Genomic DNA, 57,671 nt, shown 5'->3' with positions numbered 1-57,671 from the left:
AGCAAACAGACTTGGTATTAATGGTATGGGCTTTTCGATTTAGCTTGGACTTGAACTAAGCTTTAAATTGCGGCCTTTATGACCTCTTTGCCCGCCAGGGCGCTTGTCTCTCCTCTTGCGTAAACTCCAAATTTGGCGAGAGACATCTCCACTTGGTGCAAGGTGATTTATTATTCATTTTTACAATTTGCTCCTTTAACTTCTTTCCTGGTTCTTCAATTCCTTGACATACTCCACTAACTTACCCAGTGTCGACTTAAGTAGTGCATTTTCTGCTTCTAGTTGTTGTATGCCAGCTTTGTATAACCACGTTTTTTTGTTAAGACATTTTTTGCCAAATTGTTATTTTCCTCTTGAAAAATCGCCGCGAAGGCAGCTGTATACTTACAATTGATTTAAATAAGATTCAATTTTATTAATTTGGCTTTGGTAAGTAAATTGTTCCGCAAATGAAATCCTTTTTTGCTGTAGATGTAAAGAGTTATAGTCATCTAAGTTATTCATAACCTCATTAAATAATGAGGGGATTTTTTCATTCTCACCGTTACCTGCCATCACCATTAAACTTGAATTTTCATTATCATATGAAGTCATATAAGAGGAAATTATTACTTTTCCCGTTCCTAAGTACTCTAGTACCTTGTGATGATTTTGATCATTTTTTATTTTGTAGCAAATTAATAATGCGTCCATTTTTTTTATCCCTTCTGCTAGTACTTCCGGCTTTACAGCTCCATGCAGTATTACGTTTTTTGTGTTTCTCAATGTTTCAATAATCTCAAGAGTTTCCTTTTGAACGTGATACTCTAAGTGAATATTCGACTTAGTATGATCAATTTCTCCCCAAAATTCAAATATTTTATCCGGATGATCATTTATTATTTTAAAAAAAACATCTATATCTAAATCATTTCTAATCAAACTCCCTGAATACCCTATTCTAATTTGTTTGTTTGGGTTAAGTACTTTTGCTGTATCAATAAAAAATCCAGATACTCCATGGCTGAGTTTATACTTTGGGATAGGGAGCGATAGAAATGTCGATAATATTTCATTTGTTACCGATAATATCACATTAGCACCTTCCGCTGCTTTTAATTCATAAATATGCCCGAACGGGCCATCAACTGGCATGTAAATCTTGATTGGCGCTTTTTTAAAATACTTAATGGGGGTAGGGTTCCCAGAGTCAAATGACCATACAATATCAGGGTGTTTCCCTATATGCCTTATTATTCTTTTAATGTGTAATGAAGTAAGAAAATTATATAACCTGTTAGAACTAAATTTTAAAAAAAAAGGGTAAATTAATCGATGCTTAACCTGTGTTAAATTATTATACCCAGTAGGGATTACCTTAATTTGCCCCCTATTTAGTTCCTTTCTTAAGTCGGGGTGATTAATAAAATAGACATCATTCCCCATCTGGCTAAGAGTAAATGCATAGTGATGTTTTGACATCCACATTTCTCCCCACCCTTCGTAAGAAATAATAAATATAGTTTGGTTTCTGAATTCCATATGAGACTTATATAAGTGTTTGAAGAATTTCTTTAATTCTATAACTTGCATAACCGTCACCATAAAAATCTGGGTGTTCCTTGGGCTTTTCAAGCTTTACCACCTCGCTTAATGTATCAAGCTCGTCAAATACTAACGTATTCCACCTTGCATTTATGGTTTCAACCCATTCCGTTTCGCTTCGAATAGTAATGCACATTTTATTAAGCAAATAGGCTTCCTTTTGTATTCCCCCAGAGTCGGTTATGATTAATATAGAATCATTTTGTAACTGAAGACATTCAAAATAAGACATTGGGTTCAAAAAATCGATATTCTGATAATTGTTTAGATTTATTTCGTTGTCTTTCAGCTTGTTAAGCGTCCTAGGATGTACTAAAAACTTAACCCGAAACTTAAGAGCATTCAGTGCATTAATAATACTAAGCAATTGCTTAGCATTATCGGTGTTATATGGTCTATGGATCGTACAAAAATAGTAAGGTTCAATACTTGTATTGGATAAAACATTATTCTCTTTTGCAATTCGTATCATATCAACCATTACATCACCAACTATATGGCAATTCACAACAATGTTTTCTTGCTTCAAGTTATTTAAGGCTGTTTCTGTTGGGCAAAAAAGAATATTCGAAACATGATCTGTCAATATTCGATTGATTTCCTCAGGCATGGCCTTATTAAAACTTCTTAATCCGGCTTCAACATGCGCAACAGGAATGTCCAGTTTTGAAGCTACTAAAGCCCCAGCCAATGTGCTATTTGTATCGCCATAAACAATTACCATATCTGGAATTTCAACTTTAAGTATCTCTTCAATTTTAATCATCATCCTGCCCGTTTGATCTCCATGATCTCCGCTTCTGATGTTAAGCATATGTGTAGGCTGAGCGATACTCAATTCATTAAAAAAGATATCGCTCATGTTTTTGTCGTAGTGTTGCCCGGTATGTATCGTAATAACATTAAAATCTTCCCTTAGGGCGATTTCTAATGCAGCATGTTTGATGAACTGAGGACGAGCACCAATGATGATGGCTATTTTTTTCATCGCAGAATTTTTCGTATCGTTCTGAATGGTAGAATTATTCTCTCTATTAATTGCTCAAGTTTTTGCTCATTTCCAAACTCCTGATGGTCGCGATTGGGTTGAGCCAGAAGTTGATCAAACTCTTCGATGGAAAAACCTAGTTTTTTTGCCACGTACTCATAATCATTTTTCATCACAGCAAGATCATATGGAGGGTTACTCATCTCCTCCATTGCTTCTTCTTTGGTCATTTGGCCTGAAAAAATAAGTGTAGAAAGATGTGCTTTGCGTTTATCAATTCCATATTTTCTTGGTAGAATATACCCCTGGTAAAATCGGGTGAAAATATTTTCACAATGTTTGCCACCATAATCTATCCATCCAAGTTTATCTGACAGTAGCTTCTTTACTTCCTTTTTATTGTATTCAATATAATTTAATGGAGAATAATCTCTCAATTGTACAAATCTATCATAGTATTTACGTTGCCAATAACCCAGCTTTGGAATGCTCTTGATGGAATGCTCTCCGAATTGCTGATGGATATTTTTCAAATTGATGAGGTCAAATTTGCGATTGTAGTTCCAGGTTCTGGGCAAAATTGCTTCAGTTGCAATGTTATAGCCTTTCAAAATTGACTTGATCCGGTGCTTTGTTGCTACTTTGGCCAGGGCGGCAAAAATCAAATGATCGGCCGGAACATCCAAATCCAGTACTGAAGCTTTAACGTAAGCACGAAGCAAATCCTTGAATTCCGCCCAATCCATTACATAGGTGTATAAATCAAACCCCAGTACCTTTACGGTTCGTTCAATGTTTTGAACGGCCGTTTCCAAATTCCAGCCGTAATCGAAATGTACTAATAACGGATTCAGTCCAAGTTCTTTTGCCAGACAAGCCATATAGGTGCTGTCTGCACCACCACTCAAGCCAAGAATACAGTCATATTGTTGACCTTTAGACGCAGCCTTGATCTGCTTTACCATTTCCTCCAATTTGACTTTTCCTGCATCACCCAGGATTATTCCTTCCGCAGCTTTTTGCTGGTATTCATAATAATAATTACAAATCCCCTGATCATCAAAGCTAATATCTGGATCTGCGATGGTATCCATCACGCTCACTTTACATTGTTGGTACAGGCGCCCGCAGTTGGCCTCAAAGCTATTTTTAAGTTTTTCTTCGTCGTAATGCAGCATAATTGTCAATTCAATAGTCCATTAAAGGAGTTCAAAAAGTTGTTCATTTAGCTCTTGCTGGGTAGGATAACTAATTAAAACCGCGCGATGAGGGCGTTGAAACACAAACATACTGCTTGCGGCGATTGCCGAGGCTCCCTTGTGCACTGCCTGTGGGAAATGAGCAACTTCAGCCGCTCCACCGCAAGCAATTACCGGAATATTTATGGCATTGGCTACCCGTTCTACTAAAGTGAGATCGAACCCCCCAAATGTACCATCCTGATCAATGCTAGTCAAAAAAATCTCACCTGCTCCTAGTGCTTCCGCTTGGGAAGCCAAGGTTTCTGGTGAAAAACTGGTGGATTGCGTACCACAATCTCGGTATACCTTATATTGCCCCAACCAATTTTTTTTTGCATCAATAGAAACAACTATACTTTGATTTCCGAATTGGTTGGCAGTTTCGGTGATTAACTTCGGGTTATCTAAAGCACTAGTATTCATGATTACTTTTTCCGCACCATTAAACAAAATTTGTTTGACCTGTTCTATGGAGGTAATTCCGCCACCATAGGCAAGTGGCATAAATGCCTCGCCAGCAATATCTGCAATTTGGGCAATATTAGGACTGCGTTTTTCCTTGCTGGCGGATATATCTAAAATTACTATTTCGTCTACCTCTTTGTCGTTGAAAATTCGTACCGCATTGATAGGGTCGCCCACATATTTATGCTGCTTGAATTTGATAGACTTGACCAAGCCTCCATTCTGGATCAACAATACCGGAATTACCCTAATGCGACGCATTCAATAATTTTGTACAAAATTAGTTAAAAAGCGCAGTCCGTATTTGTGGCTTTTTTCTGGGTGAAATTGTACCCCAAGGATATTTTCTTTCTCCACCCCAGCCGTAAACGGGTAACCATAGGTGCAGGAAACCAGCTCATCGGCTGGATCTTCGCAAACTAGATGGTAAGTATGCACAAAGTAGAAGCGAGAATCTGTAGGCATCGCCGCAAATAGTTTACTGTCTTTTTGAATGTCCACATCACCCCAACCCATATGGGGCACCTTAAAGGTTTCGGGGATGCGTGCAGGATCAAACTTACGTGTATAGGCATTGATCCAACCCAAACCAGGTTCTTTTCCTTCTTCACTGCCGTGGCTTAACAATTGCGCGCCCAAGCAAATGCCAAGCACTGGAATTTTATCTTCTAGTACCTTTCGATTGAGGGTATCAAAAAAAGCGGCCTCTCGTAGTTGTTTCATGCCGTAATCGAAGTGCCCCACTCCGGGGAGGATAAGTTTGTCGGCCTCGGCAATGACTACTTTGTCTTGGGTAATCAGCACATCAGGGAAACCTGCTTTCTTAAGCATATTACGGATGGAGCTAAGGTTACCAATGCCATAGTCGATAATTGCTATCATTAAACGATCAGTTGATTAAATCGTTAAATGCGTGCAAATTATTATTTTTTATCGATTGTAGATCTCTGACCTACAATTTTTTTTATTGTGTTTGTTGTGGAGTAACCGTGGCTTCTATCGATATAGTATAATTGAATATTTACAGAAGCTCCGGTAATAGGCTTTCCGATATAATCATCTCCTAAAAATCTTATGTCTATTTTTCTAGACATAAGTATTTTAAGAAGTTCGTCTTCTGAGCCATACTCGATAACTTCGTCCACATACTTGCAGCTTTCGAGCATAAGTCTTCTTTCAGAGAGTGAATATATGGGCTTTTTTTTATCTGGGTTTATTTCTTTAGAAATATTCTCACCTTTATTTATCGCTACTAACAAATAATCGCATTTGCTTTTGCAATCAATCAGCATAAGTACATGCCCTGGATGGAATAAATCGAACACACCACAAGCGAACCCTATTTTCATTGTTTACTTTGTTTTTCTACAAATATATCCCTAGAGGAAAAGTTTCTCTCGAGTCTATCAATAGTTTTTAATTCTAAACATTAAATTAGAAGGCACGCATTTATCCCAATTCTTCACAATCCAAGCATTTTCTTAAATAATCTACCAATCCGTATGTTGGCACCCATTTCAGTATTTTTTCTGCTTTATTTATGTTTGAGAATGTAATCTCTGCCTCTCCTTCCCTTTTTGCAATAAATTCTATGTTTGAGCTAATCATTTGAGCAACTGAGACAATGCTAAAGGTACTGCCATGGCCTATATTAAATGAAGTATTTATTCTTTCCGGGTAAATGGCTGCTAAATAATTTGCATTTGCTAAATCTGCAACATGTACAAAATCTCGTCTTTGGGTTCCATCTCCAGTAATTTGTAATGGCTGACCATTCTTTTTCTTATCAAGGAAGATGCCTATTACACTACTATACGCATTGAATTTATTATTCGGATTAAAACTTCTTGGTCCATAAGGATTAAAATAACGTAAGTTAATGTAATCAATAGGGTATCGTGTTGATAAAAGTTCAAGATACTTCTCAACTTCATATTTTTGAAATGCATAGGGGCTGAGGCATTTTATGCTCTCTTCTTCATTTGTCGGTGTTGTTTCCGGTGTGCCATAAATTGCACTTGAACTACTGTATACTAACCTGGGAAAATAATTTTCCTTAATCATCAATTCAAGTACATGAATTGACTCATTCAAGTTAGCAACTATGTGTTCATTTACTTCTTCGAAACTAGGTTGTATCCTCGGTAAAGCAGCAAGATGAAAAATACATTGAAAAGATTTTAGAGACTGCAGTGAAGAACAACTTTCTTTCTTGAAAATAAACCTTTCATTCTCAAGATTATGTTTTATATTATCGATTGTTCCTGTACTCAGGTTATCTATGCCTGTAATTTCCCAATCGGTATTATCGATCAAAAAATCCAATAGGTTAGACCCAATGAAACCCGCAACACCTGTTACAAGGACTCTTTTAATCATTTTTCAGGGAATCTAATATAATGTGAAGAAGAACCTGATGATAGCATTCAACAATACCATAATTGGCTACATCTATATGGAAGTTAATATGTCCTAAGCTGCATAAATAATTATTTGGATTGAATCCTGAAAAAGTAATTATACTACCTTTTTTTTCACGAACATATTGAGTCGCATTTAATATATTTTTTGATTCGCCAGAACTGCTAATCGCAATCAGCAAATCGCCTTCCATAAAATGAATTTTCAACCATTCTTCCATCGCTCTTTCATAGCCATAATCATTTGCAAAGCACGTGATTAAAGCTGCATCTGAAAAGGAGAAAGTGGGGAAACGTGCAATTTTAGCGAAATCTTCCATCATATGAGAACAAATCGAGTTTGAACCTCCATTACCTATAAAAAAAATTCGTTTCACACTATTTTTTATTAATTCAACTGAATCTTTAATTTGTTGCGAAACAATAGCTTCCGAAAAGTATCGATCAAAGTGTTTTTTATACAAATTGAGTTGCATACGCTAAGAGATTTTGTTTTGTTACAGATTTCTTATTGCCTTGCCATGTTGTTGATAAACTTGCGGCAAGAGAAGGAACCTTCAGAATATTTTCATTATCTTGGATAGTAGATGCAAGAGAAATAAACGCAAAGAAAGTATCACCAGCCCCTATTGTATCAACAATTGTACTTTTGAACGAATGATGTCTTTTTATTTGTGAGCCATTGTAGTGCAATGCTCCTTCACTCCCTAAAGTAATAAAAAGATGTTCTGCATTCAATTCATAATTATAAAGTTCATTTACTTCTGATAAATCAGCAAACGATGCTTTTCGATTCATTTGTAGACTTGCTTCGCGTAGGTCAATACAAACTGTTTTTTTTTTGTAATTTTTCCATTTTGATATCCGATTAAATCCGAAATTATTAGAATTTGTTTGACACATAAGATGAAATTCGCCAGTTATCTCAAATGCGTCACAAAATCCGTGTCCAAAATCAGCAATAATTACAACGTCATAATCACTAGAATTGATGAAGTTTGCATGTTCACTCAAAGAAAAATGGTTTATTTCTACATGCTTTCGCCCATCATTCATATCAACATATCTTGTTTTTATGATTTCCCCAGGAGGATTTGAAACTAGATGGACTTGTTTGACAAAATCTTTTAAGTGATTAGCGATTGCCGCAGCACCTCCATGGTGAACTTCCTTTTTTCCGGCTATTTTTAGTGCAGGACAAAGTGACTTCATTGATGGTCCTTCATATGTTACAGGAACAAACTCATCAATGATCGTTTCCCCTATCACTACGACTCTTAAATTAGAAACTTTATCAATAAAAGATTCAACGATGGAAGTAATCATTTTTATTTTTTATTTGTACAAATGAATACAAAATGATATTGATTATCAGGGTAAAATGTAGAAATTATTTGATCGATTTGGCCAAAAGTATAAACAGTATTGAATTTACTTTTACAGAAAGCAAGTAGCTCATTGAAAGTGAGCTCGCGAATGTGCTCTTGTTTTCTGTTTTCTGTAGGAGGGGGATCAATTTTTCTTACTGTAGAAATAAATAGCGTACCATTTTTTGAAATTAAGTCATGCAAATCATTCATCAATTGATTTTGATCTGATTCACCCATATGCTCAATTACTTCAAAGCAAGTAATTACATCATAGGTATGCTTTTTAAGCTCATTAAGGTTCTGACATACATCTAAACCCTGAGGTGAGTAATCATCAGGGTATACATCAAAGGATGTAACGTTATTAAATTTTTCCTTGAGCACTAAAGAGCCATAGCCTGAACCACAGCCAAAGTCCAATACTTTGTCTTCTGGGCTATTCATAACTCGATTTACAAAGTTGTATCTTGCTAAACTAACAAGAGTATCAACTACCCCCAAGGAGTAAGAGATTTCTAATCGTTTCATATCTGCTTTAGATGGTTTTCGATTTCTTCAAAATTAAAGGCATATTTGAATTCATGGCGTGTACCTAGCCCTTGTTTAAATTGCTGAGTAATTTCAATATTGCCAATTGATCTGCTGCCTTTATAAATTATTAATACCGGAGTATTAGTGTATTCACCAAGATATACAGACCCTGAATGTTGGCTTATTATGAGTTTGCTGTTGCAACATTTTTCAAGAATAAGGGAATTATCCGCGATCAATAGAACCTCTACGTTATCAAAGGAAGAAAAATTAACTTCACAAAAAACCGGATGCCCAATCACGTATACTTTATCGAAGAACTTAGAAGCGCATTTGGAAACTTCAAAATAATCCCAAGCCTCACCATTGTTTTTTAATTGAACTAGAGTTTGGCTGGGGAAATTAGCATTCCATTTTCTAGGGAAAATCACAACAGAGTTTTCTTCATTTGTTTTGTACGTTTTTGAAAGGTCATAAACTTTTATAAATCTATTTCTTAGCACCCACCATCTAAAAAAATAAAAATAATATTCATGATTTTCATTGTTCCAATATGGAGATAGAGCCTGCTTTGATTTTGTGATAAATTCACGTGTTAAAGCTTTTACATCATTGGGTACATCTGCACTATTACAACTTGGGGCTCTTTCCGCGTAGAAATCTCTTATTGAGATATATTTATCAACAGTTGGATCGCCATTCTCGTCAATAAAAAATGGTGTGTGAATTTCTAACCCACAAAAATGTATTTTTACTCCTTTCGAATGTAAATAAGAAATAAATGGAAGATTATGACCTAATAAATGGCCGAACTCTCCTGTAAATGGTCCATATGCACATTTTTTTAAAATCATAGTTGTTAAAAACAGCCACCATGCATTCAATTCCCATTTAACACGAGTATGTGCGGTTTCAATAAAGTATAAAACACTTTTGGCGATCTTTTTTAATATATCTATCCCTCCCATAGTACATTATTTAAAAGGAAGTTTCCGAAAGGCCTGTCTAACCAATGTATGAGGCTATTATTTTTTACCTCAAATATTGGATATTCCAGCAAAACATCAAAAGATAGACCTCCTGAATATGGTGATAGGCCAATATCTGCGTAGTATTTTCCAGGTGCAAAATAATTTTCTTTTATATAAAGATTTATAGTGTTTTCTCCTTCATTAAGTTGTTTTTTGAACATTTTGTCATAAGAAGAAAAAGAAGTAACGACAGCTCTTTCTTGATTCTTAATTATTAGGTTAACTAATACATCTTCAATTGGCGCCACTGCTTCAATTATAAATTGGATTTTAATATCTTCATTTATATTGAACACAGCAGTTTCTTGTTGGCATTTTAAATGCTTAAAAGTCGCTATGGGGTTCCTGTTGTCTCTTCTATAAAATTCAAGAGTATTAGTTTTTTCTACGCTTTTAGGATGCTGGTTTAAATAGATATCCAAAATAGCTCTTGTATTTCCTAAACCGATAATTTTTCCTTCCCTCAAGAAAATAGCTTGATTGGTAAGTTGAGAGATGGCAGAAATATTATGGCTCACAAACAACACTGTTCTCCCCTCATTTTTACTCACCTCCTCCATTTTCCCCAAACACTTCTTCTGAAATTCAGTATCTCCTACAGCCAATACCTCATCAACTACCAAAATTTCCGGCTCCAGGTGTGCTGCTACTGCAAATGCTAAACGTACATACATTCCTGAAGAGTAGCGCTTTACGGGCGTATCCAAAAATTGTTCTACCCCTGCAAAATCTACTATTTCATCAAATTTCTTTTTGATTTCATTTCTAGTCATACCCAAAATAGCACCATTCAAAAAAATGTTTTCTCGTCCGGTCAATTCCGGGTGAAACCCAGTTCCAACCTCTAGCAGACTTGCCACCCGCCCATGTATTTCTATACGGCCAGTAGAAGGTTCGGTAATGCGGCTTAAAATTTTCAGTAGAGTACTTTTCCCTGCGCCATTTCGCCCAATAATTCCTACCCTATCTCCTCTTTTGATTTCAAAATCAAGATCTTTAATCGCCCAAAACTCTTCAATTTCGTCCCCGGCAAGCAATTGCTGCCCACTTAGTACTTGACGGGTTTTCTGAAGTACACCTTTTGCATTGCGTACCAGCACATCTCTTAAAGCTGTATAGCGCTCACCCTCACTTTGGTGGCCAATGAGGTATTTTTTGCCTAGACCTTCTGCTTTGATTACTACATCTTGCATACTAAAATACTCTTTCTTTTATCAAAGGATCAAAGGATGAAATTCATCTACTGCTCCGATCGGAGATGAATTCCTAATGTCATGTACAATCTGAATAGCTGTTCTTGCCTCCTCCAATCCAAATCCTCCGCCATTCAAAACACTCTTGTAACTCAGCGTATGCAGTTCATTAAAACCTTCACTGAATTCATACTCTTCTCCTTCAATAGTAAGCGAACGGTAAGTACGGCCTCCTTTGGCTTTTACATCGGCAGGGAGGGTATCGGCATTGATACTCAAAAACCAACGTACCCTAGCTCTCTCAAATTCCAAATAGCCTGCGGCAGTGTCCGCATTATGAATGTGCACTATATTTTGTTTAACATCCCCAAAAATCCAGTGCAACATATCGTAAAAATGCACTCCAATGTTCGTAGCGATTCCCCCTGATTTGCTTACATCTCCTTTCCAACTGATCTGGTACCATTTACCCCGTGAAGTAATATAAGCCAGATCTACGTCATAAATTTTATCCTTGGGGCCATTATCAATTTTATCTTTTAAGGCAATTACACTTTCATGCAAGCGTAGTTGCAAGATATTGTAAACTTTGTGTCCGGTTTCTTTTTCTATCTCTTGAAGCCCATCAATGTTCCATGGATTCAATACGATGGGTTTTTCACAAATTACATCTGCCCCTTGACGCAAGCCAAAGCGGATATGGGCATCGTGTAGGTAATTGGGAGAGCACACACTCACATAATCCAGTCGAGTTCCCTGGCGCTTGAGTTTTTCAATATGTCGATCAAAACGTTCAAATTCAACAAAAAAATCAGCATCTGGGAAATGGCTATCGATTACACCTACACAATCATGTTTGTCCAACGCAGCAATCAACTTGTTTCCTGTATCTTTGATGGCTTTCATATGGCGTGGAGCAACAAAGCCAGCTGCACCGATCAGGGCAAAGTTTTTCATAAGGCGGTATTTATTTTTTCCACTCGATCTATAATTATGCGATACCTTTCGCCACTACCCGGGCAAATTGCCTCATCATTTTCAAAATGAAGTCGTTCGCCATGTTCGCTCATCCAACCAATCTGGCGTGCGGGCACCCCTACCAGAAGCGCGTAAGCAGGGACATCCCGATTCACTAGCGCGCCAGCTCCGATAAAGGCATGATGCCCAAGTTCTATTCCACATACAATGGTGGCATTGGCACCAATGGTGCAACCTCTTCCTACCAGGGTACGCAGGTATTCTCCTTTCCGATTCACCGCACTGCGTGGGTTATACACGTTGGTGAAGACCATGGAAGGGCCAAGGAAAACGTCATCTTCACAGATCACGCCAGTATATAGTGATACATTGTTCTGAATTTTGGCGTTGTTGCCAATGAGCACTCCATCCGCCACAAATACATTTTGCCCCAAGCTACAATTTTCGCCAATTATTGCTTTGGGCATAACGTGGCAAAAATGCCATATTTTGGTTCCAGCACCAATGCGGGCACCTTCGTCAATACATGCGGAAGGATGCGCATAATATGTTGTTGTTTCCTGGTTCATAAAGTCCAATAGGTAGTAGCTAAAGACTTACAGTGGGGATATAGTCCTTTTAAATCAAATAAAATCAATCCATTGCGAGAAATAGATTGAAAATATTCAAATGAGAGTGCCTTGTATTGTTGATGAGCTACTGCCACAAGAATGGCATCATAATCTTTGCTCGTTCCCTCACTTAATGATAGCTGGTATTCATGAGCAACTTCATTGGGCGAAGCACAAGGGTCAACAATATGGACATGAATGGAATAAGTCATGAGTTCCTTGACCAAGTCTACCACCTTTGAGTTGCGTATATCAGCTACATCTTCTTTAAAGGTAATTCCCATTACGAGCACTTTGCTAGTGCTTGGGTTTTTGCCTTTTTGCAATAAGGTTTGTACAAGATTTTTCGCAACCCAAACTGGCATTGAGTCGTTTATTCTGCGCCCTGCAGCAATCACCTGTGGCTCGATACCCAGTTGGCGTGCCTTGTGCAATAGGTAATAAGGATCTACCCCTATACAATGCCCTCCCACTAATCCAGGAGCATAGCGATGAAAATTCCATTTTGTACCAGCAGCAGCTAAAACTGCGTTGGTATCGATGTCCATTTTGTCAAAAATTATGGCCAACTCGTTGACCAATGAAATATTCAGGTCGCGCTGGATGTTTTCGATCACTTTGGCGGCTTCGGCCACTTTGATGGTGGATGCTTCATAAATTCCGGCATCAATGATACGGCCATATACCCGGGAGATAGTAGACAAAGTTTCATCATCGCAGCCAGAAACTATCTTTAGGATATTGGGCAGTGTACGGGTTTTATCACCTGGATTGATACGTTCAGGAGAATATCCGATTTTAAAATCCTGCACAACTTTGAGCCCGCTGTGTTCCTCCAAAATTGGGGCACAATCCTCTTCTGTACAACCGGGATAGACTGTTGATTCAAACACTACATAATCACCCGGCTTAAGTGCTTTTCCAACACTTAGGGAAGCTCGTTGCAAGGGAATCAGATTGGGCACTTTATGTTCATCTATATCAGTTGGAACAGCAACAATAAAAAAATGAGCCTGCTCAAGGTCTGTGGCATTAGCTGTAAATGTTATATCAACATTTTGAAATGCAGTTGAATCCAATTCACGAGTAGGGTCAATACCCTTTTGCATCAAAGCAATTCGCTCCTGATTGATGTCAAAACCAATTACCCGAAAATGTTTGGCCATTTCTAGTGCCAAGGGTAAACCTACGTAGCCCAGACCGACCACGGCGATTAACTTTTCTTTTTGAATTAATTCAGTAAACAATGGGTATAATTTGATGATGAAACTCAAATCAAGTCCGCAAAACTCTTCTCCATTCGCCTAAACTGGGTCACCCCCCACCACAAGAACAAGGCTGTTACTCCTATACTTAGGTAAAATCCCGGCCAGTATACCAAACTATCCGATCCCAGAATACACCAACGAAACCCATCGATCACTCCCACCATGGGATTGAAACTGTACACCAAGCGCCACTCATCGGGTACGACACTGGTGCTGAACCCTACGGGTGAAACGTACAAACCAAATTGTACGATAAAAGGGATGATGTAGCGAAAATCGCGGTATTTGACATTGAGTGCAGTCATGAGTAGCCCAGGCCCTAGACTGGCCAACAGGGCCAGTATCATGAACAGCGGTAAAAGCAGGATGTTCCAGCTTGGCGCGTATTGGTAGTAGATCATCATACCCACCAGGAGTACAAAGCTGATCAAAAAATCGACAAAAGCGGTTACCACCGCAGCCGTAGGCACAATCAGCCTTGGAAAATACACTTTGCTGATCAAATTGGAATTGCCGATCAGGCTATTGGAAGCTTCGCTAAGGGAGGTGGCAAACAGAGTCCAAGGCAGCATTCCTGCAAACACCAACAAGGCGTAAGGTGCATCGCCCTCGCTGGGCAACTGTGCTACCCGCCCAAACACGACGGTAAAAACGACCATGGTGAGGAAAGGGCGGATAACCGCCCAGGCCACCCCAATCACGGTTTGTTTGTAGCGTACGGAAACATCCCGCCAGGCCAGTATGAAAAACAATTCCCGATAGCGCCAAAGGTCGCGCCAGTAATTTTTTTCGGCTCGGCCAGCTTCAAGAATGGTGATGTGTTCAGACATATTGGGGAATGACGAATTTTTCGAGTGGCGAATGACGAATGGGGTCTTGAGCTTGAGATTTTCCCCAGCGCGCAGGCCTATTTACTTCAATAACATTTTTAGTAGGATACGTTAAGACGGCTTCGCCGCCGAAAAGTCGCAGTGCTTTTCAGAATCGTTACCGCGGGTGCGGCAATAGTGGGTAAAAACAAAAACCGACGCGAACATAGTGGATTTTTTTTAAACCGTGGTAGTTTTTTAACGTAAACTTTGGGGAGTGATGAATTTTCCGAATGACGAATGGGAGCGTTGTGGTAGTGAGGAGTGATGAACGATGAGTGATGAACGATGAGTGATGAATGCTTGCCTGGGGCTTGGCAATTGTCTTTGCGCTGGCTCCGGGGCTTTCCAAAAACTCAACATTTTTAGCTAAGGACAGGGCAATCCTTTCACGCCCATCCATGCGGTATCTATTCACACCCAAAGCTTGAGCACTTTGTGTTTTGGGCCTTTTCCACCCCTTCCCTCGCCGCTGCGCCTATCCTTGCCACTCTGGGCACTGCTTCATTTTTTTTGCTGCTGCTTAGTTGACAAGATCCCGGTGCGCTTTTATTTATTTGCCCGAAAATGAAGTGGCTGTATATGGCTGATTTGTGACAAGCATGCGGCATTGGATGAAAAGTAGTAGGCATATTGACAAAATTATACGTAAATTAGGATAGATGAAGGGGTTAGTGTATTTTTGTATTGAATTTATCGTGCAGAAAAAAAAATACAATGAAAACTCTTTTACCAATTTTTCTTTTCTTGCCATTCAATATCTTGATTGGCCAAACATTGACAATTAGCGGTCATCCATTCAGCTACCGAATTAATTCCCCTTCAACAATTACTTTAACTTATTCACTTACGGGGGCTCCCGGTAATAGTTGGCTTATTACACCTACTTGTACTGGTTGTGCAAGTGGCCCAATACCAGCAACTGCTTCCATCGATGGTACCGCAAGCACACAATTCAGTTTCACTACTCCCACCTCGGGTAGCGCCAACCTAGTTTTTGGGGGCACAGCTACAAAAGGATCAACAACAATAACTGCAACTAGCCAAACTACACTTGATATAGAGCTGATTTCATTTGAAGCAAAGCAAGAAGACTCTGGAGTCATTTTAATATGGAAAGTTGCATCCGAAACCAATAACGACTTCATGGCCATCGAAAGAAGTTTTGATGGGGAGCTGTTCTCAGAAGTTGGTCAAGTTAAAGGAAGAGGTACTACTCTAATTCCTTTCACCTACAGTTTTGTAGATTATTCAGCTAGTGAAGGGGTGAACTATTATCGGTTACGTCAAGTAGATTTTGATAAATCTATCCAGTACTCCAAAGTCATCGCCATCAATGCTCCCGGCAGCAATGATATTTTTGCTTTCCCCAATCCGGCGAAAGACAAAATCACCCTGCAGTACGACTACAGCAAGGGGGCGGGCAACATTCAGTTGTACGATGCACTGGGCCGCAGGATCAATGCGAGCATTGCGGGCTACGCGGGCAATTACGAAGTAAAACTGCCGGAGGGTTTGGCCAAAGGCACTTACTGGTTGAAAGTAGAACGCGGCGGGCAGGTGCAGACGGTTCCCGTGGTGAAAGAGTGATTTTTTTGAGTGACGAGTTTAGCGTCTTATTCCAACACAACTAGGCATTACCTCAATTGCCTGATAATCAAATCGCCTGAAAAACATGAGTCATCCCGAATTTTCAAATAATTCACAAACGACATAATTTTCACAAAGAAAACACAAAGAAAACACAAAGAGGCACAGAGGACACAAAGTTAGACGTAGACGACGCTTCGCTTTGTGTCCTTTGTGTCCTCTTTTTTTCCTTTGTGATAAAAAAATGTCGCTTTGGTAGTCTTTCTGAAAAAATTCGGGATGACTCATCTTTTTTTATGCCATGAAAGCCCCGCCAGGGGCCATTGCGGTGCTCCCCGTAAAAGGCCCGGCAAGATTGGCCCGCGCCTCATTTTTTTTTCTGGATCAAGTCTTTCAGCGCTTCCATTTCGGTGCGCAGGCCATTGAGTTCCGTTTTGATGGCCTGGAGTTCGTTCAGGATTTTGTCGCCCCGTTCACCTTCCCCCCACAGCTGGAGGGGATCGATGCCGTGTTCCTGTTCCAGCAGCTCGACGATGCGGCGGAAGGTTTTTTCGTTGCCGCCGCTCAGGGCCAGGCTCACTACCCCTGGAGCCAGTCCAAGCTGCTTAGCCAGGTCTCTTTGGCTCATGCCAAGGGTTTTGAGGGCACCTTTTACACGCAGGAAAACCTGAGGGTCTGGATCAGTAGGTAGCGACATAATATAATTTTGGTCTAAAATTTTAAAATTAAATTCTAATTCCTTACCTTTGTCATCAGCATAGGAACTGATCCGAAAAGTAGCATTTTATTCACTGATTCCACCCTGGGTGGTCAAAAATTCCTGTATGAATACGGTAGCAAAGAAGTATCAGTCAGTGCCTATGCGCCCCCCCGCTCCACAAAATCCACGGAATCCGCGAGCGGTCTTGTTGTTAATCCTGCTGGGTAGTTGTATCTTGGCGGTACTGGCTGCCTGGAACGGCGCTGGTTTTTTGGACCAGGATGAAGGGGGGGATTTAAAATTGTCGGCTGCGCGCGAGGGGCAGTTGCAAGAGCGTTTGCAGCGATTGCAGCGTTGCGAGCAATACGTGTTGCGGGCCAAGTTCAGCCGCTTTTACCCCTGTTACAGTTGTGGAGCGGACACGCTGATTTTTTTGCGGGCGGGAGAAGTTTGGAAATACGGCATCACCATCCAGGGCAAAAAGGGGCGCTACCCCAACACCTGGATGACGGGAATGGGCTTGAGTTACCGGGTGCAGTACCGGGGCAGCATCCAGGCCTGTTTGCGCCAGGAAACCTTAAAAATATACCAATATGCTTTGTTGCCGGAAAACACCCAACGGGCAGTGCCCTTGATTCGGCCTCCGGGCAACAAAGTGGACTTGTAGGCCCACTGAAAAAAATGAATGCTCAATTTAATTGTTTCAGTGTGCCATAAACCTTGAAGATCATGTTGTACACAGCTTTTGTCGTTTCCAGCATCACGGAAGACAATTCCATTGGGGACAAAATCGACGCCAACAATGTGCAGTGGATGGAGCAGTTGTTGAATGCCCGCTTGCAGTTGGCGGCCTATGGCCCGGGGCTAAAGGGCATTGGGGTGGTGTTTTTGGGCACGGCCCCGGAAGCGGATGGCATTCACGAGGAGGAGATCCGTTTTGATGCGGCCAGCGGGGAGGCTTACCTGCAGCTGCGTTTGCCTTACGCGGTACTGGAGCAGGCCAGCGAGGCGGAGGTGCGGGGGCTGATGGCGCGGCGCTATGTGGAGGGTTTGCGGGATTTGGCTGGGGTAGGGGGAGCGGCGGATTTTGATTGGGAGCGGCTGTTGGGGGATGTGGAGAGAGAGATGAGAGAGGAATGATGAAAAGTGAAAAGTTGGGAATGACGTTTTTCGAGTTACGAATGGGTTTGGGAATGACGAATTTTTCGAGTTACGAATGGGTTTGGGGATTATTGCTGATTATAAGTTACCAAAGCAACAGGATAGCAACACGGATGCCACGGATGCCACGGATTAGAACTGATTTTCTTCCGCCTGCGGCGGGTAGGATAGCAGTGTGGATATTGATGAGCTAAAGCGACAGGATGGCAACACGGATGCCACGGATACCACGGATAAAAACTGATTTTCTTCCGCCTGCGGCGGGTAGGATAGCAGTGTGGATATTGATGAGCTAAAGCGACATGATGGCAGTGTGGATATTGATGAGCTAAAGCGACATGATGGCAGTGTGGATATTGATGAGCTAAAGCGACATGATGGCAACACGGATACCACGGATGCCACGGATAAAAACGGATTTTCTTCCGCCTGCGGCGGAAAAGGACAAGCCGAAGGCGAGTCAAAATCCGTTCTAATCCGTGGTATCCGTGGCATCCGTGGTATCCGTGTTGCCATCATGTCGCTTTAGCCAAAATCCGTGGCATCCCTGGCATCCGTGTTGCCATCATGTCGCTTTAGCCAATATCCGTGGTATCCCTGGCATCCCTGGCATCCGTGTTGCTATCCTGTCGCCCTTGGTAAAAAGGAGGCGAAGCCTCAAAGAGCTGGATTTGATTCGTGTTGGCAAGTGATGAATTTTTACAAATTCAACCAATACGTCACCTTCAGCACCAGCGCCCGGTTTTTGACCTGTGGCCCCTGAAAAAACTGGTCGGTAAAATAATTGTCGGTATACACCAAAAACACATCCGATACGGGGCGGAAGCGCCATTGCAAACGGCTGTTGATGTTAACGTTGTTGGCCTGGGTGTTGTACTGCAAAAAGGTGCTGAAAAACACGCTGCGGCTAAATGACAACTCCGCCCGCGGCCCGATCAGCCAAAAACTGGCGCTGTTGAAGGGGGCGGGCAAATGGATGTCGTTGTAGGCGTAGGTCATCGCAAACACGCCGTAGGGTTGCCAGCGGTACACCAGCTCGCCGTTGAGGCGGAAGATGTTGCCGTTGAAATATTGGCCCGTGCCTACATTGAGTTCGTAGGAAAAAGGTTTGCGGAAGTCCGAAATGTAGCTCACACTCGCCGAGTGGTACGTGTAATCCGTGCCGGCGGGCAGGACCTCGCCCCCGGAATTGGTGGGGTCGAAGGGAAAATAGAGGTAAGTGTATTCCTGTCCGGCGTTGATTTCCAGGGAGGAGTTACCCGGGAATTCCATAAAATAAGTCAGCTGGTGGCTGCGGTCGGTCAACTGGTAGCCGGGGGCATTGTAGGTCAGGGTATTTTGCAGGTTGAAGCCAGTGACGTTGACCTTTTTGGCCCAGCTCTCCTTGCGCGGAAAGATGTTCATTTTGGTGATGTTGAACATCGAAAACTGCCCGGGGCGCGGCACAAAACCCACATCGGCCCGGTAGTCCCGACCCAGGTATTGCAAACCCGAAAGCACCGACCATTTGCGGGTGGAATGCCCCAAAAACGCGGCTGCTGACTGGGCGTCGGCGTTGCTTTGTTGGCCCGAGAAGGAGCGGTGGTAATAAAACTCGCCTTCCCACTTGTTGTCTTTGGAATAAAGGTTGTACTCCAGGCCCGCTACCCGGTTGTAAGCGCCGGGGTTGTGCTGGATTTTTTCCTGATCATCTACCCGGAAGTTTTCCTTGTTGACAAAAATGGCGCTGATGGCCGAACGTTCAAACACCTTGCGCTGCAAAACCCCCACGGTGTAATTGGCCGGGCCTTGTTTGAGGGCGCGCACCTGCCCCGTTTGCATGTTGAGCAGGCCGATGCGCCAGTTTTTATCCAGTTTGCCACTCAGGCGCATCCCGGCTTTGATGGGTACGTTGAGGTTGCGCGTGACGGAAATGGTGTCGCCCTCGGTGGTCACCTTGCGGATGCGGCCATTGGCCAAACCCACCCGACGGCTGAAAAAGGGCCGGCTATCCGGGAACCCAAAACGCCCGAACAAGTCTTCATTTTCCAAAAAGAATTGCCGCCTCTCGGGGAAAAACAGCTCGAAGCGGCTCAGGTTGGTGATCTGGCGATCCACGTCCACCTGGGAAAAATCGGGGTTGAGGGTCAGGTCCAGGTTGAGTGAAGGGGTAATGGCGATTTTGGCGTCGCCCCCGATGTTGAGTTTGTTTTCGGTGGGGATTTTGAATTCAAAATCCTTCTCCGTGCGCCCGATGATGTAGGGAATCACCGACACGTTGGCGCCGGGCTGCGGCGGGGCATCTTCCCAAAGGAGCGAGCCGGTGAAGGCTAGATTGACGGGTAAAAAAGCGCGGGGTACCGGCGACCAGGTGGAAGCCTCGTTTTGTTTGAGGCCAAAACGTACAAAATTGATGCGCCAGGCATTTTGCCCACTGACCTGCCGGTAGCGCAGGGTTTTGAAGGGGATGGCAATTTCCACCACCCAGCGGTCGGTATGGTTCTGGATTTCAGAGTACCATTTGTTGTCCCAATCGATGGTGAGGTTGCCTCCGTTGTCGATCAAACCTTCCCGTTGTACATTAAAAGGTGTGACCGCAAAGTGGAAGCCATTGAGTTTGTCGCTGAAGGGATCGATGTTGACGGCAAAAACGTCGCTGGTGCCACTTTGAAAATCGCGCTTGAGGGAAGTGGTGATGTAGTCGGCCTGGTTTTGGTACAAGACCGCGCCAACGTAGAGGAAGTTTTGGTCAAAAGTGAGGCGGATTTCTGATTTCAAATTGGCCGCAGAGGTATCAAAGGGGAAGTTTTGGAAAAAGTCTTTGGCGACCTGGGCGCTTTGCCAGTCGGCTTCGTCCAGGGCACCATCCAGGCGGATGACTTCTTTGGATTTGCGGATGGACAGTTGGTGTGGTTCAGCTGGAACCGGGGCCTGGCTGTAAAGGATTTGAGTCAGCAGGAGGATTAGCCCACTGAGCAGGCAGGTGATTTTCATGCCAAATGATGGTTAGGACTGATTGTTAATGGGGGCAAATTTGCGGATTAAATGTTTGCAAAACAAAAGATGGGGATGAAGAGCGGGAAATTGAGGCTGAAAGGAGCGTTTTGGAGATTTATGGGCATTAAAATAGGAGGAGTGCCGAATTGCTTACAGCAGTACAAGAGCGACATTTTTTTATCACAGAGGAAAAAAAGAGGACACCAAGGACACCAAGTTAGACGTAGAGGTTGAACCAGCAATAGCGCAATGTTTTGGGTTGATTTGGAAATGCTTAGTTTTACGGAATACTTGTGCCAGCGGGTCGATTGGTTCTAAATTGAGCGCTGATTTCAACCCCGAAGGGGTGACATTATTATAGCAAAATAACCGTGTTTATTTCATGAAGAGAAACCCTGAAGGGGTGGCATTATGAAATAAACACGGCGAGGGTACAGTCAAATAATGTCACCCCTTCGGGGTTCAAATACATCTTCTTACCATTTTTTCTATAATCATGTCACCCCTTCGGGGTTTTTAGGTACATCATGATGCCATGTTTGCTAAAGATTCGCTGTATGTATAAATTATGTTCCCTTCTGATCTGTTTTTGGCTGGTTTTGCCCCTCCCCGCCCAAACGATCCAATCCACGGTACTCAACTTCAACACCCGTGAACCCATCCCCTTTGTCAACATCGGCATCCTGGGTAAAAACCACGGAACAGTCAGCGACGACGCGGGCAAATTCAGCCTGGAGGTACCCAAAGCTGGCTGGAGCAGCAGCGATACCCTCCGCTTTTCGGCCATCGGGTATCAATCGGTAGATCTTGTACTGCTCCATGAACCCGAGTTGCCCCCATCCATCTACCTCAAACCCATCACCCTGACCCTGCCCACGGTGGTCGTCAATCCCAAAAAATTCAAACGCCCCAAAGTTTTAGGCCATCGCAACAACTCGGCAAAAATGGTATTCTTTTTTCAGTCCAATCGCCTGGGCACTGAGCTATGCAACCGGATTGAAGTAAAAAAGGGCAGTTATTACCTGAAAAAAGCGCATTTCAACATCGCTCAAAACAAATTTGGGCCATTGTTTTTCCGTGTGCATGTGTACGAAAACGCAGGCGGGAAACCTGGCAAAAATTTATTACCCAAGGAACTGATCATCTCTTCCGAGCTCAAAAGTGGCACGCTCAGTGTGGATTTAGCGCCCTACAACCTGGTGCTCGACGCTGATTTTTTCATCGGCCTCGAATGGGTCAAAACCTTGAACAAGGGCAACATCAGCAAGGACTTGCAGTTTTGTATTGGCTTGGGGCAGGACGGTGGAATTTTTACCAAAACCACGAGCCAGGCTCCCTGGAAGGAACAAAGCCAGCAGAAGTTTGGATTTAGGGCGCATTTGGGGTTTTATGTGGAGGGGGCGGCGGAGTGATTTTAAGTATGCTGTAACTATTTATCAGCCGCCTGCGGCGGAATTTTTCACCACAAAGGCACAAAGGCACAAAGACACAACATTTTAGAGCTGAATGCCTTTGTGCCTTTGTGGTGAAAAAAATTGAATATAAAATCCACCGCAGGTGGATGGGTGCTAAATAGTTACAATATGCTTTATGATTTCAGCGCTAACAACCAGGAACTAATTCCCCCTCCCCAGCATTGATCTTACCAAACATACTAAAAATCCAAAACAATCCCCCTATCTTTGCGCCCAAATACGACAGCGAAACATGAAGGTTTCTCTCAACTGGTTGAAGCAATACCTGAATCTGGACGGCCTCAGCCCCGAAAAAGTCGGCGAAATATTGACCGACATAGGATTGGAAGTAGAAAGCATCGAACGTACCGAAAGCATCAAAGGAGGACTGGCGGGTGTAGTGGTAGGCCACGTGGTAGAACGTGAAAAACACCCCAACGCCGACAAACTTTCTGTGACCAAAGTCGACATCGGTACGGGCAGCTTGCTCAATATCGTTTGTGGTGCGCCCAATGTGGCTGCGGGCCAAAAAGTACTGGTTGCCACCGTTGGTACCACCTTGTACCCCACCGAAGGCGAGCCCATCACATTGAAAAAAGGCAAAATCCGCGGCGAAGACTCCGAAGGCATGATCTGCGCCGAAGACGAACTCGGCCTGGGCCACGACCACGCGGGCATCATGGTGCTGCCTGAAGATACCCCCGTGGGGCAATCCGCCAAAGACTATTTCCAACTCGAAGAAGACCACCTCATCGAGATAGGCCTCACCCCCAACCGCTCCGACGCCACCAACCACCTGGGTGTAGCGCGCGACCTGGCGGCGGCCCTCAAAATCAACTACGGCCACACCGGTCTGGTTTGTGTACCCGAGGTTGAAAAATTCAAAGTAGACAATCACAGCTTGCCCGTAGCGGTGAGCGTGGAAAATACCGAGGCCTGCCCGCGCTACAGCGGTGTAGTCATCAAAGGCATCACCGTGGGCGAGTCGCCCGATTGGTTGAAGCGCCGTCTGCAAGCCGTGGACGTGCGCCCGATCAACAACATCGTGGACGTCACCAACTTTGTACTCCACGAACTAGGCCAACCCCTGCACGCTTTCGACCTGGACGAAATCAAAGGCCGCCAAATCATCGTCAAAACCCTGCCTGCGGGTAGCAAATTCCTGTCCCTGGACGAGGTAGAACGCACCCTGCACGCCGAAGACCTGATGATTTGTGATGGTGACTCCACGGGCATGTGTATCGGTGGGGTATTTGGTGGACTCAACTCCGGGGTCAAAGACAGTACCGTCAACATCTTCCTCGAAGCCGCCCATTTCAGCCCGACTTACATTCGCCGCAGCAGCATGCGCCACAACCTGCGCACCGATGCCGCGAAGGTATTTGAAAAAGGCAGTGACCCGAATGTTACCGTTTTTGCCCTCAAACGCGCCGCCCTCTTGATGCAGGAACTGGCCGGAGGTGAAATCGCGTCCGAGCTCATCGACCTCTACCCAAATCCCGTAGCACCGCGTGAAATCACGGTGAAATACAGCTACGTGAATGGCATTTTGGGCGTAGCCCTCAGCCCGGCGGAGATCGAGGAAATCCTCGTCGCCCAAGGCATGAGCATCCTGGCTTCGGATGAACAAAGCTTCACCGTGGCCGTGCCCACCAACAAAGCTGACGTGCTGCGCCCTTCCGACATTGCCGAAGAAGTGCTGCGTATTTACGGCTTCAACCGGGTGGAGATTTCCGAAAAATTCAGCATTTCTGCCGCTTTGGCGCCCAATCCGGATCCCAGTCTGGTGCGCAATGCCATCGGCGACTTTTTGGCTGCCGCAGGTTTCAACGAAATCATGGCGGTATCCCTGTCCCAATCGCGTTATTACCGCCAGGCCCTCAAGAGCATTGCCGACGAGGAACTGGTGTACATCAACAATACCTCCAACGCGCAGTTGGACATCATGCGCCCGGACATGCTGATCAGCGGTCTGGAAGCCATCGTGCACAACCAAAACCGCCAACAAACCCGTTTGCGTTTGTTCGAATTTGGCAAGGTATACCGTTTCAAAGGCGAAGGCGCCATTGATGAAAAGGCACAACTCAGCTTGTTCCTGAGCGGGGATCGCTACGGCAAATCCTGGCTGATGAAGTCGCCATTTGAAGGGGCCAGCAACAAAACGCCTTACTTCACACTCAAGGGCTACGTGCAAAACATCCTTTCCCGCCTCGGTTACGAAGGCTACCAGGAAACGGTATTGGAAAACGACGAGCGTTTTGCTTACGGCTTGACTTACCACCGCGGCCAGCAGGTTTTGGCTACTTTTGGGCGGGTCAGTGGCCAGATGGTCAAAGAATTGGGCGTGCGCAACGAAGTTTATGCCGCTGTTTTTGAATGGGAAAAACTGTTGAAAAGCCTGAGAAAACAGAACGTAACCTATCAGGAAGTCAGCAAATTCCCGGCGACCAGCAGAGATTTGGCGCTGATTATTGAAAATTCTGTTAAATTTAGCGATATTGCGGCAATTGCCCGCAAAGTGGGTAAAAAATTGATCAAGGACATTACCCTTTTTGACGTGTACGAGAACGCGCAACAACTCGGCGAAGGAAAACGATCCTATGCTGTTAGTTACTGGTTCGAAGACGCCGAAAAAACCCTCGAAGACAAAGAGGTGGACAAGGTAATGAACCAATTGATCAACGAATACGAAACTAAACTAGGCGCCCTAATCCGGCGTTGATACTAAATGCCAGCGTATTTACGTTGAGCAGCCAGTAAAAGTTGAAAAGTTGAAGAGTTGAAAAGTTTGAGCTACCGCAGCGACTTAGGTACTGCCTTCCTTAAACCCTTCAACATTACAACTCTTCAACTAATTTTGAATTTTGTGATGATCCTAAGATGAACGCATCTGAACAATTTGAACGCATCGAAATCAAAGTCCGCCAATTATTGACTCTGGTCAAACAATTGCGCCGCGACAATGGAGGTTTGCAGGAAGAAAACCGCGAACTCAAAACGCATATCGCCCAGCGAGATGCCGCTATTCGTGTGTTACAAACTCAGGTGGAGCGCGCTGAGCAGGAACTGGTAAAGCTGCGCCGTGAGGAAACCGAGCAATCGGATAAGTTTAAAGAGCAAATCGATCAGTACGTTAAGGAGATCGACAAGCGCATTGAGTTGTTGGCCAACAATTGACTATAGCATGGAGGGGCAAGAGGAAACGAAGAACATTACGGTTGTAGTTGCCGGACGTCCATATCCCTTGAAAATCAGGGTAGAAGACGAGGCTTCTCTTCGCAAGATAGTCAAGGAAGTCAACGAAAAGATCAATCGTTTTCAACTGACATACACGCATAAAGACAAGCAAGACTGCCTGTCCATGGCGCTTTTGACCTACGCTGTTGATCTGCACAAAACCCAACTCGCCACCGCTCAGGAAGCCCATCTCTCGGCCAAACTTTCCCACCTGGAAGCTCTCTTGGATCAGGAAGTATAATATTTAAAAAACGGAAAAAACGACTTTATGGAAATTGGAATAGGCGCCGTTATCGGATTAGTCATTGGTGCAGTAGTGGGATATTTTTTGGTTCAATTTTTCTTGAATAAATCCAAGCAGCAGAAAATAGAAGAACTCAATTCCCAAGCTGACTTACAGATTAAAGAAGCCCGTTTATCGGCCAAACGAATTGTCGACGAAGCAGAAACCAAAGCGGAGAAAATCGTCAATCAAGCGGAGAGCAAAAACGAACGCATCAAACAAAATAAAATTCAGGAGGCCAAAGACCATTTTGCCAAACTGAAGTCCGACTTTGATAGCCGCAAGACCCAACAATTGGTAGAAATGAAAGAGCGCGAGATGGAAATCAAAGCGCTCGAATCAGAATTCAAGGCCAAAGAAGAAAAAATCGAAGATCGCCAGCGTGCGCTGGAACAGCAAAAATCTGAGTTCGACCAAAAAGAAGCCGAAACCGCTGCCATCCGTGAGAACCTGGAAAAGCAGTTGAAAATTGTGGCCAAAAAACGGGAAGAACTGGATCAGGCCAACGAAATCCGCATCAAGGAACTGGAGATCATCTCCCGCTTGAGCGAGCAGGAAGCCAAAGAGCAGCTGCTGGATGCCGTACGCGCCAAGGCCCAAACCGATGCGATGTCGATCGTCAAAGAATCCATCGAGCAGGCCAAAATGGATGCGAACAAGGAGGCGAAAAAAATCGTCATCCAAACCATCCAGCGCATGTGTGCGGAATACACCATCGAAAACACCGTTTCGGTTTTCCACCTGGAATCGGACGATATGAAAGGCCAGATCATCGGTCGGGAAGGGCGAAACATCCGGGCCCTGGAAGCGGCCACTGGTGCTGAAATTGTAGTAGACGATACCCCCGAGGCCATCGTGATCTCCAGCTTTGACCCCATCCGCCGCGAAGTAGCGCGTTTGGCCCTCAAAAAACTGGTCGCCGACGGCCGGATCCACCCTGCCCGCATCGAAGAGGTAGTGGCCAAAACCCGCAAACAACTCGATGAGCAGATTGTAGAGATTGGGGAAAAAACCGTAATCGACCTCGATTTGCACGGCCTTGACCCTTACCTGGTGAAAATGGTGGGACGGATGCGTTTCCGCTCTTCCTACGGTCAGAACCTGATCAAACACTCCATCGAAACTGCCAACCTCTGCGCCATCATGGCCGCCGAATTGGGCCTCAACCCCAAACAGGTCAAACTGGCCAAACGGGCGGGTTTGCTCCACGACATTGGTAAGGTAGCAGAAGAGGAATCTGAATTGAGCCACGCCATCCTCGGGATGCAGTTGTGCGAAAAATACAAGGAACACCCCGCGGTAATCAACGCTGTTGGTGCCCACCACGATGAAATTGAAATGAACAACATCATTTCACCCATCGTACAGGCTTGTGACGCCATCTCTGGCGCGCGCCCAGGTGCCCGCCGCGAAATCCTGGAAAGTTACCTCAAACGCATCGGTGAGCTCGAAGAGCTGGCAATGGCGCACGAGGGTGTCACCAAAGCTTTCGCCATGCAGGCTGGCCGCGAATTGCGCGTCATCGTAGAAAGTGAAAAAGTAACCGACCAATATGCCGACGACCTGGCCTTTATGATCTCACAAAAGATCCAGGACGAAATGCAGTATCCTGGACAGATCAAAGTGACGGTGATCCGGGAGAAGCGGGCGGTGGCTTTCGCGAGATAAAATAGGGAATTTATACTCGATTATAATGAATTTTGGGAAGCGCCTGTTTGGGAAACTGAGCAGGCGCTTGTTTTTTCTAAAGTGTTTCTTGAGTGCCTTAGGATTCTTAGGTGGTGAAAAAAAACTGCAAGCACATTTTTTCACCACCTAAGAATCCTAAGGCACCATAGAAACACCTCAGTAGGGATGCCCTTACGGCCTCACCACCCGATCCACACCCCCCGGAGGGCAATTCTCCTTCAAAAACTGGGTAAAGAGCGTCGCCAAATGCTTGGACGTCCCTTCGCCCTCATAAATCCCGTGCGAGCGATTCGGGTAGGCCATTAGCTGGAATAGCTTGTTGTGTTTGACCAGTTCATTGATCAACCGTTCGGCGCCTTGGTAATGCACATTGTCGTCGCCAGTACCGTGGATGTAGAGCAACTTGCCTTTGAGGTTTTTGGCGTAGGTGATTGGGGAACCCTTCACAAAGTCCTCCATGTTTTCCTGCGGCAGGCCCATGTAGCGTTCCTGGTAAATGTTGTCGTAGCAGAGCTGATCCGCTACGGCGGCAATGGAGATGCCGGTCTTATAAATTTCCGGGTGTTGGAACAGCAGGTTCAGCGTCGCACTGCCGCCGCCGCTCCAGCCCCATACCGCTACGCGGGAGGTATCGATGTAGTTCCATTTAAAAATCTCCTTGGCGCCCATGGCCTGATCGTGGATGTTGATGAGGCCGATTTTGCGGTAAATCGATTTGCGCCATTCGCGGCCTTTGGGTGCGGGTGTACCCCGGTTGTCGAGCGAGATGTAGAAGTAGCCATCCTCCGACATATTGCCCTGGTACATGTTGGCAAAGCCCATGCCCCAGGAGTTTTTTACGGTTTGGCCGGCTGGTTCGGTATACACATGAAACACCACGGGGTATTTTTTCTGTGGGTCAAAATTTTTGGGTTTCACCATCCAGCCGTCCATCGTGACCCCATCTACGGTAGTAACCTGGAAAAACTCCACTTTAGGACTGCTGGCCTCGGTTTTAGGCGCATCGGGTTTGGCCTTGATGGGTTTGCAATCGGGGAGGGTAACCCAGTCACTTTGTGGGCGGGTATTCACGTTGGAAAAGCGCTGCTGCGCAAAACGGCCACTCGGCGCAAACGTGTAACCATAAGTTCCCTGCGTATTGGCGGGGGAGAGGCGCTCCGCTTTGCCACTGCCGTCCAGATTGACTTTGTAGAGGTATTTTTCGGTGGCATTGTCTGGTGAGGCCAGGAAATAAATGGCTTTGTTTTTTTCATCAATCATCCCTGGATCAATCACATCGTAAGCCCCTGCGGTGAGAAGTTTTTCCTGTTTGCCATCCCGGCTGATGCGGTAATAATGCCGCCAGCCGTCTTTTTCGGTGAGCCACAAAAAGGCTGCACCACCTTCGATCCAGTCCCAGCTTTGATCCGCGTCCATTTGTACATCCACCCAGGCGGCGTCTTTTTCTTCCCAAATGGATTTGGCGGTGCCGGTGGTGGTATTGCACAAGAAAATCTTGTTGACTTGTTGCTTGCGGTCCAGTTGTTGCAGGATGATCTCGGAAGAGTTAGCGGCCCAATCCATGCGGGGAATGTAGTGTTGTCGATTGTCGCCGGGTACATTCATCCAGCGGGTAGCGCCACCTTTCGCCGATACGATGCCAATCTTGCAGGCCGAGGGTGTCTCGCCCACCTTGGGGTATTCCACGGGCACGGTGAAGGAATAAATCGAATCGGTGTTGTTGATCATCAGGAAGTACTTCACGTTGCTGGCGTCGATTTGCCAGTAGGCGATGTTGTTGCCATCGGGGCTCCAGCGGAAGCCATCGCGACAACCAAATTCTTCTTCGTAGGCCCAGTCGAAGGTGCCATTGATGATTTTGTCGGTACCGTCCTTGGTCAGTTGGGTGACTTTGTTGTCGGCCAGGGTTTGGACGTACAGGTTGTGTTTGCTCACAAAGGCCACCTTGCTGCCATCGGGCGAAAACTTGGCGAACATCAGCGAAGAAACGGGCAGCTTGGGACCCAGTTGGAACAGGGTCTTCTTGTCCAGATCCAGTACCCAATAATCACCTCGGGTATCGGTGCGCCAAACCCGAACGGAATTGGTGTAGATCAGCACTTTACGGTTGTCCGCGGAGGGGCGGATGGAACGCAGGCGCAATGGCTCGGTTTTGCCCGCAGGGGTGAGCATGGCCGTGGTCGCAATCACCGTACGGGTTTGTTCGGGCAGGGTGTATTGTACTATTTCTCCTTTTTCGGGCGTCCAGTAGGAGTTGCCGTCTTTGATCCATTGGTTTCCGCCGCCTTGGGCGAAGAGTGTAATGCTGCTCAGGAGCAACAACAGAACGAATGATGTACTGTGCGGGTGAACAGTAGCAATCCAGAATTTTAATTTGTTCATATACCTGACAATTTTGGGAAAGTTAAAAGTAAAAAATCGGGAATGGATACGCAAGTTTCCAAAAACTGCCGGGTGGACTCATTTGGTCGACGAAGGGCGAGCAAGGTTTTAGGCAGGAGCTACCGGAGGTATAAAAAAAAGAGCATCCTCCGAGAGGATGCTCCAAGATTCCCTAAAATCACCCGAATTATTAATCAATAATAGCGATTAACTGCCACAAATAAAGGGGTTTTGGAATGGTGGGCTGATGACTTTTATCATGTAAACGCTTTGATTTTTGTCAAAAAACGTAACTATTTAGCAGCCGCCTGCGGCGGAATTTTTTACCACAAAGGCACAAAGGCACAAAGGCACAAAGACACAACATTTTAGAGCTTAATGTCTTTGTGTCTTTGTGTCTTTGTGGTAAAAAAAATTGAATATAAAATCCACCGTAGGTGGATGGGCGCTAAATAGTTACCAAAAAACTTAAATAATGTGAAAATGGAAGAACGGGAGCATTTTTGTAAAGTCACCCTTGGCCTCTGACATAACTCATTGAAGTCGGAACAGATATTGAGCTTTTTTGCAAGAACTAAGTATCAGTTTACAATCAATGATCATGAGCCAAGTAAAAAAAATACTGTTCCCGACCGATTTTTCGCCTACTGCGCAAAATGCATTCAAACATTGTTTGATCCTGGCGGATTATTACCAGGCGAAAATAGAAGTACTGCATGTGGTATTCCCTGAATACGCCGCAATGGATGTTCCGGTGGTATCCATGGCGACTACCCGCGAAAAAGTGGATGCCGCCGTACCGGTGATGCACTCTTTTCTGGAATTGGGCCTATCCCAAGCCCAGGCTTTCTATACCTTTCAAGCCATCCCCAGGGTAGAGGAAAAAGTGGAAATCGGTATTGCCGTAGGCACCATCGTCAAAATGGCCAACGAGCACGATGCAGACTTGATCATGATGGGTACCAAAGGTTCACACAATACGCTGGAGAAAGCCTTCGGAAGTGTTTCGACGGGGGTCATTGAGCAGGCCAAATGCCCGGTGATGCTGATTCCTGAGTTTGCGCAATGGAAACCCACCCATATTGTAGCTTATGCCACCGATTTATCGGAATCTGATCCTTATCATTTCTGGAAGGCTGCCGAAATGTTGACCCCTTTCCACCCCCTTTTGCACGTAATCAACATCCACAAGGGCGATGCGCATGATCAAATAGCCATTGACGAATTGAAAAAAATCTTCAGCAACAATACCCCGGCCGTAAAAATTTCCTTTCACCAGGAAAAACACGATTCCATAACCGATGGCCTGGAAGTATTCGTCGACAACTACGGGGTTGACCTGCTCGTGATGTACTCGCCTCACCGCTCCTGGGTCGAGCGTTGGTTTCACCACAGCCAAACCCGGGACGTGGCATTTACGACGCGGATTCCGTTGCTGGTAATTAAGAGTTGAGGGGTTGAGAAGTTGAGAAGTTGAGAGAGGCCCTGCGTCTAAGCCGCTGGGGCAGCCTCAACTTCTCAACCCCTCAACTTCTCAACTTTTCACTCTATCTTTAAGGCATGAAATTACTGTACAACCGCATTTGTCAGCGCCACGATACCGGAATGCACCCGGAGAACAAAAAACGCCTGGAGGTATTTTCAGATATTCCCGAAACGGAGTTCCCCAACGGCGAGCAATACCTGGAACTGGTTCATGATCCTGCCTACATCAATCAGGTGCGGGAGGCTGCCCATTTGGGGGTGCATCTCGATCCCGACACTGTTGTTTCGGAGGGAAGTTACACCGCTGCTTGTCATGCGGTAGGGGCGACCATTTTAGCCATGCAAAACCAGGATTTTGCCCTGGTGCGCCCACCCGGTCACCATGCTTATCGGGATCGGGCCAGTGGTTTTTGTTTGTTCAACAACGTAGCCATTGCTGCTCAGTTGGCGGTTAACGAGGGCAAAAGAGTCCTGATTTGTGACTTCGACGGCCACCTGGGTGATGGCACTTCGGATATTTTTTACCAGACGGACCAGGTCATGTACTGGTCGATGCACCAATACCCCGCTTTCCCCGGGCATGGTTTTGTCAATGAATTGGGGGAGGAAAAAGGTTTGGGATATACGCTGAACATGCCACTGCCGCCGGGCAGCGCCGACGATATTTTTATGGACGCCTTTGGTCATTTTTTGCCACTGGCCGAACAATTTCAGCCCGATGTGGTGGCCATTTCTGCAGGCTTTGATGCCCATCAATACGACTTGCTGCTTGATTTAAAAGTGACAACCAATTCCTATTACCAGATCGGGCAATTGCTCCGGGAGCGTTTTTCGCATATTTTTGCGACCTTAGAGGGTGGTTACAATATCCCCGAGTTGCAAAAATGTGTATACGCGTTTGAAGCAGGTGTTAATGGAATCCCTTTGCCTCCACCCTGTGAAGAAGTGCGCAGCACCTCGGGTATGCGCGTGTGGGAAACGTACGAGATGTACCTGCACGGCACTTTGGGGAAGTTGAAAAAACACTGGAAGGTTTAACTTATGTCCGATACCATCATTGCCCTCGCCACTCCTCCCGGGGTAGGCGCCATTGGAGTCATCCGTTTGTCTGGTCCAACTGCCATTCAGTTGGTAGATGCCGTATTTCACGGTAAAAAACTGAGCGAACAAGCTAGCCATACCATCCATTTTGGCACGATCCGGGATGAAAAAGACCAGATTCTGGACGAGGTTTTGGTGTCCCTTTTCATCGGCCCACGTTCCTACACCGGCGAGCACGTGGTGGAAATCTCTTGCCATGGCTCCAATTACATCATCCAGGAATTGATTCGGCTTTTCATTCGCAAAGGGGCCCGATTGGCGCAACCAGGGGAGTTTACCATGCGGGCGTTTTTGAATGGCCGAATGGACTTGTCGCAAGCCGAAGCCGTAGCCGATTTGATTGCCTCCAATTCCGCAGCCGCCCAACAAGTGGCCATCAAACAATTGCGCGGGGGCATTTCCAACGAAATCAAAAAACTGCGGCAGGAATTGATCGACTTCGCCAGTTTGATCGAACTGGAACTGGACTTTGGGGAAGAAGACGTAGAATTTGCCAACCGCGACCAACTGCGGGCTTTGGTACAAAAACTCCTCCGCCTAATCCACAAACTCAGCGACTCCTTCCAATTGGGCAATGCCATCAAAGAAGGAGTAAACACAGTAATCGCCGGGCGACCCAATGCCGGAAAGTCTACCCTGCTCAATGCCTTGCTCAACGAGGACCGCGCCATCGTCAGCGAAATCGCCGGCACTACCCGCGACACCATCGAGGAGTCGCTCAACATCCAGGGCATCCAGTTCCGCATCATCGATACTGCGGGGATCCGGGAAGCATCGGATGCGATTGAAGCGATTGGGGTACAAAAAACCCTGGAAAAAGTGCGGCAGTCGGCGGTGCTGATCTACTTGTTTGACGTCATCAAAACCCAGCCCGCCGAATTGGAAGCAGACCTGGCGCAACTGATCCACGACGAAACCCAATTGCTGGTAGTGGCCAATAAAATGGACCTCAATCCCTACACGGAATACAAGCATTACGCCAATCCCTATTTTACCGCCGAGCAATGGATTCCCATCTCTGCCTCCAACGAAATGAACATTGAATACCTCAAAGAACGCCTTTACCAAACGGTGGTTGGGCAGGAGGCCAGTATGGATGGAGCGGTAGTGAGCAATGCCCGGCATTACGAGGCACTACTGCGGGCACAAAGCAGCCTGGAGGCGGTGATTCAAGGTTTGGACAATGCGGTGACTACGGATTTTGTCGCGATGGACATTCGGCATGCGCTGGCGTATCTGGGGGAAATTACGGGCGAGATTTCCACGGAGGATTTGTTGGACAATATTTTTTCGAGGTTTTGTATTGGAAAATAAGGCTCACTGCTTCCGACTCAAATACACCCCAACCAAAATCACTGCCATACAACCCACATGCAACAGCCCGATTTTTTCGCCATCTGCTACCCCCCAGAGCATGGCGATGATGGGCATCAAATATGCCACCGTTGCTCCAAAAATGGCCGAGGTTTGTTGGATCACTTTAAAAAAGATGATGGTTGCCAAAACTGTGCCTACCCAGGACAAAAGCACCACATAACCGAGCGACTGCCAGGGGTTGGGCAAGGTACCCATGCGGGGAATAAAATCGGTGCCCAGCAACAAATAAATGCCCAGGGGTACTCCTACTGTACCAAAGGATCCCGCACTGACCAGCAGTGAGTCCATGTCCCGAAACTTGGTCGCAATGAGGTTGGTACCCGTTGCGTAAAAAACCGTGGCCAACACAATCAGGGAAGCATAACCCACTGGGCTATTGCTGATCCCCCCTTTTCCCATCAGGATTAAACAAGCTGCCCCAACCAAACCCAATAAAATCCCCAATACTTGCCGCGTTTTTACTGTGACTTTAAAGATAAGCACCCCAATGATCATCGTAAAAAGAGGGGTAAGGGAATTGAGCACCCCCGCGGTGGCACTGCTGATTTTTTGCTGCGCCGTGGAAAACAAGATGGCTGGCAAGGCACTGCTGCAAAGGCCCAACACCATCAGCAGGGGCAAACGCGACCAGTCCATGCGCTTGTAATTATAGGCCAATACTGGCACAAAGGCCAGCGCCGAAAGTGACATGCGCAAACAAGCCACCTGTACAGGCGTGAAGGACTCCAGGCTTTTTTTGATCAGGATAAAGGAGGTTCCCCAAACCAAACTGAGGATACCAAGGGTCAGATAAGCTTGCCACATGGGCATGCTGGCGGGGGAGTTGGTGCTATTCATTGGGCAAGAGTACAAAAGATTTGTGATTCGCAGAAAAAACCGCATCAGTAACTGTTAAGTTTCAGCAGCTTTAATTTTTTTGCAATAAATTTGCGAACACTCGATTGAAAATCATGGTGCCATTCATTGCAATCAGGCACTTAAAATTACAAATCATACGACCATGAAAAAATCCATCTTGCTTTTGCTCCTCCTGAGCAGTTTTGGCCTGGGACTACAAGCCCAGAAACTGGCCGACAAACGGACCGCACGCGACCTCGAACTGAGCGCACCTGAACAAGAACTAAAGGCTGGTCAAAGTTATGAAATCCCTGTCACTGCCGCCAATTTGGGCATGGTGCAAGGTTTCCAGTTTTCCATTTTTATTGACCCTACGGTTGCTGAACTGACGGGCATTGAAGGTGGGATTCTGAAGGAAGATAACTTTGGTTTTTTCCCAAAAAATGGCCTTATCACGAGCAGCTGGAATGTTTCTTCGCCACTGGCTAAAGAAAAGCTGAACGAGGTGTTGTTTACCTTGAAAATCAATAGCCGCAAGGATATCCCCCTGAGCAAAATACTTGGCTTGCAGAGCCGCCCCACGGCCATGGAGGCGTACACCCTGAATGATGAACAGGTGGGCATCAGCCTTAACTTCAAATCAGCGGTAAAGCAGGGCGACAAGGCGCTGTTGTTCCAAAACAGCCCCAATCCCTTCAGCGAAGAAACGGTGATTACTTTTTATTTGCCTGCTGCGGCTAAGGCTACTTTGGTGGTGCGCAATGTGGAAGGAAAAGTACTGTTCCGCACCCAGGGAGATTTTGGCAAAGGCCAACAGCAATTTGTGCTGAAACAAAGCGACATCAAAGCATCCGGGGTGATGAATTACACGCTGGAGACTACCAATTTTACGGAGACGAAGAAGATGGTGGTGGTGCAGAAATAGTTGAAGAGTTTATGGTTGAAAAGTTGAAATGACTGGTCACTGAGCGTAGCCGAAGTGTCGGTCATTTCAACTTTTCAACCATAAACTTTTCAACTAACCTACCACCAGGAACTCCCCCAAGAATACCCAAACCGCAATTGCAACTGCGCAAAAGGTTTTGATACATCACCGCTTTGCAGCCCACCGCCATCTACATCGCTCACCAGGCGGTAACCACCTTCGGCACCAACGCGGAACCAACGGAATACATTCACTTCCAGTCCCACCGCGGGTTGAAGCACAAATACCCGGTCGCGGCTCAAGGAGTTGTTGTCATCAAATTCGATGCGACCACCACCGATTACGGCACTCATGTAAGGATGCAACACTTTGGTAGTGGCTGGCGCGTAACCAAGAAGTAATCCACGGTGACGCAGATCGTACACGCCGTTTTCGGTAGGCAGTGGGTAGCTGTCCTTCATGCGTTGCCAGGCCCAACCCACCATCAGGGAGCGGCCAAATTCAAAGGCGAAATTTCCACCGGAAAAATACTCGGTATCTTCGTCGAGGAAAGTAAAGTTGTGGCTATCCGAAAACCAAAAACCAGTCAGGTCCAATCGGGTTTGATTGAAAAGGGTTTCTTCACGCTGGGCGTACATTGCTCCTGCGGCAAAAAGGCCCAAAGTCAGGATCAGTATTTTTTTCATTGCTTGCTTGTTTGAAAGTAAGATGCTAAAGCTATTGCAGCACCCCTATTCCAGACAAAAAAATAGCAAATCTACAAATGCTGCCACCCCTGCGCCTTCAACGGATGGATATTCCCACCCTTGGTATGCAACTTCAAACCATCCTTTGCCTCCACAATTTCCCCTGCAATGTAGATATCCGGCAAGAAGCGGATTTTATCCACATCCTTCGGATTGATGGTAAAGAGCAATTCGTAATCCTCGCCGCCATTCAGGGCACAAGTGGCTGGATCGAGTCCGAATTTGATGGCCTGCATTTCGGTGTCAGGGTGGATGGGGATGCCCGATTCTTCCAGGTAGGCTCCTACGCCCGACTGGGTACAAATGTGAAACAGTTCTGAAGCCAGGCCATCCGAAATGTCAATCATCGCGGTAGGCACCAGTTGATTTTTTTCAAACATCTCGATCACATCCTTGCGGGCTTCGGGCTTCAGTTGGCGGCCGATGATGTAGTTCTGGGCTTCCAGATCAGGCTGAACGCCAGGGCTGTCCAGGAAAATTTGTTTTTCCCGCTCCAGTATTTGTAAGCCCAGGTAGGCTGCCCCGAGGTCGCCGGTGACACAAATGAGGTCGCCAACTTTGGCAGTATTGCGGTAAGCTAATTTATCAGCAGTACCCTGGCCAATGGCGGTGATGGACAAAATCAGGCCCTTGTTGGACGAGCTGGTATCCCCACCCACCAGGTCGACGCCGTAATGCTTACACGCCAGGCGCATGCCTTCGTAGATCTCCTCCACCGCTTCCAGCGAGAAGCGATTGGACAAGGCAATACTCACCGTTACCTGCTTGGGTTGGGCATTCATGGCGTAAATGTCCGAGAGGTTGACGGTGATGGATTTGTAGCCCAGGTGTTTGAGTGGGGTGTACATCAAGTCAAAGTGGATGCCTTCCACCAGCATGTCGGTAGAAACTACGGTTAAATAGCCGGTGTTGTCAATCACTGCGGCATCGTCGCCTACTCCTTTCAGGGAAGAGGCATTTTCCAGTGGAAACTGACGGGTCAAATGGTCAATCAGGCCGAATTCGCCCAAAGTGCCAATATCGGTACGTGGTACTTGTTGATCTTGCATGGAGTTGATTAGCTGGTTCAAAACTGGGTTTAGCTGATTTAGCTGGTACAAGTCTGGGTTTAGCTGGTACAAGTCTCCAGACTTGTACCAACATTTTCGCGTCTCTGACGCATGAGCAACGCGAAAATACTGAGCAAACACACGTCAGAGACGTGTCAATAATGGTACAAGTCTGGAGACTTGTACCAGCTGGAGACTTGTACCAGCGCCAGTTGTTTTTTCAATGGCTTGCCTTATGGCGCAGACAATTTGTCAAAAACCATTTTTGCCCGCTGCATACTTTCTTCACCTTCTTTCTCGGACAGCTTCACTGCTTTGGCCGCAGCAGCTTTGGCTTCGGCAAGTTTTCCTTTGGTCAGCAGCAAATCGGCATAGCTGAGAGTGTAGATGGATTGCTCACTTTTTTCGGAAGCTGTTTTCATCAGGTCGATGGCAATATCCAGGGCATCCGCCTGCTCGGCGCTGCGCTTTTTCAGATCGAAAGCAACGGTGCGCATTTCGGTGACTGGTTCGCTGTCGGCAGCTTTGGCGTAGGCTTTGGCGGCTTTCAGGTAGTCTTTATCGTTTTCCTGTTTGTTGGCCATTTCCATGTCCATCCGGGCAGCAAATGCGGAGGCGCGTCCAGGAAGGTAGCTTTGCATTTTTTTCTTGGCCTCTTTCAGCAATTCATCGTTTTGCATGGTGATGGCCTTCTGCGCAGTGGCTTTGCAGGCGCCGTAAATTTTGGCATTTACCGCATCTTCTCCGCCTACCAGGGCAGCAATTTCCTTGCGTTGTTGTACCAGCAGCTCAAAGGCTTTGCTGTCGGCTTCGGAAGTGCCTTCGAAGATGATTTTGCGGCTCAATTCGGAGTTCAGGTCTTTTTGGGTCCGCAAATAATCATTCACTACCCGGGGATTGGGCTTGCCATTCCGGGACATGGAGCGCACGTATTTGTACACCAGCTCGGGGCTGCGGTCCCCTTTTTCGTAAGCTTCTACGTAAGCTTCGGTATTTTCTACCCGACCCAGGGCACTTTTGCCTTCTTTGATGAAGTCTTCCACTTGCTTGGCACCCACTACTTTTTTGATCACTTTTCCATCATTGCCAATGAAGAGCAAAGTGGGGTAGGCTGAAACGGGGTAGGTTTTTTGAAATTTTTCCCCCTCTGGCTTTTCCATGTCAATCTTCATGCTGATGAAGTTTTCATTAAAAAAAGCACCGACGTCAGCATGGGTAAACACGTCTTTGGACATCATTTTGCAGGGGCCACACCAGGTGGTGTAAGCATCAACAAAAATGGGTTTTTCCTGCTTTTTGGCTTCGGCCAGGGCTTCTACCCAGGTGCCGTGGAAAAACTCAATGCCTTGCGCCGCTACAAAACCGATCAGGGCGAAAAAAACGACCAGTGTGGAGCATATCTTCTTCATAGGAATGATTTTTAATTTCACAGGTTCCAGTTTTTAAGCTTTTACCCGTGCTGTATACAAAACTATTGTTGCTGTTGTTCAAATTGTTCGATCAGTTCCTGATCAGTGATTCCTTTTTTGAGGTTCTCGATCAAAGCTCTGGCATCGTCAGCCATCGGATGTTCAGGATGTTTTGCCAAAAACACCTCATAATACCGAATGGCTTGTTTTCGATCTTGCAAGTCATTCTCCGACACAAAGCCCTGCATGAATAAGGCCTCAGGGCTGCGCTGGTAATTTTTGAATTTGGTGTCAACCGTCCCCCAAAGCTCAATGGCCTCGGCCCATTTTCCGCTGGCGTGACGCAACTCCGCTGCTTTGAACAAATATAAAGGTGCGAGGGAGTCCTGAGGAAAACGTTCGGCCAGGGTCTTCGCATTTTGTACAAAGGTATTGATTTTCGCAGTATCCAGGCTTGTTCCGCTGTTTTCGCGCAGTTGGCTTTCCAATTGGCCCAGGGTAGTGATGAGTTGGGCCTCAGTGGCAGTTTCCACTCCTTTGGGCTTGGAGCTGCATGAGCAGAATAACATCAGTAGGCCTAAATTTGTGTAAAAACGAAGTTGTCGATATTTCTCCATGCTTAGCGTTTGCAATTGTGCTCAAAATTACATAAAAAACCAACTCTATGCTAAACGTACTTTAATGAGAAGGAACGATAAAAAATAACCCAGTCTAAATTTAGTTTGCCTATTTCATGCACAAATCTTTGAATTAGGTTGATGGTTTCCCCTAAATAGTTTACGCTAAAGAGCTTTTCGAAAGTCTGAAACTTTCGAAAAGGCAGCTTAAATTTGAGATTTAAGCACCATTTAGGAACCCCTTTTCGAAAGTTTCAGACTTTCGAAAAGCTCAAACAAGCACCATTTTATAGGATAAATCACTATTCACATTGCCTGCTTTATTGAATTCCCGTTTCTAAGCACTGATTTTAACACCCTTTTAAGGTTTTTTGATTAAACCCTCTAATCTATCCAAGGTCAAAGCCATCACAAATACAAATTGCGGACATGGAAAAAATAAAACACCTCTACTGGCGCGCGGGTTTTGGCCTGAGCCCCACAGAGTGGCAACAAAAAAAGGACTGGCCCATCAGCAAGGCCATCGATGAGTTGTTCGCGCAAGCACGTCAGGCGCAAGTGAGTCTACCCGTTGCAGAGATGGGCCTGCCCGAAGACATGGAAAAAAAGCGGGAAAACCGCGAAATGTTCGAACAAATGCTGCGTGAAGAAAAGCGCCGCATTTTTGAATACAACGTCAATTGGGTCAACCGCATGGCCAACCCCAAAGAAAGTGCCCTGCTGGAACGGATGACCTTCTTTTGGCATGGCCACTTTGCCTGCAAGCCCGATTTTGGCAAACTGGGCATCCAATACCTGAATACGCTGCGCAAACACGCCCTGGGCAATTTCCGCGACATGGTACTAGCCATTGCCCAGGACCCCGCCATGATTCGTTACCTGAATAACCAACAAAACCGCAAGGAAAAACCCAATGAAAACTTCGCCCGTGAATTGATGGAACTCTTCACCCTGGGGCGTGGCAATTACACCGAAAAGGACATCAAGGAAGCTGCCCGGGCCTTTACCGGCTGGTCCAGCGATTTGCGCGGCGACTACATCTTCCGCCCCATGTGGCATGACTATGGCAGCAAGACTTTTTTTGGCAAAACGGGCACTTTTGATGGCAAAGACATCATCAACATCATTTTGGAAAAACCTCAGACTGCCCAGTTTATCGTGCGTAAAATTTACAAACATTTTGTCAACGATCAAGTAGATGAAACCCTGGTCAGTGCCCTCAGCAAGCAGTTTTTCCAGTCGGGTTACGACATTGGCAAACTGATGCAGAGCATCTTCAGCAGCGACTGGTTTTATGCGGCCAAAAACATGGGCAACCGCATCAAGTCGCCCATTGAATTCACGGCAGGGTTGATGCGTAGCGTAGAGCTGAAATTTGACCAACCCATGGGGATGTTGTTCATTCAAAGGGCCTTGGGGCAAATTTTGTTCAACCCACCCAATGTGGCGGGTTGGCCCGGCGGCAAAACCTGGATCGACAATTCCACTTTGATGTTGCGCCTGAACTTGCCGGGGTATTTGTTCAATTCAACCGAATTCAGCCTGCGTACCAAAGGTGAGTTTGAGGACGAAGCCCGTGAAAAAGGCAATCGCCGCCTGAGCAACACCATCAACCTGCAACCTTTAAGTGCGAGTATCAAGGGCAACAATAGCAATGAAATTGCTGCCGAATTGGCCAAATACCTGCTGCTGACGCCTACGGCCCTGCCCATCGACAACTATACCAAGGAATTGCCTGCTACCGACCGCGAAACCATCATTCGGCAAATGACCATGCGCCTGATGACTTTGCCTGAATATCAAATGTGTTAATAAAAGTTGAGGAGTTGAGAAGTTGAGGTGTTTAGGCTACTTCGAGCGACACTCAACTTCTCAACTCCTCAACCCCTCAACTTTATAAAAATGAAAAGAAGAAACTTCCTGAAGCAGTCGGCGCTGGCCAGTACGGCCATGATGATTCCGGCCTTCCTCAACGATATTTCTTTCGGCCAATTGATGGCCCGTCGGGCAGGTAAAGTCCTGGTAGTGGTGCAGTTTTCGGGCGGCAACGACGGCCTCAACACCATTGTGCCTTACCAAAACGACCTGTATTACCAAAACCGGCCTAATCTCGCAATCCCAAAAACCGAAGTGCTGAAGGTGAGCGACGAGTTGGGGTTCAATCCCGCGCTGCAAGCCCTGCAAGGTTTGTACGATGAGGGGGTGATGAGCATTGTCAACAGTGTGGGATACCCCAACCCCGATCGTTCGCACTTTCGCTCCATGGACATTTGGCACACCGCGAGTGAAAGCACCGAGTACCTGAACAGCGGCTGGTTGGGGCGTTACCTCGACAGCAATTGTGCCGGTTGTGCCTCTCCCTATCAGGCCATCGAGCTCGACGACACTTTGAGTTTGGCCCTGAAGGGTGAAAAACGCCGGGGCTTTGCCATGAGTGATCCTGCCCAGCTCAAACGGACGACCGACAACAAAATCCTACAGGCCGTGGGCAAAACCCCTAGCACGGCTCACCATGAGGAAAATGTAGCTTATTTGTACAAAACCCTGGTGGACACCCAATCTTCGGCGGACTACTTGTTCGAAAAATCCAAAGTCTATCGCTCTACGGTAACTTACCCGCAGAGTGAATTTGCCAAGGATTTGAAGATGATCTCGCAATTGATTACTGCCGATACGGATACCCGCATTTATTACGCCAGTTTGACTGGGTTTGACACCCACGCCAACCAGCGCAACCGCCAGGAGCGCCTGCTCCAGCAATACGCGGAGGCCATGAAGGCTTTTGTGCAAGACCTCAAGCAGAACAACCTGCTGAACGATGTTTTGATCATGACCTTCTCGGAATTTGGTCGCCGGGTCAAACAAAATGCCAGCGCAGGCACCGATCACGGCACCGCCAACAACCTCTTCCTGATGGGTGGGAACCTGAAAAAAGCGGGCTTTTTTAACGGCCCTGCCGACCTGAAAAACCTGGACGACGGCGACTTGAAATACCAGGTGGACTTCCGGGATATTTACACCACCGTGCTCAATCGCTGGCTGGATGCGCCAGCGCCTCAAATTTTGGGGCAGTCCTTTAAGGGTTTAGAACTTGTTTAGAAACGGACCCATGAGTCGTCCCAATTTTTAAACCTCCAACCGCGGCAGCGGTTGAATCTTGAATAGCCGCGGTCGTCCGAGGTCTTAGCTGTTTGGTGAGGTTTAGCAACCGCGGTAGCGGTTGAATTCCGACCTGAATGGTTCAACCGCTGCCGCGGTTGTGGAGCATTTCGCTTGGCATTTTACCGCGGACGACCGCGGCTATTCAAGATTGAATCACTCCGTGATTCTAATTGCTTTCTTGAAATTAAAATCCAGGATAAGGCCTGTTTCCGTTTCTTAATTTTTAAAATAAATATAAACCATGAAACTGTTAAAAATCAGCTTCTTTGCCTGTTTGTTTTTGTTTGCACTGAATTTGAGTGCTCAACGCCCGGGAGGAGGCCCCGGCCTATTGCCCAACCTTGACTCGATGCGGGTTAAACTCAGCCTGAGCGCCGAACAGGAGCAGAAAATCAAAACCATTGTAAGCAACTACCGCCCCAAACTGAAAGAGGCGCGGGACAGCAATACGGAACAAACCGCACGGCGTGAGGCGATGGCCCCTTTGTTGCAATCCATGCAGGAAGAAATCCGTGTAGTGTTGAACGATGAGCAAAAAGCGAAGCTGGATGCGATGAAGGCGAATCGGCCAAAAAGGAGGAAGAAATAAACAAAGTTTAAGGGTTCCAAAGTTAATAGGTACAACCCTCAAACTTTGGAACCCTTAGCCCCTAAAAAATAATCCCCAACTTCAGCACTATCGCATTCCCCGTTGCTTTGGAGTTTTCACGTTTGTTGCCTGTAGGATCAAAAACGGTGCCTTTGTCTTCCGTTAAGTCGGTAAAACCGGATTGAAAACCGATGCCTGCCACTAGCGAAGTGGTTTCAGCCAGGCTGTATTCAAGCCCGCCATTCAAGCCCCAAAGCATGCTGATGCCATTGATGTCTTTTTTGATGTTGATCTTTTCGGCGTCAGATCCAATGCCACGGCCTTCAATACTTCCGGTCGATTTGGATTTAAAATTGAGGAACACTCCCGGCTCCAGGAAGTAACGCATGCGGCCAAATTCCCGCGTCCGCATTTTGACCAGCAGCGGAATTTCGATAAACTGCAAGCTGTGCTTCAGTTTTACACCAGCGGGTAGTGTATCCAAATCTGGACCCAAATCCGATTGCACCCAATATTTTCCACCGTATTCATAAGTCAGCGACCCACCGTGATTGAACGCAAAACCAATTCCGGTAGAAATAGCGTAGTTTTGGCGGAAGTACAATTCGGTCATCATCCCCAGTTTGAGCCCCAGGTTTGTACCGTTGCGGTTGATGTTTTTGTTGTCAGTGTTCATACCCGTGAAAGCGGGGCTTAGTTGAAATCCAAACCTTACATCTTCAAACTGGGCAGATAACTGCGTTAGCGCGATGCATAAAAATGCTGCTACTGCAATAATTTTTTTCATGTTTCGATTGTTTTGTGTTGGCTAGTTGGTTGAGGAGTTGAGGAGTTGAGAAGTTTAGGCTACCGCGAGCGACTTAGACGCAGCGATTAACTCAACTTCTCAACTACTAAACTCCTCAACTACAAAATTAGGTTCTCACCAATAAAAAAAAAGTCTAATCCGGTATGAGTTGGCAAAACGTTTTGATTTTATTCTGTGTTTTAACGTTTTTTGCAGGCTGTAAGTCTGACAAAAGGGACGATTTACCCGATGTTTCTGGTATTTCCCCGGTAAAACTGACAATTCGCCGTTTTGAGCAGGACTTGTTCAAAATGGATACGAATAAACTGGCCGAAGAGTTGCCTTTTTTGAAGTCAAAATATGGCGAGTTTGCCAGTATTTATTTTGATAACATTTTGGGCGCTACCTCTAAGGAAGTGGCTCCGGAGGGTGAAGTAGCCTTTGTCAAAGGTTTTATGACCCACCCTGCCGTACGCCAGTTGTACGATACCTGTCAGGTGCTTTACCCTGAATTGCCCAAAGAAAGTATTCAGCAACTGGAAGAAGCATTCCGCTACTACAAGTATTATTTCCCTCAGCGGAAGGTCCCGACCCTGACCACCTTTATCTCCGAATATTCCATCGGCAATTTTGTGTATGCCAACGACGACCTGGCCATTGGGCTCGATTTCTTTTTGGGTGAAAAATACCCCTATCTCAATTTTAACCCCGACAATCCCAATTTTTCGCAGTACCTGACCCGCACTTTTAACAAAGAACACATTGCGGTCAAAACCCTCTGGCCACTGGTTACGGACATTGTAGGCGCTGCCCCTGCTGGCGAAACGTTGCTGGATCACATGATCCACAATGGCAAAAAAATGTATTTGCTCGACCATTTGTTGCCCTTCACTGCCGATACCGCCAAAATGGAAGTTTCGAGTAGTCAATGGAAATGGTTGAACGAAAACGAGAACAACATCTGGGCCTATTTTTTACAGCAAAACCTGCTTTACAACACCGAATGGCAAAAGATTCGCAAATTTGTGGAGTATAGTCCCAACTCGCCGGGCATGCCCGCAGAGGCGCCGGGTCGTACCGGAGATTGGTTGGGATGGCAGATCATCAAAGCCTACATGGAACAAAATCCCGAGACCCCATTGAAAGAACTATTCCGTTTGACGGATAGCCAAACGATTCTTAAACGGGCTCGTTATAAGCCCAAACTGTAATCAAAACCAACATGAAACGCGCAATTCCATTAGTTGACCTTTCCAAGTTTGTCAATGGTTCTGCGGCAGAACGTACGGCTTTTGTACAAGAGCTGGGTGATGCCTTCCACAACATTGGCTTTGTAGGCGTTGTCAATCACGGTATCCCAAAAAGTTTGATTGATGATTTTTACGCCGCTTCCAAGCGTTTTTTCGCCCTGCCAGAAGAAACCAAAAGAAAGTACGAAGTACCTGGCCTGGCCGGGCAACGGGGGTATACGTCCTTTGGCAAAGAACACGCCAAGCAATCCAAAGTAGCGGATTTGAAAGAGTTTTTCCAAATCGGTCAGGAAGTACCCGCTGGTCACCCTTCCAAAGCAAAATATCCTGATAACGTACAAACCACGGAAGAACCCGCTTTTGCTCAATTGGGCTTCCAGTTGTACCGCGCTTTTGAAAGCACCGGGGCACAGTTGTTGAAAGCCATTGCCATTCACCTGAATCTGGGTGAAAGTTATTTTGAATCCCAAATCACTTACGGCAACAGCATCTTGCGTTCCATTTTTTATCCGCCGATCACCCAAGAACCGGCTTCGGCCATCCGGGCTGAACAACACGAGGACATCAACCTGATCACCTTATTGGTTGGGGCTTCCGCAGGTGGTCTGGAACTGCTGAACAAAGAGGAAAAATGGATGGCCATTGTACCTGAGGAAGACGAAATTGTGATCAATGTAGGGGACATGTTGCAGCGTTTGACCAACAATTACCTGAAGTCAACTACCCACCGGGTGGTCAATCCTCCGCGTGAAGAGTGGCACTTGCCCCGTTTGTCGATTCCTTTCTTCCTGCACCCGGTCAGCGACATGGATTTGAGCTGTTTGCCATCCTGTGTTACGGCAGATAATCCGCTTCATTATGAACCGATTACAGCTGGTGAATACCTGGATGAACGGTTGCGTGAAATTGGCTTAAAAAAATAAGTACTTGAAAAAATGCCCGCTTTACGTCAAAGTTCTGCCCGTTTCGCCGTATTTTTTTTGGCGTGACTGCTTAAACCTTCGTACATTGCGGCCTGTCTAACATTAGAGCATCCCTTGTGGGTGCTTATCAAGGGTTTTCGAAAGAGAATCCATAGATCATTCAAAAAAAAAGATCGTCATGGGAACAATGATGTTGTTGTTTGCACTTGGCGGATCGGAAGTCCTCTTGATTTTCTTCGCGATCCTGCTTTTGTTTGGTGGTAGAAAAATTCCAGAACTGATGCGTGGTATCGGCAAGGGGATTCGCGAATTCAACGCCGCCAAATCTACTATTGAGACTGAGTTGAAAGAAGGAATGCGTGAGGCTGACAATAAAGCGCAGCAGCAGCCTTCTTCAAATATCGATGGACCGAAATAGTTTGAGAGTTGAGAAGTTGAGGGGTTGAGAAGTTGAGGCTGCCGCAGCGATTCAGATGCTATGTTGCCTAAACTTCTAAACTCCTCAATTACTAAACTTTTTAAAAAGTGCTGGTCACCGCAAAACGAAACCCACTGAATGCCGGCTCCAAACGGCATATCCCACCTGTACACACTACTCCTTCCACTTGTTTGATGTAACTCAATGAAAAACGGTTTGATTTGATGGTGTAAAACACGTCGAAGCGCGGGTAGTACAGGGCTTTACGTTTGCCATTTTCCACCGGACTTGCCACTCCCGGCACCGCATTAAACATATTGGCTGCGGCGAAAGTCCAATGCGGGGCCAGCGTATATTCCGCCTGTATCCAGGCCCAGGAGCCAAAATCGGCACCCAATTCCACACTCGGATCTTCTTGCATAAACATATACTGCGCTTCAATCCGCAGCAATTTTCGCGGGGTGAATTTGTACTGGTATTCAAAAAATGGCGTAATGGTCCGCACCAGCGGCACATTGGGTTTTACTTCAAATACCTCCTGATTGTATTCCTGGCGCTGCACCCCGGCGATAATGGTAGTGTTGCGTTTGATTTTCAGGGTCATCTCGGCATAAACCTCCCGATACAGCAACTCATCATCCAGATTTTGGATATTGGATACATTTACATTAAAACTCAGTTTTTTGCTGGGGGCATAGCGCAAATCTGCTTGAAAGGACAATTCCCCCAACTCCTGGGTAGCTGCATTGTAACGCGAAGTCAGGCGATAGGTATTTGAGCGGGCCATTGGGGGGATGAAATTCAGCGTACCCCGGTTCGCCTGCTCCTGTGGGCGGGTGCGCCAGGAGAAGTTTTGGGTGCGTTTGCCCTCCAAGCTGAGGCCAAATTTATCGCCCGCGTAACTCAAGTTCGTGTAAAAAACCGTGCCTGCTTTTTGGATGAACCGATCCCCGGTAATGGTATCTCCTTTTATAATGGTTTCAGCAAAAGGGTCGTTTTGTGCGTCCGGGGTTTTGTACGCACCTTCCAAATACCAGGAAAAAGCGCCTTTGCTCAGGGTATTATAACCTGTAAAGGCATAGGTATTGTATTTGGGCACAAAGACGTAATCTGCGCCATAGGTGTTCAGTACAGATACCAGGGAGTTCATGGATTGATCGTCCAGGGTGCGGTTGACGATACCAAACCCGGGTGCCAATGTCCAGGTGTTTTCATCATCTGAACTGACAAATCCCTCCAGATTCACCCCTTTGATGATGGAGCGGTAGCTGTCAAATTGCTGGCGTTGTTTGCCCGTAAACCCCTTGATTTTCCAGTTTTCGCCCAGGCTGTATTCCAGTCGTAGGCCGATCAGTGCGTTGTCGATCAACAAGGGCCGTTCTTCAAACGCGCGAAAAATGATGCCGCTGCCGATTTGGTCGTAAATGTATCCCGCGGTAATACCCAGTTTGTCTACCTGCTTTTTGATGAACCACATCCCGATGCCCTGGCCGGAATAAGAATCAGTGGGGTTGAGTAGGTTGGAATTGTTAAAAGCATCGAAGCGCAGACCAAAATCAAAACCCCAGTTGTTGTAGTTGAGGTTGAGCCAGGCTTCGGCGCCGTAGAGTTGGCGATCGTATTGGGGCGTATTGGCTGCACCAATCAAGGAATCGCGGATGAAAAAATTGGCGTTGGTTTGTAGGCTTCCGGAAATTTGTCCACCGTTGGAAGAAGGATTATCTTGCGCCACGATTTGCAGCGGCAAAAACGCGAGATACAGCATGATTACACTGAACGGAATACTTAAGCGGTTCATTTGGAATTGTCTTAGTGGTGACTTAATCAGGGATTTAATGGGATCAACTACTTAGCGTGCAGTATTAAGCCGCTATTTTTAATGTGTCAAACTTAATAAAATCAGATAGGATGAAATTGATGAAATACGGGATGTTCGCCGCCGCGACGCTTTTGACTTTTGCACTCTCTGCGCAAAGCAGCAAAACATTGCCCGATGCCACGGTCAAAACCCTGGATGGCAAGAGTGTGCAGATCAAAAGTTATGTAGGCAAAGGCAAGATCACGATCCTGAGTTTTTGGGCTACCTGGTGTGCCCCCTGCAAGCGGGAAATGGACGCGATTACGGAAGTATATGGCGACTGGAAAAACGATTACGACGTACAGTTTTTGGCCGTCACCATCGATACCCAACGCGATTTGCCCAAAGTGAAACCTATGGTAACTACCAAAGGCTGGCCATACATTTTCTTGAGTGATGCAGCCAACCAACTGAAAACCGCCCTCAATTTTCAAACCATCCCCCAAACTTATTTGATCGATCAAAAGGGGAACATCGTGTATGAGCACACGGGGTACAATCCGGGCGACGAGTTGGATTTGGAAGAGAAGATCAAGGCTTTAGCGAAGAAGTGATTTGCATTGAATGTACTGACTTACTGATACTTTAGCATAAGAATGGGTTGCAGGTGAAAAAACTTGTAGCCCATTTGTGCATTTTACAAATGGGTTGCATCCTGTTTTTCAAACACTGGTTTATGAAAACATGCCTACCCATTTTACTGAGTTGCTGGCTGTTTCCAGCATTGGGAATTGCCCAACATCAAGCTGCGGACTTACTGCGGCATTACCGGCAAATCCTGCCTTTTGAAAAATTGTATTTGCATACCGATCAGAGTGTGTATGAGCCGGGGGATTATATCTGGTTTAGGGCCTACCTGACTGACGACTACAATCGCCCATCTGGTGCAGCAAGCAGCCGAATTCAGGTACAACTGCTCGACCCCCAAGGGCAAGTTGTCCATACCGCCAATGTAAACACTCAATCAACTGACCAGGTCAATTACATCCCGATAAATGCCACCACCTCAGGCGGTGTATACACTTTACGCGCCGCAACCCAATGGCTATTCAACTTTGGCCAAGATGCCTTTTACGAGAAAAAAATCCTGGTACAAAAAACAGTGCTGCCTCGGTTGCGCCTCAAGTTGGAACTCGACCGTAGCAAATACCAGCCAGGTGAACGAGTGATCGCCCAATTCGAAGCCCTCAGCAACGACAATCAGGCGCTCAAAAACATTGATGTCAAAGCTACGCCAATCTTGGGCAGCACCAGCCTTGAACCCATTTCAGCCCAGACCGATTTGGAGGGCAAGGCGACCATTGTATTCAAGCTACCCGCCGAACTGCCCAACGTTGATGGTTTATTACAGGTCAAACTAATGTACGAAGGCCAAAATGAATCCATCGCCCGCAGTATTCCTATACAAAAGGAGCAAGTCAGAATGAGTATTTTTCCAGAAGGGGGTGATCTGGTTGCTGGTTTTCAGCAAAAGATAGCTTTTAAAATGATGGACACCCTGGGTAACCCCATCGACGGTCAGGGAACTTTGTTCAACGACAAACACCAAGCTTTAGTGAGCTTTGAAAGTTACCACAAAGGCATGGGCCATTTCAGTTTTAGCCCACGTCTGGGGGAACGATACTACCTCAAAATAGATGGCCAAAAAGATAGCTTCCCGCTTCCTAATCCCCGGCAGGATGAATTGGCACTTCGGGTGGGTCTAGCTGATCGGGATTCCTTACCCCTTAAAATTTGGAAACGCAACCCCGGCCAGGCTCAGCTGGTTTTGCGCAGCAAGGATAGTATCGTATGGCAGCAAAAATTGTTCCTCCCAGTCGGAGAAACCAGCTTAAAAATTCCCATTACCCAAGTTCCTATTGGCATTGCCCAGGTGCTGGTGCTAGATGAACGCGAACGGCCATATGCCGAGAGATTGGTTTTCCTAAACCGCCACCGCCAGACTCAACTGCACATCAGCACCCATAAAAAAGAGTACCTGCCCTTGGATGAAGTAGAAATTGACATCGAGGCGCAAGATGAAATGGGAAAACCCCTGGATGGTACTTTTTCCCTGGCTGTCGTCAACGACCTACACTGGACCATGGCCGACGACAAACAGGACAATATCCTTTCCCGACTGCTGTTGAGTGCAGAGCTCAAAGGGAAAATTGATGAGCCTGCTTTTTATTTCAAAACCAATGAATCCAAAGTTCCTGAAGCATTGGACTTGTTGATGCTGACCCATGGCTGGCGAAAATTTACCTGGAAGGAAATATTGACCATCAAACCCCAAAACACCGCCTCCCTGGTGCTTTTCAACAATAGGGTGGAAATAAAAGGGTCCTTGGTGCTTGGACATAAAGGCATTCATTTCCCCGAAAGTAAAGTCTGGATCAAAGGTCGGAATGAAAAAATATCCCCTGATTCTCTCGGCCATTTCAAATTTATTCTCCCCGAATCGGCATTAAGTACGCCTCTCTTTTTAGTCGCCAAGAGTAAAGGTTATCGAGCTGAACGGGCCATTTTTCAATTTCCCAAACCAACAATTCATTGGCCGAAGGAACCTGAAAAAGCCTTTAAGGCTCTAATAATAAATGAAGTAAGTGAGCCAAAAATTGCAGAAGATGTCAAGGAAATCCCTATCCTTGAGCAGGCTTTTAATCCTCTTTTCGAATTATCCGGAGAGTTGAATGAATTGGTAGTGACAGGTTATTCTGTTAACACATTAAGGGGATTAGCGACAGGATCAGTTGTTGCTTATACCAATCGAGATTTAATTGCTGGAATCGGTGACAATTTATTCATTGGTGGCCATAACTGGACCTACCAGGGCAACAATTTACACATCGAATTGGAAAAAGAACCCTTGGAATTGCCCTATGAACATGTCAAAAAGGAAGTATACAATCGTTTGTTTGCCAATCTACCAAAAACCGATGCACTAAGCGAAACCCAACGTCGCAATACCATCTACTGGGCACCAACTGTATCCATAAAAAATGGGAAAGGTAGCCTCAAGTTTCATCAAACTGATAAAACAGGCACTTTTCGCATTGTTTTAGAAGGTGTTGCTCAGCAAGCCGTGGTTGTTCGTGGAGAAGCTACTTATTCTGTACAAAAACCAGTAGAATTTGCTGTACAAGTGCCCACATTGGTCTTGTCCGGCGACACCCTTATCCTCGATGCCAAAGTGAAAAATCGTACCCACGTTACAGTCACGGGTAAACTACATATCCCTTTTTTAAGCAACGCATTTGAGCTATTGGATAAAAATCAGGAGCAACAGAGCATCACCATTCTGCCGGACACCTTTGCCACGATTAAAATTCCACTTTTGGTAAAAAGGATTAAAACCCAAACCTCCATCGCCCTGCAATGGCTGAGTGGAAACAAGGTGGAAAACTGGAAGCAGCCCATTGAGGTCCAAGTTCATGGTTTTCAACACGAAGTAGCCCAGTCCAGCCAACAGGCACATGTGGTTTTTCAACTTCCCTTATCCAGTTTTATCCCGGGCAGTTTGATCGCCAATTTTAATGCCTACACCATGATTTATCAAGAAATGGTAGAGGGCCTGGCTTCCATTATCCGAGAACCCTATGGCTGTTTCGAACAGGTTTCTTCGTCCAATTACCCCTCTATCATGGCTTTGAGGCTGCTAAATGAAACAGGTGGGGTCGATTTTGCTTTCCAGAAAAAAGCCAGAGCATATTTGGACCAAGGGTACAAACTACTGACTGCTTATGAAGTGAATGGAGGTGGTTTTTCTATTTTCGGTCATGCTCCGGCAAGTGAACGTTTGACGGCTTACGGTTTGTTGCAATTTTGGGATATGCGTAGTGTCTACCCGGATGTTGACATGAAAATGTTTGAAAGAAACCTGAGTTGGCTTTTAAAGCAAAAAAGAATCCATTATGGCAACTATACCTCCGACCCACTTGAACAGCTTTTTACCTTGTATGCCCTAAGTGAATTTCGCCCCGAGTTGTTGCAACAGGATTTGCTTGAATTTGCACAAAAGCATACCCGTATTTTGACTGAAGATCCTTATTTGTTGTCCATACTGCTTTGTGCCAATGCCAATGTAAAAGCCGTCGAAGCTACTCGACAAGTGCAACAACTGAAACAGCTACTCCAGGTACAAAAATCGGGAGCATTTAAAGTGAGCAACACATTTGGTTTGAGCTATGGCAAGAATGTGCAAACAGAAACGGCCGCTTGGGCAATTTTAGCCCTCTGCAAAGCAGGACAGGCACACGCACCAGAAGTACAGACCTTGCTTGAATTTTTGCGCAGTTCCCGCGATTATGGAGGTGGATTTGGCTCTACCCAGGCAACAGTCATCGCTTTAAAAGCACTCCAGGCTTTTCATCAACAAACTGGAAACAATGCGGAGCCTGGCAAAATCAGGGTAAGGGTCAACCAAACCTGGTTAGACACCCTCAGTTATACGCCCAAACAATTGCAAAAGCTACAAATTGAATTTGGGCAATGGTTAAAACCCGGGCAAAATGAAATAGAAGTGATCCAAGAATCTGCTGAGCAGGCGATTCCTTTTTTATTGCAGGCCAATTGGGCCAGTTCGGACATCCCCATTTCCAAGCAAACCAAAGCATTGACCCTCCAAACCCAGTACAGCAATACCCAAGCAGACCAAGGGGATTTTGTACGATTGACGGTAAAAGTGAAAAACGTACTGGAGCGCTCAGTCAACGCCCCCATGGCCGTAATTGGTATTCCTGCTGGATTGAGTTTACAAAGTTGGCAATTGCTGGACATGGCCAAGCAACGGGTATTCGATCATTTTGAGTTAAAAAACAATTACCTCATTGTGTATTTCGAGTCTTTGCCCAAGGGAGCTACCAAGGATTTTCAGCTGGATTTAAAAGCAGAGCAAGCAGGGTATTACCAATCACCTTCATCGGTTGCTTATCCCTATTACGATGCGGAGCAGAAAACCTGGGTTTCTGCCTCCTCAATCCACATTCGCCCATCTTCAAATTAAAGCTGCCATGAAAAAATACATCTTGCTGTTTATGTGGTGTTGCTGTGGCAGTTTTGTAAGTCAAGCCCAGCGCTTATTCCAGGCTCCTTTTGTCAGTTATTTAGGGCGGGGACTGGAAGACCATAAATTCACCTTGTTTCACCATTTGCCTTATGATGGAATTGGCAAAAAATCCCTGCTGGAGCACCATCCACAATTGTGGAGTCAGACCTTTACCCGTTATGCTTTGCCGAGTAGTCCTTTTTTAGATGCCTTTGGGGCAGTGGGCGTCAATTCTCCATTCCGTGGTAATGGCAATAATGATTTTCAGGTTGCATTGATTCTCGACCAATTTGGAAACATTGAAGGCGGTTTTCATCAAAATTCCCGGGTTGGAAATTTTAACCTGTACAATTTGATCAATCAACAAACCAGAACTCGTTCCGATTGGAACAACAATCAATTGCTGGATTATTCCCCCGGAAACCAATTTGCGACTTACAACGCATTGGCCTTTAACAGCCATCGTTTTGCAACGGGCTTCAATAGCTATTTTTTAGACAGCAAGGAGTGGGGTGGGGCTAGCCAGATTGATCCACAACAGCCTGGAGAAACCCAATTCTTGGATGGATTTATAGGTGATTTGGAACATTGGCAAATGAACCTTTGGGCTTATTACAACCTAGAAAACTCGGCCAACCTAGGCTTGTCTATTGATTTGACCCAGCACAATCAAAACTTAGATTGGAAGAGTTACGATTACCGAGGCCAGGAAAAACAACAATCCTATTTGTTCTCGTACACTAAATCTTTTAGAGACGATAATCTAAGCGTACGGTGGCAATATGTGCATGATCATGCTGATGAGCACCTTGACTCGCTTGAACTAAAACCTAAAGACGAGTACTGGCGAGGAATTGTTGAGTGGAACCATGAGTTCAATTCCAATATTTCCTTAAAAACCAGGCTCAATGCTGAAAAGAGGTTGAACCATAACCTTGTATTTCGGCCAGCCTTGCAAGGGGAATGGGGATTTGGCAAAAACCACCAGTTCACACTCAGCCTTTTCGCCAATTCAGGCCAACGCCAAAACCGACCTCTCGCTTTCCATCTGGATCGCTTACGGGACAATTACAGCATCAGTTGGCAAGCCAAACCTTTTGAAATAGCCCACAAAGCAGGTTTGGCTTTCAGTGGAGGCTTCAATCATGACCGTTTTTTAAAAGTAGTATTGGATCGCACCTGGTTTAAAGACAAAATCATCACCCAACTGGATCGCAGCAACAAACGATTGGTTTTCCGCAGTTTTTCCCGGGAATTGCGGCGCGATGCCCTGGAACTGGTGGTAGGAGGAAAAATTGACCCCGCCAAAAAACTGGATGCCCATTTGATGTACCGTTGGGAACATTGGTCACCTGATCTGAAGATACCCTGGCAAGCCGATCAGGCCGCACAATTGCGCTTGCGTTGGCAAATTCGACTGAGCCAATTCGATGCACATTACCTGGTGCGGAGCCCCCAAAACCTGGTAGATTTGAGCAGTTTCCCAACACCGGATCAGTCCCCATTGTATCATCGGCTCGATTTTACGTACAGCCAACGCTTCACTCATTTTCGGCGGGATAATCATTGGAGCAGAAGGTTTACCCTCAGCTTGCAGTGCATCAATCTATTAGGGCGCGGTGGGCAAAAAGGGCAACTGGAAACGGGCTTGTTGCTGCCAAATGTGCAGGAGCCTTATTGGTCGGATCCGCAGTTGCGGAATGTGCAAATAAGTTTGCGGCAGGTATTTTAACCAGACCTATTTGTTCAAAAACGTCAATTCCACCCGTTCATTCGCCATCCGACCCTCCATCATCTGCACGTCAGCCACCGGGTATTCATCACCATATCCGGTGGCTTTCATGCGCGATTTGGCAATGCCCATTTTACTCAAGGCATCCACCACTGCAGTGGCGCGGTCTTGTGAAAGGGTGAGGTTCAGAATCGGATCACCTACACCTTCGGTATGGGCGCCTATTTCAATTTTGAACTTTGGGAAAGCTTTTAATAGTTTGGCAAGTTGTTGCAACTCCGACTGCATTGCAGGAAGTACATTCGCCTTATCCACCTGAAAATTCAAGGTTTTGAACAGAAAAACTTCCACCGAGAGGTCTTTGCCCGCGTCGATGGCCTGATACAATTTTTCCCCAACCGTACCCTCCACAAAATGCTCCTGGCGTAAACTTTCCAGCGTTTTGAGGGTTTCTTCATCTACTTGGGCGGCTTCTTTTTTGGCCAGGGCTTTGGTTTCGTCTACCATGTCTTCGATGGCGCCAATGGGGTCCTCTTCAGCAGAAACGGGTTCTTTTGCGACTTCGTTTTTACAGGCTACACTGACAAAGAGTAAAGCAATTAGGCAAAGGCTAGTGAAAAAAAGCTGGCGATGAGGTTTCATGTGATCAAAACTTGAAGGGGTGAAAACGAGTTTTTCTTAGTGCATGAATTTTAAACGTTTTTCCGCACCTTTTTGCACAAATTTCCTTAAAAAATATCTATTTAAGTTTTTTCTTTTTGAAAAAAATTGATTTAAGTTTTATTTTTACACCATCGTACGGGCAACCCCACGTGGTTGCCCCCGCCCAAACAATCAAACCATGTCAAGCCAACCCAAAGGAACCGATAGCCTGGATTTCATCGAAGTAATTGGCGCCCGCGAGCACAACCTCAAGGACATCAACGTGAAGATCCCCCGCAACAAACTGGTGGTCATTACGGGCCTCAGTGGCAGCGGTAAGTCCTCATTGGCTTTTGACACCATCTACGCTGAGGGCCAGCGGCGTTACATGGAGACCTTTTCTGCTTACGCCCGCCAGTTCATTGGTGAAATGGAGCGCCCAGATGTGGAGCGCATCAATGGTTTGAGCCCGGTTATTTCGATTGAACAAAAAACCACTGGCAGGAACCCTCGATCTACCGTAGGTACCATCACTGAAATTTACGACTTTTTGCGCCTGCTTTACGCTCGTGTGGGCGAAGCCTATTCCTACGCTACGGGTAAAAAGATGGAGCGTTTCAGCGAAGAGCAAATGCGGGAACGTTTGTTGCTGGATTTGAAGGGCAAAAAAATCTCTTTGCTTGCGCCGATGGTCCGTGGCCGCAAGGGGCATTACCGCGAACTGTTTGAGCAGGTGCGCAAACAGGGTTTCACCAAAATCCGGGTCGACAATGAAGTGCTAGATGTGGTGCCCGACATGCAGGTAGACCGCTATAAGGTGCACGACATCGAAGTGGTCGTGGATCGCCTTACCGTCAACCCCGACAACCCTGGTCGTTTGTTTGAATCCCTGGCTTCTGCCCTCAAAATTGGCAATGGGGTCGTGATGATCCTGAACATGGACAACCAGCAAATCACCACCTACAGCAAACACCTCTTTGATTTTGATTCAGGCATTTCCTACGAAGAGCCCTCGCCCAATACGTTTTCCTTCAACTCGCCCTACGGAGCTTGCCCTACTTGTAATGGCCTGGGTTTCATCAATCAGGTGGACATGGCCAAGGTCATTCCCGACCCCAGTAAAAACATCACTGAGGGTGGCTTTGCCCCCTTGGGTGAATTGCGCGAAAACATGGCCTTTAAACAACTTAAGGTCATTGCCAAGGAATACAAATTTTCCCTGAGCACCCCGATTAAAGACATTCCCGCCGAAGCCATGGAAATCATCCTGCGCGGAGGAGGGCAAAAATTGGCCATCAAATACGATGGAGCGGAAGACGCCATCTACAACATGGCGCAGGAAGGTTTAGTAAAAATGCTGGAGCGTTGGTACGAAGAAACCACCTCCGAAAAAATCCGCATTTGGGCCGAGGAGTTTATGACCATCACCGAATGCCCGGACTGCCATGGCTTTCGTTTGCGCCAGGAATCCCTGCACTACCGGGTCCACGATCGGCACATTGGCGAGTTGTCAAACATGGACATCGCGGAGTTGGTGGAATGGATGGATAATTTGCACGTTTTTCTCAACGACCGCCAACAACTCATTGCCAAAGATGTGCTCAAAGAAATTCGCCTGCGTTTGGGTTTCTTGATGCACGTAGGTTTGGAATACCTGACTTTGCATCGGCCTTCGCGCACCTTGTCGGGTGGCGAGTCGCAACGCATCCGTTTGGCT

The 57,671-nt window shown here is 46.0% G+C and carries 51 protein-coding genes (1 of these 51 only partly in view); 23 read left to right on the top strand and 28 right to left on the bottom strand.

The features are described from left to right. Window positions 1-384: 384 nt before the first annotated feature. The 17 genes from ACO08K_RS13670 to ACO08K_RS13590 all read right to left on the bottom strand — a co-directional run bounded on the left by ACO08K_RS13670 (window position 385) and on the right by ACO08K_RS13590 (window position 15,703). The gene (locus ACO08K_RS13670; RefSeq protein WP_421796965.1) at window positions 385-1,521 is read right to left on the bottom strand and encodes a hypothetical protein; all 1,137 of its coding nucleotides are present in this window, start codon (window positions 1,519-1,521) and stop codon (window positions 385-387) included. A gap of 7 nt (window positions 1,522-1,528) precedes the next feature. Further along, a complete protein-coding gene (wecB, locus tag ACO08K_RS13665; protein ID WP_421796964.1) occupies window positions 1,529-2,572 on the bottom strand; it encodes a non-hydrolyzing UDP-N-acetylglucosamine 2-epimerase in 1,044 nt (347 codons plus the stop codon). Then, the gene (locus tag ACO08K_RS13660) at window positions 2,569-3,750 is read right to left on the bottom strand and encodes an N-acetyl sugar amidotransferase (RefSeq protein ID WP_421796963.1); all 1,182 of its coding nucleotides are present in this window, start codon (window positions 3,748-3,750) and stop codon (window positions 2,569-2,571) included. Before ACO08K_RS13660 ends, wecB begins: the two co-directional genes overlap by 4 nt. A 21-nt stretch (window positions 3,751-3,771) precedes the next feature. Next, the gene (locus ACO08K_RS13655; protein WP_421796962.1) at window positions 3,772-4,539 is read right to left on the bottom strand and encodes an AglZ/HisF2 family acetamidino modification protein; all 768 of its coding nucleotides are present in this window, start codon (window positions 4,537-4,539) and stop codon (window positions 3,772-3,774) included. Beyond that, window positions 4,540-5,160: an imidazole glycerol phosphate synthase subunit HisH gene (gene hisH / locus ACO08K_RS13650; protein ID WP_421796961.1), complete on the bottom strand. Its 621-nt coding sequence runs from the start codon at window positions 5,158-5,160 to the stop codon at window positions 4,540-4,542. A gap of 41 nt (window positions 5,161-5,201) precedes the next feature. Beyond that, complete coding sequence (locus ACO08K_RS13645; RefSeq protein ID WP_421796960.1) at window positions 5,202-5,627, bottom strand: adenylyltransferase/cytidyltransferase family protein; 426 nt, start codon at window positions 5,625-5,627, stop codon at window positions 5,202-5,204. Between the two features lie 100 nt (window positions 5,628-5,727). Continuing rightward, window positions 5,728-6,657, bottom strand: coding sequence for an NAD-dependent epimerase/dehydratase family protein (locus ACO08K_RS13640; protein ID WP_421796959.1), 930 nt, complete (start codon window positions 6,655-6,657; stop codon window positions 5,728-5,730). Further along, complete coding sequence (locus tag ACO08K_RS13635) at window positions 6,650-7,174, bottom strand: SIS domain-containing protein (RefSeq protein ID WP_421796958.1); 525 nt, start codon at window positions 7,172-7,174, stop codon at window positions 6,650-6,652. Before ACO08K_RS13635 ends, ACO08K_RS13640 begins: the two co-directional genes overlap by 8 nt. Then, window positions 7,155-8,024, bottom strand: a complete 870-nt coding sequence (locus tag ACO08K_RS13630) for a PfkB family carbohydrate kinase (RefSeq protein ID WP_421796957.1) — start codon at window positions 8,022-8,024, stop codon at window positions 7,155-7,157. The genes ACO08K_RS13635 and ACO08K_RS13630 overlap by 20 nt, the downstream gene beginning before the upstream one ends. 2 nt (window positions 8,025-8,026) lie before the next feature. Beyond that, window positions 8,027-8,596 (bottom strand): class I SAM-dependent methyltransferase, encoded by a 570-nt coding sequence (locus tag ACO08K_RS13625; protein ID WP_421796956.1) that lies wholly within the window; start codon window positions 8,594-8,596, stop codon window positions 8,027-8,029. Then, window positions 8,593-9,567 carry a hypothetical protein gene (locus ACO08K_RS13620; protein WP_421796955.1) on the bottom strand — a complete coding sequence of 325 codons (975 nt, stop codon included), beginning with the start codon at window positions 9,565-9,567 and terminating at the stop codon, window positions 8,593-8,595. Before ACO08K_RS13620 ends, ACO08K_RS13625 begins: the two co-directional genes overlap by 4 nt. Then, window positions 9,555-10,823, bottom strand: coding sequence for a polysaccharide ABC transporter ATP-binding protein (locus tag ACO08K_RS13615; protein WP_421796954.1), 1,269 nt, complete (start codon window positions 10,821-10,823; stop codon window positions 9,555-9,557). The genes ACO08K_RS13620 and ACO08K_RS13615 overlap by 13 nt, the downstream gene beginning before the upstream one ends. A 21-nt stretch (window positions 10,824-10,844) precedes the next feature. Next, window positions 10,845-11,780: a Gfo/Idh/MocA family protein gene (locus tag ACO08K_RS13610; protein ID WP_421796953.1), complete on the bottom strand. Its 936-nt coding sequence runs from the start codon at window positions 11,778-11,780 to the stop codon at window positions 10,845-10,847. Next, entirely contained in the window at window positions 11,777-12,370 is a 594-nt protein-coding gene (locus ACO08K_RS13605; protein WP_421796952.1) for an acyltransferase, read from the bottom strand. The genes ACO08K_RS13610 and ACO08K_RS13605 overlap by 4 nt, the downstream gene beginning before the upstream one ends. After that, window positions 12,367-13,659 (bottom strand): nucleotide sugar dehydrogenase, encoded by a 1,293-nt coding sequence (locus tag ACO08K_RS13600; RefSeq protein ID WP_421796951.1) that lies wholly within the window; start codon window positions 13,657-13,659, stop codon window positions 12,367-12,369. Before ACO08K_RS13600 ends, ACO08K_RS13605 begins: the two co-directional genes overlap by 4 nt. 23 nt (window positions 13,660-13,682) lie before the next feature. Next, a complete protein-coding gene (locus tag ACO08K_RS13595; protein WP_421796950.1) occupies window positions 13,683-14,510 on the bottom strand; it encodes an ABC transporter permease in 828 nt (275 codons plus the stop codon). 878 nt (window positions 14,511-15,388) lie between these two features. Further along, window positions 15,389-15,703: a hypothetical protein gene (locus ACO08K_RS13590; RefSeq protein WP_421796949.1), complete on the bottom strand. Its 315-nt coding sequence runs from the start codon at window positions 15,701-15,703 to the stop codon at window positions 15,389-15,391. On the opposite strand from ACO08K_RS13590, the gene ACO08K_RS13585 reads away from it, so the two are divergent. Beyond that, window positions 15,696-16,139, top strand: coding sequence for a T9SS type A sorting domain-containing protein (locus ACO08K_RS13585; protein ID WP_421796948.1), 444 nt, complete (start codon window positions 15,696-15,698; stop codon window positions 16,137-16,139). The two genes, ACO08K_RS13590 and ACO08K_RS13585, sit on opposite strands and share 8 nt — an antisense overlap. 367 nt (window positions 16,140-16,506) lie before the next feature. Here the strand turns inward: ACO08K_RS13585 and ACO08K_RS13580 are convergent, their stop codons facing one another. After that, the gene (locus ACO08K_RS13580; protein ID WP_421796947.1) at window positions 16,507-16,836 is read right to left on the bottom strand and encodes a helix-turn-helix domain-containing protein; all 330 of its coding nucleotides are present in this window, start codon (window positions 16,834-16,836) and stop codon (window positions 16,507-16,509) included. Window positions 16,837-16,963: 127 nt separating this feature from the next. On the opposite strand from ACO08K_RS13580, the gene ACO08K_RS13575 reads away from it, so the two are divergent. From ACO08K_RS13575 to ACO08K_RS13565, 3 genes are all read left to right on the top strand, one after another. Further along, entirely contained in the window at window positions 16,964-17,506 is a 543-nt protein-coding gene (locus tag ACO08K_RS13575; RefSeq protein WP_421796946.1) for a hypothetical protein, read from the top strand. Window positions 17,507-17,568: 62 nt separating this feature from the next. After that, a complete protein-coding gene (locus ACO08K_RS13570; protein WP_421796945.1) occupies window positions 17,569-17,979 on the top strand; it encodes a hypothetical protein in 411 nt (136 codons plus the stop codon). A 298-nt stretch (window positions 17,980-18,277) separates the two neighbouring features. After that, window positions 18,278-18,529: a hypothetical protein gene (locus ACO08K_RS13565; protein WP_421796944.1), complete on the top strand. Its 252-nt coding sequence runs from the start codon at window positions 18,278-18,280 to the stop codon at window positions 18,527-18,529. A 170-nt stretch (window positions 18,530-18,699) separates the two neighbouring features. On the opposite strand, the gene ACO08K_RS13560 is transcribed toward ACO08K_RS13565, so the two are convergent. After that, the gene (locus ACO08K_RS13560) at window positions 18,700-20,973 is read right to left on the bottom strand and encodes a DUF5916 domain-containing protein (protein WP_421796943.1); all 2,274 of its coding nucleotides are present in this window, start codon (window positions 20,971-20,973) and stop codon (window positions 18,700-18,702) included. 560 nt (window positions 20,974-21,533) lie between these two features. Here ACO08K_RS13560 and ACO08K_RS13555 point away from each other — a divergent pair. The 5 genes from ACO08K_RS13555 to rny all read left to right on the top strand — a co-directional run bounded on the left by ACO08K_RS13555 (window position 21,534) and on the right by rny (window position 27,618). After that, on the top strand, window positions 21,534-22,388 hold the full coding sequence (locus tag ACO08K_RS13555; protein WP_421796942.1) for a carboxypeptidase-like regulatory domain-containing protein: 855 nt from the start codon (window positions 21,534-21,536) through the stop codon (window positions 22,386-22,388). Between the two features lie 295 nt (window positions 22,389-22,683). Continuing rightward, the gene (gene pheT, locus ACO08K_RS13550; RefSeq protein ID WP_421796941.1) at window positions 22,684-25,152 is read left to right on the top strand and encodes a phenylalanine--tRNA ligase subunit beta; all 2,469 of its coding nucleotides are present in this window, start codon (window positions 22,684-22,686) and stop codon (window positions 25,150-25,152) included. A gap of 158 nt (window positions 25,153-25,310) precedes the next feature. Beyond that, window positions 25,311-25,607 (top strand): hypothetical protein, encoded by a 297-nt coding sequence (locus tag ACO08K_RS13545; RefSeq protein WP_421796940.1) that lies wholly within the window; start codon window positions 25,311-25,313, stop codon window positions 25,605-25,607. 7 nt (window positions 25,608-25,614) lie between these two features. Further along, window positions 25,615-25,908: a cell division protein ZapA gene (locus ACO08K_RS13540; protein WP_421796939.1), complete on the top strand. Its 294-nt coding sequence runs from the start codon at window positions 25,615-25,617 to the stop codon at window positions 25,906-25,908. Window positions 25,909-25,935: 27 nt separating this feature from the next. Then, on the top strand, window positions 25,936-27,618 hold the full coding sequence (rny, locus tag ACO08K_RS13535; RefSeq protein WP_421796938.1) for a ribonuclease Y: 1,683 nt from the start codon (window positions 25,936-25,938) through the stop codon (window positions 27,616-27,618). Window positions 27,619-27,810: 192 nt separating this feature from the next. Here the strand turns inward: rny and ACO08K_RS13530 are convergent, their stop codons facing one another. After that, window positions 27,811-30,021 carry a S9 family peptidase gene (locus tag ACO08K_RS13530; protein ID WP_421796937.1) on the bottom strand — a complete coding sequence of 737 codons (2,211 nt, stop codon included), beginning with the start codon at window positions 30,019-30,021 and terminating at the stop codon, window positions 27,811-27,813. 601 nt (window positions 30,022-30,622) lie between these two features. Here ACO08K_RS13530 and ACO08K_RS13525 point away from each other — a divergent pair. The 3 genes from ACO08K_RS13525 (at window position 30,623) to mnmE (ending at window position 33,921) form a co-directional block, all read left to right on the top strand. Beyond that, on the top strand, window positions 30,623-31,474 hold the full coding sequence (locus ACO08K_RS13525; protein ID WP_421796936.1) for a universal stress protein: 852 nt from the start codon (window positions 30,623-30,625) through the stop codon (window positions 31,472-31,474). A 107-nt stretch (window positions 31,475-31,581) separates the two neighbouring features. After that, on the top strand, window positions 31,582-32,544 hold the full coding sequence (locus tag ACO08K_RS13520; RefSeq protein WP_421796935.1) for a histone deacetylase family protein: 963 nt from the start codon (window positions 31,582-31,584) through the stop codon (window positions 32,542-32,544). Window positions 32,545-32,547: 3 nt separating this feature from the next. Next, complete coding sequence (mnmE, locus tag ACO08K_RS13515) at window positions 32,548-33,921, top strand: tRNA uridine-5-carboxymethylaminomethyl(34) synthesis GTPase MnmE (protein WP_421796934.1); 1,374 nt, start codon at window positions 32,548-32,550, stop codon at window positions 33,919-33,921. Window positions 33,922-33,924: 3 nt separating this feature from the next. Here the strand turns inward: mnmE and ACO08K_RS13510 are convergent, their stop codons facing one another. Further along, window positions 33,925-34,821 carry a DMT family transporter gene (locus ACO08K_RS13510; protein ID WP_421796933.1) on the bottom strand — a complete coding sequence of 299 codons (897 nt, stop codon included), beginning with the start codon at window positions 34,819-34,821 and terminating at the stop codon, window positions 33,925-33,927. Between the two features lie 163 nt (window positions 34,822-34,984). Here ACO08K_RS13510 and ACO08K_RS13505 point away from each other — a divergent pair, with 163 nt between their 5' ends. Continuing rightward, entirely contained in the window at window positions 34,985-35,746 is a 762-nt protein-coding gene (locus ACO08K_RS13505) for a T9SS type A sorting domain-containing protein (RefSeq protein WP_421796932.1), read from the top strand. A 98-nt stretch (window positions 35,747-35,844) separates the two neighbouring features. On the opposite strand, the gene ACO08K_RS13500 is transcribed toward ACO08K_RS13505, so the two are convergent. The 4 genes from ACO08K_RS13500 to ACO08K_RS13485 all read right to left on the bottom strand — a co-directional run bounded on the left by ACO08K_RS13500 (window position 35,845) and on the right by ACO08K_RS13485 (window position 39,483). Further along, window positions 35,845-36,432, bottom strand: a complete 588-nt coding sequence (locus ACO08K_RS13500; RefSeq protein ID WP_421796931.1) for a hypothetical protein — start codon at window positions 36,430-36,432, stop codon at window positions 35,845-35,847. 71 nt (window positions 36,433-36,503) lie between these two features. Then, window positions 36,504-37,541 carry a thiamine-phosphate kinase gene (gene thiL / locus ACO08K_RS13495; protein ID WP_421798313.1) on the bottom strand — a complete coding sequence of 346 codons (1,038 nt, stop codon included), beginning with the start codon at window positions 37,539-37,541 and terminating at the stop codon, window positions 36,504-36,506. Window positions 37,542-37,774: 233 nt separating this feature from the next. After that, entirely contained in the window at window positions 37,775-38,950 is a 1,176-nt protein-coding gene (locus ACO08K_RS13490) for a thioredoxin family protein (protein WP_421796930.1), read from the bottom strand. A 62-nt stretch (window positions 38,951-39,012) separates the two neighbouring features. Continuing rightward, window positions 39,013-39,483, bottom strand: coding sequence for a tetratricopeptide repeat protein (locus ACO08K_RS13485; RefSeq protein ID WP_421796929.1), 471 nt, complete (start codon window positions 39,481-39,483; stop codon window positions 39,013-39,015). A gap of 513 nt (window positions 39,484-39,996) precedes the next feature. Between ACO08K_RS13485 and ACO08K_RS13480 the strand changes: the two genes are divergently transcribed. The 3 genes from ACO08K_RS13480 to ACO08K_RS13470 all read left to right on the top strand — a co-directional run bounded on the left by ACO08K_RS13480 (window position 39,997) and on the right by ACO08K_RS13470 (window position 43,318). After that, a complete protein-coding gene (locus ACO08K_RS13480; protein ID WP_421796928.1) occupies window positions 39,997-41,379 on the top strand; it encodes a DUF1800 domain-containing protein in 1,383 nt (460 codons plus the stop codon). 90 nt (window positions 41,380-41,469) lie between these two features. Next, window positions 41,470-42,666 (top strand): DUF1501 domain-containing protein, encoded by a 1,197-nt coding sequence (locus tag ACO08K_RS13475; protein ID WP_421796927.1) that lies wholly within the window; start codon window positions 41,470-41,472, stop codon window positions 42,664-42,666. A gap of 304 nt (window positions 42,667-42,970) precedes the next feature. Then, window positions 42,971-43,318 carry a Spy/CpxP family protein refolding chaperone gene (locus ACO08K_RS13470; protein WP_421796926.1) on the top strand — a complete coding sequence of 116 codons (348 nt, stop codon included), beginning with the start codon at window positions 42,971-42,973 and terminating at the stop codon, window positions 43,316-43,318. Between the two features lie 61 nt (window positions 43,319-43,379). On the opposite strand, the gene ACO08K_RS13465 is transcribed toward ACO08K_RS13470, so the two are convergent. Continuing rightward, complete coding sequence (locus tag ACO08K_RS13465) at window positions 43,380-44,105, bottom strand: porin family protein (protein WP_421796925.1); 726 nt, start codon at window positions 44,103-44,105, stop codon at window positions 43,380-43,382. 164 nt (window positions 44,106-44,269) lie between these two features. On the opposite strand from ACO08K_RS13465, the gene ACO08K_RS13460 reads away from it, so the two are divergent. From ACO08K_RS13460 to ACO08K_RS13450, 3 genes are all read left to right on the top strand, one after another. Further along, window positions 44,270-45,316 carry a hypothetical protein gene (locus tag ACO08K_RS13460; protein ID WP_421796924.1) on the top strand — a complete coding sequence of 349 codons (1,047 nt, stop codon included), beginning with the start codon at window positions 44,270-44,272 and terminating at the stop codon, window positions 45,314-45,316. 11 nt (window positions 45,317-45,327) lie between these two features. Further along, window positions 45,328-46,278, top strand: a complete 951-nt coding sequence (locus tag ACO08K_RS13455) for an isopenicillin N synthase family dioxygenase (RefSeq protein WP_421796923.1) — start codon at window positions 45,328-45,330, stop codon at window positions 46,276-46,278. Window positions 46,279-46,456: 178 nt separating this feature from the next. After that, window positions 46,457-46,696 (top strand): Sec-independent protein translocase subunit TatA/TatB, encoded by a 240-nt coding sequence (locus ACO08K_RS13450; RefSeq protein ID WP_421796922.1) that lies wholly within the window; start codon window positions 46,457-46,459, stop codon window positions 46,694-46,696. 100 nt (window positions 46,697-46,796) lie between these two features. Here ACO08K_RS13450 and ACO08K_RS13445 read toward each other — a convergent pair whose 3' ends face one another. Next, window positions 46,797-48,494 (bottom strand): DUF6029 family protein, encoded by a 1,698-nt coding sequence (locus ACO08K_RS13445; RefSeq protein ID WP_421796921.1) that lies wholly within the window; start codon window positions 48,492-48,494, stop codon window positions 46,797-46,799. 110 nt (window positions 48,495-48,604) lie between these two features. Here ACO08K_RS13445 and ACO08K_RS13440 point away from each other — a divergent pair, with 110 nt between their 5' ends. The 3 genes from ACO08K_RS13440 to ACO08K_RS13430 all read left to right on the top strand — a co-directional run bounded on the left by ACO08K_RS13440 (window position 48,605) and on the right by ACO08K_RS13430 (window position 55,312). Next, window positions 48,605-49,108, top strand: a complete 504-nt coding sequence (locus ACO08K_RS13440; protein ID WP_421796920.1) for a TlpA family protein disulfide reductase — start codon at window positions 48,605-48,607, stop codon at window positions 49,106-49,108. A gap of 122 nt (window positions 49,109-49,230) precedes the next feature. Then, window positions 49,231-53,538 (top strand): MG2 domain-containing protein, encoded by a 4,308-nt coding sequence (locus ACO08K_RS13435; RefSeq protein WP_421796919.1) that lies wholly within the window; start codon window positions 49,231-49,233, stop codon window positions 53,536-53,538. A gap of 7 nt (window positions 53,539-53,545) precedes the next feature. Beyond that, on the top strand, window positions 53,546-55,312 hold the full coding sequence (locus ACO08K_RS13430; RefSeq protein WP_421796918.1) for a hypothetical protein: 1,767 nt from the start codon (window positions 53,546-53,548) through the stop codon (window positions 55,310-55,312). A gap of 6 nt (window positions 55,313-55,318) precedes the next feature. On the opposite strand, the gene ACO08K_RS13425 is transcribed toward ACO08K_RS13430, so the two are convergent. Then, window positions 55,319-55,954 (bottom strand): OmpA family protein, encoded by a 636-nt coding sequence (locus ACO08K_RS13425; RefSeq protein WP_421796917.1) that lies wholly within the window; start codon window positions 55,952-55,954, stop codon window positions 55,319-55,321. A 199-nt stretch (window positions 55,955-56,153) separates the two neighbouring features. Here ACO08K_RS13425 and uvrA point away from each other — a divergent pair, with 199 nt between their 5' ends. Then, window positions 56,154-57,671, top strand: the 5' portion of a protein-coding gene (uvrA, locus tag ACO08K_RS13420; protein ID WP_421796916.1) for an excinuclease ABC subunit UvrA. 1,323 nt of this gene lie beyond the right edge of the window; only the first 1,518 of its 2,841 coding nucleotides appear in the window; the start codon lies at window positions 56,154-56,156; the stop codon falls past the right edge of the window.

The organism is Haliscomenobacter sp., assembly GCF_965225875.1.
Lineage (GTDB): Bacteria > Bacteroidota > Bacteroidia > Chitinophagales > Saprospiraceae > Haliscomenobacter.
The sequence above is the reverse complement of the archived record's forward strand: the minus strand, read 5'-3'. Positions and strand labels throughout refer to the sequence as shown.

Coding starts and splice junctions, on each gene's coding strand:
- ACO08K_RS13670 (WP_421796965.1), bottom strand. CDS start 1,521: ATGGAATTCAGAAACCAAACTATATTTATTATTTCTTACGAAGGGTGG.
- wecB (WP_421796964.1), bottom strand. CDS start 2,572: ATGAAAAAAATAGCCATCATCATTGGTGCTCGTCCTCAGTTCATCAAA.
- ACO08K_RS13660 (WP_421796963.1), bottom strand. CDS start 3,750: ATGCTGCATTACGACGAAGAAAAACTTAAAAATAGCTTTGAGGCCAAC.
- ACO08K_RS13655 (WP_421796962.1), bottom strand. CDS start 4,539: ATGCGTCGCATTAGGGTAATTCCGGTATTGTTGATCCAGAATGGAGGC.
- hisH (WP_421796961.1), bottom strand. CDS start 5,160: ATGATAGCAATTATCGACTATGGCATTGGTAACCTTAGCTCCATCCGT.
- ACO08K_RS13645 (WP_421796960.1), bottom strand. CDS start 5,627: ATGAAAATAGGGTTCGCTTGTGGTGTGTTCGATTTATTCCATCCAGGG.
- ACO08K_RS13640 (WP_421796959.1), bottom strand. CDS start 6,657: ATGATTAAAAGAGTCCTTGTAACAGGTGTTGCGGGTTTCATTGGGTCT.
- ACO08K_RS13635 (WP_421796958.1), bottom strand. CDS start 7,174: ATGCAACTCAATTTGTATAAAAAACACTTTGATCGATACTTTTCGGAA.
- ACO08K_RS13630 (WP_421796957.1), bottom strand. CDS start 8,024: ATGATTACTTCCATCGTTGAATCTTTTATTGATAAAGTTTCTAATTTA.
- ACO08K_RS13625 (WP_421796956.1), bottom strand. CDS start 8,596: ATGAAACGATTAGAAATCTCTTACTCCTTGGGGGTAGTTGATACTCTT.
- ACO08K_RS13620 (WP_421796955.1), bottom strand. CDS start 9,567: ATGGGAGGGATAGATATATTAAAAAAGATCGCCAAAAGTGTTTTATAC.
- ACO08K_RS13615 (WP_421796954.1), bottom strand. CDS start 10,823: ATGCAAGATGTAGTAATCAAAGCAGAAGGTCTAGGCAAAAAATACCTC.
- ACO08K_RS13610 (WP_421796953.1), bottom strand. CDS start 11,780: ATGAAAAACTTTGCCCTGATCGGTGCAGCTGGCTTTGTTGCTCCACGC.
- ACO08K_RS13605 (WP_421796952.1), bottom strand. CDS start 12,370: ATGAACCAGGAAACAACAACATATTATGCGCATCCTTCCGCATGTATT.
- ACO08K_RS13595 (WP_421796950.1), bottom strand. CDS start 14,510: ATGTCTGAACACATCACCATTCTTGAAGCTGGCCGAGCCGAAAAAAAT.
- ACO08K_RS13585 (WP_421796948.1), top strand. CDS start 15,696: ATGGCCATCGAAAGAAGTTTTGATGGGGAGCTGTTCTCAGAAGTTGGT.
- ACO08K_RS13590 (WP_421796949.1), bottom strand. CDS start 15,703: ATGGCCATGAAGTCGTTATTGGTTTCGGATGCAACTTTCCATATTAAA.
- ACO08K_RS13580 (WP_421796947.1), bottom strand. CDS start 16,836: ATGTCGCTACCTACTGATCCAGACCCTCAGGTTTTCCTGCGTGTAAAA.
- ACO08K_RS13575 (WP_421796946.1), top strand. CDS start 16,964: ATGAATACGGTAGCAAAGAAGTATCAGTCAGTGCCTATGCGCCCCCCC.
- ACO08K_RS13570 (WP_421796945.1), top strand. CDS start 17,569: ATGTTGTACACAGCTTTTGTCGTTTCCAGCATCACGGAAGACAATTCC.
- ACO08K_RS13560 (WP_421796943.1), bottom strand. CDS start 20,973: ATGAAAATCACCTGCCTGCTCAGTGGGCTAATCCTCCTGCTGACTCAA.
- ACO08K_RS13555 (WP_421796942.1), top strand. CDS start 21,534: ATGTATAAATTATGTTCCCTTCTGATCTGTTTTTGGCTGGTTTTGCCC.
- pheT (WP_421796941.1), top strand. CDS start 22,684: ATGAAGGTTTCTCTCAACTGGTTGAAGCAATACCTGAATCTGGACGGC.
- ACO08K_RS13545 (WP_421796940.1), top strand. CDS start 25,311: ATGAACGCATCTGAACAATTTGAACGCATCGAAATCAAAGTCCGCCAA.
- ACO08K_RS13540 (WP_421796939.1), top strand. CDS start 25,615: ATGGAGGGGCAAGAGGAAACGAAGAACATTACGGTTGTAGTTGCCGGA.
- rny (WP_421796938.1), top strand. CDS start 25,936: ATGGAAATTGGAATAGGCGCCGTTATCGGATTAGTCATTGGTGCAGTA.
- ACO08K_RS13530 (WP_421796937.1), bottom strand. CDS start 30,021: ATGAACAAATTAAAATTCTGGATTGCTACTGTTCACCCGCACAGTACA.
- ACO08K_RS13525 (WP_421796936.1), top strand. CDS start 30,623: ATGAGCCAAGTAAAAAAAATACTGTTCCCGACCGATTTTTCGCCTACT.
- ACO08K_RS13520 (WP_421796935.1), top strand. CDS start 31,582: ATGAAATTACTGTACAACCGCATTTGTCAGCGCCACGATACCGGAATG.
- mnmE (WP_421796934.1), top strand. CDS start 32,548: ATGTCCGATACCATCATTGCCCTCGCCACTCCTCCCGGGGTAGGCGCC.
- ACO08K_RS13510 (WP_421796933.1), bottom strand. CDS start 34,821: ATGAATAGCACCAACTCCCCCGCCAGCATGCCCATGTGGCAAGCTTAT.
- ACO08K_RS13505 (WP_421796932.1), top strand. CDS start 34,985: ATGAAAAAATCCATCTTGCTTTTGCTCCTCCTGAGCAGTTTTGGCCTG.
- ACO08K_RS13500 (WP_421796931.1), bottom strand. CDS start 36,432: ATGAAAAAAATACTGATCCTGACTTTGGGCCTTTTTGCCGCAGGAGCA.
- thiL (WP_421798313.1), bottom strand. CDS start 37,541: ATGCAAGATCAACAAGTACCACGTACCGATATTGGCACTTTGGGCGAA.
- ACO08K_RS13490 (WP_421796930.1), bottom strand. CDS start 38,950: ATGAAGAAGATATGCTCCACACTGGTCGTTTTTTTCGCCCTGATCGGT.
- ACO08K_RS13480 (WP_421796928.1), top strand. CDS start 39,997: ATGGAAAAAATAAAACACCTCTACTGGCGCGCGGGTTTTGGCCTGAGC.
- ACO08K_RS13475 (WP_421796927.1), top strand. CDS start 41,470: ATGAAAAGAAGAAACTTCCTGAAGCAGTCGGCGCTGGCCAGTACGGCC.
- ACO08K_RS13470 (WP_421796926.1), top strand. CDS start 42,971: ATGAAACTGTTAAAAATCAGCTTCTTTGCCTGTTTGTTTTTGTTTGCA.
- ACO08K_RS13465 (WP_421796925.1), bottom strand. CDS start 44,105: ATGAAAAAAATTATTGCAGTAGCAGCATTTTTATGCATCGCGCTAACG.
- ACO08K_RS13460 (WP_421796924.1), top strand. CDS start 44,270: ATGAGTTGGCAAAACGTTTTGATTTTATTCTGTGTTTTAACGTTTTTT.
- ACO08K_RS13455 (WP_421796923.1), top strand. CDS start 45,328: ATGAAACGCGCAATTCCATTAGTTGACCTTTCCAAGTTTGTCAATGGT.
- ACO08K_RS13450 (WP_421796922.1), top strand. CDS start 46,457: ATGGGAACAATGATGTTGTTGTTTGCACTTGGCGGATCGGAAGTCCTC.
- ACO08K_RS13445 (WP_421796921.1), bottom strand. CDS start 48,494: ATGAACCGCTTAAGTATTCCGTTCAGTGTAATCATGCTGTATCTCGCG.
- ACO08K_RS13440 (WP_421796920.1), top strand. CDS start 48,605: ATGAAATTGATGAAATACGGGATGTTCGCCGCCGCGACGCTTTTGACT.
- ACO08K_RS13435 (WP_421796919.1), top strand. CDS start 49,231: ATGAAAACATGCCTACCCATTTTACTGAGTTGCTGGCTGTTTCCAGCA.
- ACO08K_RS13430 (WP_421796918.1), top strand. CDS start 53,546: ATGAAAAAATACATCTTGCTGTTTATGTGGTGTTGCTGTGGCAGTTTT.
- ACO08K_RS13425 (WP_421796917.1), bottom strand. CDS start 55,954: ATGAAACCTCATCGCCAGCTTTTTTTCACTAGCCTTTGCCTAATTGCT.